This window comes from Lactobacillus laiwuensis, assembly GCF_019972835.1.
GTDB lineage: Bacteria > Bacillota > Bacilli > Lactobacillales > Lactobacillaceae > Lactobacillus > Lactobacillus laiwuensis.
The window spans coordinates 1-52,008 of record NZ_BPPB01000009.1; the positions used below are offsets into that span (position 1 = coordinate 1).

General features: G+C 35.8%; 45 protein-coding genes, 2 tRNA genes, 3 pseudogenes and 1 riboswitch. Of the genes and pseudogenes, 26 read left to right on the forward strand and 24 right to left on the reverse strand.

All coding sequences use genetic code 11. From position 1 onward, the window contains the following. From LDM92_RS07720 to LDM92_RS07730, 3 genes and pseudogenes are all read left to right on the forward strand, one after another. Positions 1 to 81: pseudogene (locus LDM92_RS07720) on the forward strand (serine protease); the annotation flags it as partial. Between the two features lie 15 nt (positions 82 to 96). After that, complete coding sequence (gene aroD, locus LDM92_RS07725; protein WP_223902732.1) at positions 97 to 855, forward strand: type I 3-dehydroquinate dehydratase; 759 nt, start codon at positions 97 to 99, stop codon at positions 853 to 855. Positions 856 to 1,005: 150 nt separating this feature from the next. Then, positions 1,006 to 2,031 carry an alpha-L-fucosidase gene (locus LDM92_RS07730; protein ID WP_223902733.1) on the forward strand — a complete coding sequence of 342 codons (1,026 nt, stop codon included), beginning with the start codon at positions 1,006 to 1,008 and terminating at the stop codon, positions 2,029 to 2,031. A gap of 439 nt (positions 2,032 to 2,470) precedes the next feature. Here the strand turns inward: LDM92_RS07730 and LDM92_RS07735 are convergent, their stop codons facing one another. The 6 genes from LDM92_RS07735 to LDM92_RS07760 all read right to left on the reverse strand — a co-directional run bounded on the left by LDM92_RS07735 (position 2,471) and on the right by LDM92_RS07760 (position 6,638). Next, positions 2,471 to 2,704, reverse strand: a complete 234-nt coding sequence (locus LDM92_RS07735) for a type II toxin-antitoxin system prevent-host-death family antitoxin (protein ID WP_223902734.1) — start codon at positions 2,702 to 2,704, stop codon at positions 2,471 to 2,473. Positions 2,705 to 2,870: 166 nt separating this feature from the next. Further along, positions 2,871 to 3,101 (reverse strand): cytochrome b5 domain-containing protein, encoded by a 231-nt coding sequence (locus tag LDM92_RS07740; RefSeq protein ID WP_034981697.1) that lies wholly within the window; start codon positions 3,099 to 3,101, stop codon positions 2,871 to 2,873. Positions 3,102 to 3,171: 70 nt separating this feature from the next. Further along, positions 3,172 to 4,059, reverse strand: coding sequence for a lysophospholipid acyltransferase family protein (locus LDM92_RS07745; RefSeq protein ID WP_223902735.1), 888 nt, complete (start codon positions 4,057 to 4,059; stop codon positions 3,172 to 3,174). Continuing rightward, on the reverse strand, positions 4,056 to 5,003 hold the full coding sequence (locus tag LDM92_RS07750) for a glycosyltransferase family 8 protein (RefSeq protein WP_223902736.1): 948 nt from the start codon (positions 5,001 to 5,003) through the stop codon (positions 4,056 to 4,058). The genes LDM92_RS07745 and LDM92_RS07750 overlap by 4 nt, the downstream gene beginning before the upstream one ends. Positions 5,004 to 5,023: 20 nt before the next feature. Further along, positions 5,024 to 5,863: a glycosyltransferase gene (locus LDM92_RS07755; protein ID WP_223902737.1), complete on the reverse strand. Its 840-nt coding sequence runs from the start codon at positions 5,861 to 5,863 to the stop codon at positions 5,024 to 5,026. A 10-nt stretch (positions 5,864 to 5,873) separates the two neighbouring features. Continuing rightward, positions 5,874 to 6,638 (reverse strand): lysophospholipid acyltransferase family protein, encoded by a 765-nt coding sequence (locus LDM92_RS07760; RefSeq protein ID WP_223902738.1) that lies wholly within the window; start codon positions 6,636 to 6,638, stop codon positions 5,874 to 5,876. 528 nt (positions 6,639 to 7,166) lie between these two features. Between LDM92_RS07760 and deoC the strand changes: the two genes are divergently transcribed. Both deoC and LDM92_RS07770 read left to right on the forward strand, forming a co-directional pair. Further along, entirely contained in the window at positions 7,167 to 7,874 is a 708-nt protein-coding gene (gene deoC, locus LDM92_RS07765; protein ID WP_223902739.1) for a deoxyribose-phosphate aldolase, read from the forward strand. A gap of 129 nt (positions 7,875 to 8,003) precedes the next feature. Further along, positions 8,004 to 8,723: a GntR family transcriptional regulator gene (locus LDM92_RS07770; RefSeq protein ID WP_045927371.1), complete on the forward strand. Its 720-nt coding sequence runs from the start codon at positions 8,004 to 8,006 to the stop codon at positions 8,721 to 8,723. A gap of 53 nt (positions 8,724 to 8,776) precedes the next feature. Here the strand turns inward: LDM92_RS07770 and LDM92_RS07775 are convergent, their stop codons facing one another. From LDM92_RS07775 to LDM92_RS07805, 7 genes are all read right to left on the reverse strand, one after another. After that, entirely contained in the window at positions 8,777 to 9,511 is a 735-nt protein-coding gene (locus LDM92_RS07775) for a DUF4097 family beta strand repeat-containing protein (RefSeq protein ID WP_045927372.1), read from the reverse strand. A 205-nt stretch (positions 9,512 to 9,716) separates the two neighbouring features. Beyond that, positions 9,717 to 10,607, reverse strand: a complete 891-nt coding sequence (locus LDM92_RS07780; RefSeq protein ID WP_223902740.1) for a DUF4097 family beta strand repeat-containing protein — start codon at positions 10,605 to 10,607, stop codon at positions 9,717 to 9,719. A gap of 87 nt (positions 10,608 to 10,694) precedes the next feature. Beyond that, the gene (locus tag LDM92_RS07785) at positions 10,695 to 11,504 is read right to left on the reverse strand and encodes a DUF4097 family beta strand repeat-containing protein (RefSeq protein WP_223902741.1); all 810 of its coding nucleotides are present in this window, start codon (positions 11,502 to 11,504) and stop codon (positions 10,695 to 10,697) included. A 2-nt stretch (positions 11,505 to 11,506) separates the two neighbouring features. Further along, entirely contained in the window at positions 11,507 to 12,151 is a 645-nt protein-coding gene (locus tag LDM92_RS07790) for a DUF1700 domain-containing protein (protein WP_187154792.1), read from the reverse strand. After that, entirely contained in the window at positions 12,135 to 12,458 is a 324-nt protein-coding gene (locus tag LDM92_RS07795) for a PadR family transcriptional regulator (RefSeq protein ID WP_187154793.1), read from the reverse strand. The genes LDM92_RS07790 and LDM92_RS07795 overlap by 17 nt, the downstream gene beginning before the upstream one ends. A gap of 245 nt (positions 12,459 to 12,703) precedes the next feature. After that, a complete protein-coding gene (locus LDM92_RS07800) occupies positions 12,704 to 13,699 on the reverse strand; it encodes a DUF4097 family beta strand repeat-containing protein (RefSeq protein WP_223902742.1) in 996 nt (331 codons plus the stop codon). A gap of 88 nt (positions 13,700 to 13,787) precedes the next feature. After that, on the reverse strand, positions 13,788 to 14,666 hold the full coding sequence (locus LDM92_RS07805; RefSeq protein ID WP_223902743.1) for an alpha/beta hydrolase: 879 nt from the start codon (positions 14,664 to 14,666) through the stop codon (positions 13,788 to 13,790). Positions 14,667 to 14,809: 143 nt separating this feature from the next. Between LDM92_RS07805 and LDM92_RS07810 the strand changes: the two genes are divergently transcribed. Then, complete coding sequence (locus LDM92_RS07810) at positions 14,810 to 15,319, forward strand: zeta toxin family protein (protein ID WP_223902744.1); 510 nt, start codon at positions 14,810 to 14,812, stop codon at positions 15,317 to 15,319. Positions 15,320 to 15,393: 74 nt separating this feature from the next. On the opposite strand, the gene LDM92_RS07815 is transcribed toward LDM92_RS07810, so the two are convergent. Both LDM92_RS07815 and LDM92_RS07820 read right to left on the reverse strand, forming a co-directional pair. Further along, positions 15,394 to 15,469: transfer RNA gene (locus LDM92_RS07815), tRNA-Lys, on the reverse strand. 370 nt (positions 15,470 to 15,839) lie between these two features. Then, positions 15,840 to 15,912: transfer RNA gene (locus LDM92_RS07820), tRNA-Lys, on the reverse strand. Positions 15,913 to 16,052: 140 nt separating this feature from the next. Between LDM92_RS07820 and yycF the strand changes: the two genes are divergently transcribed. The 12 genes and pseudogenes from yycF to LDM92_RS07875 all read left to right on the forward strand — a co-directional run bounded on the left by yycF (position 16,053) and on the right by LDM92_RS07875 (position 29,864). Beyond that, positions 16,053 to 16,769, forward strand: coding sequence for a response regulator YycF (gene yycF / locus LDM92_RS07825; protein WP_223902745.1), 717 nt, complete (start codon positions 16,053 to 16,055; stop codon positions 16,767 to 16,769). Between the two features lie 61 nt (positions 16,770 to 16,830). After that, a complete protein-coding gene (walK, locus tag LDM92_RS07830; protein ID WP_223902746.1) occupies positions 16,831 to 18,684 on the forward strand; it encodes a cell wall metabolism sensor histidine kinase WalK in 1,854 nt (617 codons plus the stop codon). Continuing rightward, entirely contained in the window at positions 18,674 to 20,008 is a 1,335-nt protein-coding gene (locus tag LDM92_RS07835; protein ID WP_373868657.1) for a hypothetical protein, read from the forward strand. The genes walK and LDM92_RS07835 overlap by 11 nt, the downstream gene beginning before the upstream one ends. Position 20,009: 1 nt before the next feature. Next, complete coding sequence (locus LDM92_RS07840; RefSeq protein ID WP_223902748.1) at positions 20,010 to 20,837, forward strand: two-component system regulatory protein YycI; 828 nt, start codon at positions 20,010 to 20,012, stop codon at positions 20,835 to 20,837. Between the two features lie 14 nt (positions 20,838 to 20,851). After that, a complete protein-coding gene (locus tag LDM92_RS07845) occupies positions 20,852 to 21,649 on the forward strand; it encodes an MBL fold metallo-hydrolase (RefSeq protein WP_223902749.1) in 798 nt (265 codons plus the stop codon). Between the two features lie 79 nt (positions 21,650 to 21,728). After that, complete coding sequence (locus LDM92_RS07850; protein ID WP_223902750.1) at positions 21,729 to 22,937, forward strand: S1C family serine protease; 1,209 nt, start codon at positions 21,729 to 21,731, stop codon at positions 22,935 to 22,937. 491 nt (positions 22,938 to 23,428) lie between these two features. Further along, the gene (gene rlmH, locus LDM92_RS07855) at positions 23,429 to 23,908 is read left to right on the forward strand and encodes a 23S rRNA (pseudouridine(1915)-N(3))-methyltransferase RlmH (RefSeq protein ID WP_223902751.1); all 480 of its coding nucleotides are present in this window, start codon (positions 23,429 to 23,431) and stop codon (positions 23,906 to 23,908) included. Positions 23,909 to 23,975: 67 nt separating this feature from the next. Further along, positions 23,976 to 24,956, forward strand: coding sequence for a LacI family DNA-binding transcriptional regulator (locus tag LDM92_RS07860; protein WP_223902752.1), 981 nt, complete (start codon positions 23,976 to 23,978; stop codon positions 24,954 to 24,956). A 115-nt stretch (positions 24,957 to 25,071) separates the two neighbouring features. Next, positions 25,072 to 26,484, forward strand: a complete 1,413-nt coding sequence (locus LDM92_RS07865; protein ID WP_223902753.1) for a family 43 glycosylhydrolase — start codon at positions 25,072 to 25,074, stop codon at positions 26,482 to 26,484. Positions 26,485 to 26,503: 19 nt separating this feature from the next. Continuing rightward, positions 26,504 to 27,922: pseudogene (locus LDM92_RS07870) on the forward strand (PTS transporter subunit EIIC); the annotation flags it as partial. Positions 27,923 to 27,979: 57 nt separating this feature from the next. After that, positions 27,980 to 28,411, forward strand: a pseudogene (locus LDM92_RS09865) (PTS sugar transporter subunit IIA); the annotation flags it as partial. A 37-nt stretch (positions 28,412 to 28,448) separates the two neighbouring features. Then, on the forward strand, positions 28,449 to 29,864 hold the full coding sequence (locus LDM92_RS07875; protein ID WP_223902755.1) for a glycoside hydrolase family 32 protein: 1,416 nt from the start codon (positions 28,449 to 28,451) through the stop codon (positions 29,862 to 29,864). A gap of 39 nt (positions 29,865 to 29,903) precedes the next feature. Here LDM92_RS07875 and LDM92_RS07880 read toward each other — a convergent pair whose 3' ends face one another. Together LDM92_RS07880 and LDM92_RS07885 are read right to left on the reverse strand one after the other, a co-directional pair. Continuing rightward, positions 29,904 to 30,557 (reverse strand): energy-coupling factor transporter transmembrane component T family protein, encoded by a 654-nt coding sequence (locus LDM92_RS07880; protein ID WP_223902756.1) that lies wholly within the window; start codon positions 30,555 to 30,557, stop codon positions 29,904 to 29,906. 9 nt (positions 30,558 to 30,566) lie between these two features. Next, the gene (locus tag LDM92_RS07885; protein ID WP_223902757.1) at positions 30,567 to 32,003 is read right to left on the reverse strand and encodes an ATP-binding cassette domain-containing protein; all 1,437 of its coding nucleotides are present in this window, start codon (positions 32,001 to 32,003) and stop codon (positions 30,567 to 30,569) included. After that, positions 31,965 to 32,055: riboswitch (TPP riboswitch) on the reverse strand. Its footprint overlaps the gene before it by 39 nt. A gap of 141 nt (positions 32,056 to 32,196) precedes the next feature. Here LDM92_RS07885 and LDM92_RS07890 point away from each other — a divergent pair. Next, positions 32,197 to 33,135 carry an AraC family transcriptional regulator gene (locus tag LDM92_RS07890; RefSeq protein ID WP_223902758.1) on the forward strand — a complete coding sequence of 313 codons (939 nt, stop codon included), beginning with the start codon at positions 32,197 to 32,199 and terminating at the stop codon, positions 33,133 to 33,135. A 35-nt stretch (positions 33,136 to 33,170) separates the two neighbouring features. On the opposite strand, the gene htpX is transcribed toward LDM92_RS07890, so the two are convergent. The 3 genes from htpX to LDM92_RS07905 all read right to left on the reverse strand — a co-directional run bounded on the left by htpX (position 33,171) and on the right by LDM92_RS07905 (position 35,853). After that, the gene (gene htpX, locus LDM92_RS07895; RefSeq protein ID WP_223902759.1) at positions 33,171 to 34,067 is read right to left on the reverse strand and encodes a zinc metalloprotease HtpX; all 897 of its coding nucleotides are present in this window, start codon (positions 34,065 to 34,067) and stop codon (positions 33,171 to 33,173) included. 17 nt (positions 34,068 to 34,084) lie between these two features. Beyond that, entirely contained in the window at positions 34,085 to 34,645 is a 561-nt protein-coding gene (locus tag LDM92_RS07900; RefSeq protein ID WP_034980895.1) for a LemA family protein, read from the reverse strand. A gap of 107 nt (positions 34,646 to 34,752) precedes the next feature. Beyond that, positions 34,753 to 35,853: an SLC13 family permease gene (locus LDM92_RS07905; RefSeq protein WP_223902760.1), complete on the reverse strand. Its 1,101-nt coding sequence runs from the start codon at positions 35,851 to 35,853 to the stop codon at positions 34,753 to 34,755. A gap of 189 nt (positions 35,854 to 36,042) precedes the next feature. Between LDM92_RS07905 and LDM92_RS07910 the strand changes: the two genes are divergently transcribed. The 4 genes from LDM92_RS07910 to LDM92_RS07925 all read left to right on the forward strand — a co-directional run bounded on the left by LDM92_RS07910 (position 36,043) and on the right by LDM92_RS07925 (position 39,765). Further along, positions 36,043 to 36,402, forward strand: a complete 360-nt coding sequence (locus LDM92_RS07910) for an iron-sulfur cluster biosynthesis family protein (protein ID WP_223902761.1) — start codon at positions 36,043 to 36,045, stop codon at positions 36,400 to 36,402. A gap of 178 nt (positions 36,403 to 36,580) precedes the next feature. Beyond that, complete coding sequence (locus tag LDM92_RS07915; RefSeq protein ID WP_090094091.1) at positions 36,581 to 36,721, forward strand: hypothetical protein; 141 nt, start codon at positions 36,581 to 36,583, stop codon at positions 36,719 to 36,721. 120 nt (positions 36,722 to 36,841) lie between these two features. Further along, the gene (locus LDM92_RS07920; RefSeq protein WP_223902762.1) at positions 36,842 to 37,759 is read left to right on the forward strand and encodes an HNH endonuclease; all 918 of its coding nucleotides are present in this window, start codon (positions 36,842 to 36,844) and stop codon (positions 37,757 to 37,759) included. Between the two features lie 47 nt (positions 37,760 to 37,806). Next, positions 37,807 to 39,765, forward strand: coding sequence for a BspA family leucine-rich repeat surface protein (locus tag LDM92_RS07925; protein ID WP_223902763.1), 1,959 nt, complete (start codon positions 37,807 to 37,809; stop codon positions 39,763 to 39,765). Positions 39,766 to 39,867: 102 nt separating this feature from the next. Here LDM92_RS07925 and LDM92_RS07930 read toward each other — a convergent pair whose 3' ends face one another. Continuing rightward, positions 39,868 to 41,391 carry an SLAP domain-containing protein gene (locus LDM92_RS07930; RefSeq protein WP_223902764.1) on the reverse strand — a complete coding sequence of 508 codons (1,524 nt, stop codon included), beginning with the start codon at positions 41,389 to 41,391 and terminating at the stop codon, positions 39,868 to 39,870. Positions 41,392 to 41,569: 178 nt separating this feature from the next. Here LDM92_RS07930 and LDM92_RS07935 point away from each other — a divergent pair, with 178 nt between their 5' ends. Beyond that, positions 41,570 to 43,411, forward strand: a complete 1,842-nt coding sequence (locus LDM92_RS07935; protein WP_223902765.1) for a BspA family leucine-rich repeat surface protein — start codon at positions 41,570 to 41,572, stop codon at positions 43,409 to 43,411. A 65-nt stretch (positions 43,412 to 43,476) separates the two neighbouring features. On the opposite strand, the gene LDM92_RS07940 is transcribed toward LDM92_RS07935, so the two are convergent. Next, positions 43,477 to 44,997 carry an SLAP domain-containing protein gene (locus LDM92_RS07940; RefSeq protein WP_223902766.1) on the reverse strand — a complete coding sequence of 507 codons (1,521 nt, stop codon included), beginning with the start codon at positions 44,995 to 44,997 and terminating at the stop codon, positions 43,477 to 43,479. A gap of 210 nt (positions 44,998 to 45,207) precedes the next feature. Here LDM92_RS07940 and LDM92_RS07945 point away from each other — a divergent pair, with 210 nt between their 5' ends. Continuing rightward, complete coding sequence (locus LDM92_RS07945) at positions 45,208 to 47,214, forward strand: BspA family leucine-rich repeat surface protein (protein ID WP_223902767.1); 2,007 nt, start codon at positions 45,208 to 45,210, stop codon at positions 47,212 to 47,214. 72 nt (positions 47,215 to 47,286) lie between these two features. Here LDM92_RS07945 and LDM92_RS07950 read toward each other — a convergent pair whose 3' ends face one another. Both LDM92_RS07950 and LDM92_RS07955 read right to left on the reverse strand, forming a co-directional pair. Then, entirely contained in the window at positions 47,287 to 48,129 is an 843-nt protein-coding gene (locus LDM92_RS07950; protein WP_223902768.1) for a hypothetical protein, read from the reverse strand. A gap of 209 nt (positions 48,130 to 48,338) precedes the next feature. Beyond that, the gene (locus LDM92_RS07955; protein WP_223902769.1) at positions 48,339 to 49,862 is read right to left on the reverse strand and encodes an SLAP domain-containing protein; all 1,524 of its coding nucleotides are present in this window, start codon (positions 49,860 to 49,862) and stop codon (positions 48,339 to 48,341) included. Between the two features lie 249 nt (positions 49,863 to 50,111). Here LDM92_RS07955 and LDM92_RS07960 point away from each other — a divergent pair, with 249 nt between their 5' ends. Further along, complete coding sequence (locus LDM92_RS07960) at positions 50,112 to 51,959, forward strand: P-loop NTPase fold protein (protein WP_223902770.1); 1,848 nt, start codon at positions 50,112 to 50,114, stop codon at positions 51,957 to 51,959. Positions 51,960 to 52,008 lie beyond the last annotated feature (49 nt).

The following is a 52,008-nucleotide window of genomic DNA, read 5'->3' on the forward strand; positions in this document are numbered from 1 at the left end:
GCCTCATTTAAGTTATGGACAGGTAAAGAGATGCCGACTGATTATATTCGTGAAATTATGTTTTCTGATGATAATAATTAGTTGAGGTATTGAATAATGGCTACTGTCAAGATTAGAAATATTGTTTTAGGTGAAGGTCTGCCTAAAATTGCTGTGCCTAATGTCGGTTCAACTGAAAAAGAGATTATGGATTCAGCTAAGAAGATTAAGGCTGCTAAACCGGATTTAATGGAATGGCGCATTGATTATTATGCTGCAGGGATTAAGGATTTTAATACACTAAATACTACTGCCAAAAAATTGCGCCAAGAAGTGGGCGAGTTACCAGTTTTAGTTACTTTTCGTACCAAAAATGAAGGTGGAGTTTGTCAGCTCGACGAGGATCAGTATTTAAATTTAGTAGAATATGTAATTACTAACAGGTTGGGTGATGCTATTGATATTGAACTTTTTCATGATGAAAAAAGAATAAAGTCTTTGGTGACTTTAGCTCATAATTATAATGTTGTTGTAATCATGAGTAACCATGACTTTGAAAAGGTACCAGCTAAAGATGTAATCGAATTTCGCTTACGAAAAATGGCGCAACTTGGTGCTGATGTGCCCAAGTTAGCCTGCATGCCTCATAGTGCCTCTGACGTTTTAACTCTTTTAACAGCGACGACAGAAATGAATAAAGAAATTGCTAATCCCCTGATTACTATGGCCATGGGCGATATCGGTAAAGTCACTAGAGTAGCAGGCCAGGCTTTCGGCTCAAGTCTGTCCTTTGGCGCTGTTGGTCAGACTTCGGCACCCGGTCAGTTATCAATTGAGGATCTGCGTAATGCGGAAAACTACTTGGCAATACAGTAAATTTTATTAAGATAATAGATATTTTGAGTTAGCTTTAAGTATTATAGCTAACTCTTTTTTGCTGAAATCAAATTTATACGAAAAATACGTGTTAAACTTTTAATGACAACACTATGTATTTCTAGGGTAACTTTAGTAATGGAGAAATGTATGACTGCAAACGAGAATATTGAATGGTTTAAAAATGCTAAATACGGCATGATGATTCATTGGGGTTTGTATTCGCTTCTTGCTGGTGAATATGAAGGAAAATCTGCAAGCAATTACGCTGAATGGATTCAGTCTAAATTGCAAATACCTGTTGCAAAGTATTGCCAGCTTGCTACCGCTTTTAACCCCATATATTTTGATGCCGAAAAAATCGTAGCATTTGCTAAAAAATGTGGTATGAAATATTTGGTAGTTACAACTAAACACCATGATGGCTTTGCAATGTACCATTCACAAGTAGATTCATATAATGTGTATGATGCAACACCATTTCAGCGGGATGTAATCGGTGAACTTGCAGCAGCTTGCCAAAAATTCGACTTAAAGCTAGGTCTTTATTATTCCCAAGACTTAGATTGGCATGAACCAAATGGGGGAGGCTACCTTTCAAATGATATTGAATCCTCTGGCACTACTTGGGACAATAGCTGGGACTTTCCTCAAAAAAATAAGAATTATAATCAATGCTTTACAGACAAAATTCTGCCCCAAATTAAGGAAATAATGAGTAATTATGGGGAGATAGCTGTTGCTTGGTTTGATGTACCGATGACATTAACTGCAAGCCAAAGTCAGAAAATTTATGAGACAGTAAAAAAATTGCAACCAAATTGCCTAATAAATTCACGTCTTGGTAATGGCAAATATGATTATGTTTCCCTTGGCGATAATGAAATTCCAAGTGAAAAAGAAAAGGAGCAAAAAGATATTAATTTTAACTCACTTAATGGCCTTAAACCTTCACCATATGGTTTATATGAGTCAGCCGGTACCACTAATAATTCTTGGGGCTTTTCTTATCGTGATCAAAATTGGAAGTCCCCTGAAACTATTTATCACAACCGTAAATATTTAAACAGCTTGGGAATCAATTATTTATTAAATATTGGACTTGATGGTTTAGGAAGGATCCCTTTGCCTGCACAGCAAAATATTGTTGCTGCAGCGAAATTGGCTGAGAAATAATAGAAAATCAATGTTGCTTTTGTAATAATTCATCATTGATTTTTTGGCTTTTACTAAATAGAATTTGAATATTGTGGTTTAACACTACAAAAGAGGCGCGTCCTAAACGGATGCGCCTTAATCAATGAAAGTAATTTTGGATTTTTTGAATGAGATCTTCTTTGGTACTTAATATAAGTTCGATATAAATTATTTTTTCTTTTTTATCTACACGGTAAAAAATATATTCATATTTATCAATTAGAACATAACAGCCATTAAATAATTCAAAAAACTTAGTAGCTTTAATGCCCAGATATGGAAATGACTTTAAATTATCCAGTTTTTCGTCTTCCCTAGCTAAAACTTCTTTTTTACTTTTTCACCAAACTTAGCCAATAAGTAGGTTTTAGGTTTTCAAAATATTCTTTAGAAGGGCTAGATAATTTTAATGAGAACATTAGCTGAGTAGTTTTCCTTTAATTTCATCAAAATTATAATGCTTTGACTTTTCAGCATTTTTCAGCTTAGTTACCAGCTCAAGAGCAGCAGTAAATTCATCATAGTCCCCAATATCTATGAGAGCAAATTTGCCATAGCCGTTTTTGGTAAGAAAAACTGGATTATCTTTTTTAACTTTGTCAAGGACTTTATTGTAATTTCTTAACTCTGAAACAGGTCGAATTTGTAACATGAGCATCACTTCCTTTGACAAATATTGTACATTATTTTTCTAATAATTTACAGTATAATAATGAGCAATAAAGTAAACCAAGATCAGATTGGCAAAAAAGGTAAAAGAAAAGAAACAAGCAGTTTATTAGCTGCTTGTTTCTTTTCTTTTTATTTATATTATCTAATTAATCTTCGTAGGTACCGACTTTTTTCAAATTACCTAAGACACTTTCACCATGAGGTGATTGTCCTATTGCAACAGTCAAATCGCGTCCTGCCAAGTTACCATGGTGTTCACCATCAGTCCAGTGTGGATTGCCAGTAACATCATAAACAACACCTTTAATAGCAACATAAGCTGGATTACCATTTTTACCATCATATTTTGCTAAAGATTCTTTTGTAAACTTCTCCATTGGAAAATATCCCCTTTCCAAATACACTTACTTATTGTTACCTATATTATAGCTCAAAGAATCAACAAGTCTAACTTTTACTTTGATTTTTTTGATAGTTAAAACGCCAGCCAGCAATATCCCAGGGGGTAAAAGCCGAATCTAACTTACGCTGGTAAGCCTTTTCATAGGCAGCTACTTTTTGCTGGTAATCGCGCTTCATCATCTGCTTAGAATTTTCATTGGCGTTCAGTTTAACATCAGGGAAAATAGGCGGCAAAACGTGAACTACATATTTAGTCTGGTAAAAATCAGGGTGGTCTTTTTCTAATTTGTCAGTTGTTTGAATTTCAATAAAAGTTGAAATAACTGGCACATTTTGCTTGGCAGCAAAGTAATAGGCGCCTCGTTTTAATTCGCGGGGCTTGCGGTAATTCCACCACATTTCCTGCTCAGGATAAATTAAAACCCAACTGTTTTGTTCTAACGCATCATGCAGGTGACGCGGAAATTCGTTACCAACATAGCTAGGGGTTTCTATTAAAGGAATTGTGCCCACATAATTCATTAGGTAACGTAATATTCCCGGTAGTTTTAAGTTTGTATCTTCAATAGCAATAGTTAAGGAATGGTGGGTTTTATTTGCTAAATGCTTAATGGGTAAAGAGTCAATTTGGTTAAAATGATTGGCGGTAATAATCGCTCCGCCTTGTGGCAAATTAGCTAAATTTTCCAGACCGATAAATGTCGTGGACGATGTAAGAACGTGCATCAAAGAATTGAAAAGCAAGTGGCCAATCCGATTATTAACTTTTCCCTTAAAAGTTTTTTGCTCTCGCCAAAAAGCATTGACTAGTTCTTTGCTTTCCTTTATTGAAAGAACAGGGTCACCAACTTCGACTTTAGCATCCCATTTGCCCTTATTAACTGCTTCTTTAATATTTTGAATTACTTGTTCACGATTGTCGCCTATAATCATAAACTGACAGGTCCTTGCTTTTTCACATTAGCCCAGTTATAAGGGTCATTAATAGTTTTATCTTCTTTAGCCAGCATGTGATCTAATTTATGCCGGTCTTCATCACGTTGCTCATCAGTGTATGTATTTAGTTCAGTCAACAGATCATTATAAAATTTGGTTTCTTTTGCGCTCTTCCAGAAATATTCTTCATATTGAACGTTTTTAAAATGCCATGGTTTAAAGAAAAGGTTGTAATGAATCAAGCTGGGATTAGTTAAAGGCTCAGTATTATCATTTGGCATGGCATCCCATTTGGGATCTAAATGTAAAATTCTTTTATCGCCAATTTCGTTTAAATAATCTTGATCAGGGGCAATACAGTCAAAATGATATTTGCTTAGTAAACGCATGAAATGATCAATAAAATTTTCATCGCGAAAAGCTTTACAGTTTAAAACCAGCATGCCGGAATTAATGTATTTTTTAGGATCAAGAACTAATACTTCTTTAATATAGGCAACCATTTTTGTTACAAATTGAATGGAGGAATCAGTACAAGCTGCAAAGAGATTATTGCCAAGTTCTGTATCATACAATTTACCAATATCATCATTTACGATTGTGTCACTGTCGATATAAATTGCCTTATCATATTGGGGAAACAGATCAGGAATAAATAAGCGGTAAAAAATGGACATGGTAAAGAAATCAGCTCGTAAATAGTTTTCCGTACGATTTTGAATGGGCGCAACTATTTCATCGTTAATCTTAAAGAATTTAACATGAACATTAGCAGAGCCTATTTCTAATAAATCTTGTTTGTGCTGCGGTGATAAGTCCTGACTTAAAAAATAGATAGTATAATCTTTATCCTCAGCAGCATTCTTTACTAAAGAGTTCAGCGAAACTGCTGCGTATTTTGTAAAATCATCACTAATTGCATAAAAAACTGGAATTGTCATATATTTATTTTCTCCAAACATTATTTTTGTACTAAATTGCTTTTCACATTGAGATAGTAATTCAGAATGTCATCATATTCGTGCAATTTTAGTACTGTATGTACCCGCTTAACATCCCATGGCTTAACTGTCAAGGTATGAAACACGGGCCAAAAGCGGAAACTGGTAGTAAAATGCTGAATTACGGTGTCCGACTGTAATTTATACTGTTCATTATAACGACGCGGAGCAATTTTCTTATTTCTGGCATAACGGTTAATTGCAGTTTGATCAGGCATTAACACGGTTCTAGTCTGCAGAAGGTGCCTAATTCTAGCGAATAATTTTGTTTTTCTAATTTCTGGCAGGTTAAGTAACAAAACGCCGGAATTAATGTAGTCAAAAACTTTATGCTCGTGCAGATTGTGAAAAAAGAACCGTCCCCAGTAATCAAGAACGCCAGCGAATTCGTAATTAGTTAGATCTTGTTGGTAAAAGCTAACGAGGCTTCGCCTGACTATTACATCAGCGTCAAGGTATAGTATTTTATTTGGCAGCTGGGGTATTTCGTCAGCGAAGAGCCTGAGCATAGCGTAAGGAGTAAAATGGGTACTCATGTTAGCAATTAGCGGCTCTCTGACAAATAGCCCCGTGCAGTCCATTAATTTTAACGTATTATGCGGATTTTGCTTCACCAAAAGGCCTTTTAAATAGTCTGCTGCATGTTTGCTGAAAGGCTTAAATTTCTTGTGATAGCTTTGAGTGTACATTGTTAGAATGTAGATATGGAGCTCCTTTGCGCCACTATTTTTTATTAATGAAAGCGTAGCGATAAGAATGCCATCTTCTGCGTTATGATCACCACAAAAAAGAATATTCATTGAGAACTCCTTAATTTATTTTTTGATACATATAATATTCGAAATCACTTGTTAGGGCTCGTTTTTGCATTGTCTGATAAACTTGCTGATGTAGTTTTTCTTGCGCCTGTTTTTTAGTGAGACATTTATCTGGGTAGAAGGGCCCATCTATGTAGACCGTTATTTGCGGTTTCTTACCCCACTTGGGCCTAGAGTAAGTTGTAGTCATAGTAAAGCTGGCAGAGTCAAGTGCAACAGGGAAATGCATGCTGTTCACTGGAAAAGGCCTGATTTTAGTGTAATAAGGCCAAACATGTGATTCAGGATAAATGACGACTACTTTTTTTGCTTTAATAACAGTAGTGATTGCTTTAATCAATTTTGCGGATTGTTCTATGTTTTCACCAACAGGAAGTCCAAAATATGGTAAAACCAGTTTGCCTAAAACAGGGATGCCCCAATTTGATTGTGCTGCAATAGCATAATATTTTTTTGCAGGAACAATGCTGAGCGGCAAAACCACATCGCCAAAAGTTTGGGTATGGTTACCGTAGATAAAAAATCCCTGATCATTTATAGCCTGCAAATTTTCTTTGCCAATTATTCGTACTCTCAGAACCAAATTAATGTAGACTATACTAATTAAATGTCCTAAAGGACGTACAATTTTAGACCAGATTTTCCTACCTAATGATTTCGGAAAAATAGCATAACTATTTGGTAAATGATAATCTTGGTTCAGGCTAACTACCAAATCATCCGTTAAATGATGATAGAAGAATTTTCGCTTGCCCATCGAACCCTTCTTTCAATAAAGTCAATAAGTAATTTTATCATGAATTGCTCAAGATTAAAAAGGGCGCTATATAGGTTATCTGTCATAATTTTTATCTTGGTTATGTGTTTCTATAAGGTTGCTAGGAGTGTTTGTTTTCCTCATAGGTGATAAATCACATATATAAGTACTGTAGTAAGTAATTACATATTGTTAATAAGAACATTTTTATAAAAACTAGATTATTTATACCTAGTAATTTCATTTATGCCTTCCATAACTTCTTTTACTAAATAAGTTTTTTCTTCAACTGTCCACAACGTTGCGTTTCAATTAATCGGTATCAAATCTAAATTTGAGATAGCAATATGTACTAATTTCTAGTATTAATTCATCTCTTATGTAAATTCATAATCATTAATATTACTATTTTTATTTTATTTGCCATATAATATAATTATTACGAAACAGTAATAACTATAAGCATTTTACGCTATGAGCCATTACTTTTAATTCTATATTATGTAATTACAAAAAAGGAGAATAATAATGAAATATACAATAGATGACTTTGCACAATTAATTGATCATACTAACTTACATGCGGATGCGACTGAGGAAGACATGAAAAAGCTTTGTGATGAAGCTAAAAAATATCATTTTAAGATGGTAGCAATTAATGAGGTTCAATCAGAATTTTGTGCCCAGCAACTAAAGGGGACAGATATTGATACAGGAGCTGCAATTAGTTTTCCTTTGGGACAAACTACAATAACTTGCAAATTGGCAGAAACTAAAGATGCGTTACAAAACGGTGCCAATGAAATCGATTATGTTGTTAATTTAACGCAAGTGCGGGTTCATAATTGGTCTTATATTGAAGATGAAATGACTCAAATGGTTAAACTTTGCCATGATCACGATGTGCCATGTAAGGTCATTTTTGAAACCTGCTACTTGACTAAAGCTGAAATTAAACAGCTGGCCTTGATTGCTAAAAAGGTGAAACCAGATTTTGTCAAAACTTCAACTGGCTTTGGCACCGCTGGCGCAAAAGTAGAAGATGTAAAACTGATGAAAGAAAATGTTGGTTCGAATGTTAAAGTCAAAGCTGCAGGTGGAATTCGCAATACCGATGATTTTTTAGCAATGATTGCAGCCGGAGCAGAACGGATAGGCACGAGCTCTGGTGTAAAAATCATTGAAACTCTTAAGCAGCGGTTTGAAAAAGATGGCATTAACTCAATTGAAATTTAAGTGTAAATAAAAAATAGTGTCAAAAAAGCCGGTGTAAGTAGGGATTATTTAGCTCTTTACACCGGTTTTTTGCATGGTATAGTATTCTTATAATGGTATAATTTAGTAAGATGAAAGTGGTGGAACTAATTGGTAAAAAAAGAACTCCCTAAATATCAAGTAATTGCCAACGATCTTTTGAATAAAATTCAAACTGGCATTTATGCGCAAAATACAATTATTCCTCCAGAAACTGAATTAGCGGATAAATATCAGGTAAGTCGACCAACAATGAGGCAAGCGATCTCATTGCTGGTCAATCAAGGTTATTTAGAGCGGCGTCGTAAAAGGGGCACCCTGGTTAAAAAAGTTAAAATCGAGCAGGAATTTACCCATTTGATTGAAAGCTATAGCGCAGAAATGAGTGCCAAAGGCATCTACCCTAAAACCAATCTGCTTTATTTTGATGAAGAAAAAGCTACACCTGAAGTATGCAAAAATTTACAGCTGCCTGAGAAAGCACCTGTCTTTAAGTTAGTGCGGCTGCGCTATGCTAATGATCAACCGATTGTTTTAGTTACAACTTATGTGCCTAAACAGAGGATACCTGAGTTGATTAATTATAATTTTGCCCAAGATTCTTTATACAGCACACTTGAAAAATACCATTTAAAAGTCACCCGGGTAATTAGAAAATTGGAAGTAATGGAAGCTGAGGAAACTACCGCCAACTTATTAAATATTGCAGTCCATAAGCCGATTTTTTACTTTCACACTCAAGGACTGACAAGGGATGAGCAGCCCATTGAGTACTCAATCGCTAAATACCGCGGAGACATTAATTCATTTATAATAGATGTCCAGCGTTAATTTGATATATAAAAAGTCTTACTTTGCCTGTGCAAGTCGAAGTAAGACTTCTTTTATTGAATTTTGATTGAGCCAACTGAGCTGATAGCAGTTAATTGGTTGGCACTGCCTTCATGCTTGTAAAAATGCTTGCCCATTCTACTGCCGTGAAAGTAGATCGAGCCTAAAGTGGCGAATAAATCGTAATCTGTCTTATGCTCTTCATCATCTATCATTTTTAGTGAACCAGCGGCTAGTTTAAAGTGGTTTTTCCCTTGCAAGCTTGTGACCCTGATAGTTCCGGCAGCCAAATTTGCATGAGAATTCATCTTACAGTGATTGATGGATAAACTGCCAGCGTCTAGCACCATTTCGGCTTTATTTTGGATCGTGACGTCCTGTAATTTTAAGGAACCGGCATTTGCTCTGACTTCAAGTTGCTGCATGTTAAGTCCAGCTAGATCAATGCTGCCAGCAAAATTATTTAGCTGGACTTCATTGAGTTCTGCAGCTTGCGGTACTGTAATTGTTATTTTAGGTTTAATTCTGCTAATATAAACTTTTTTGTGAAAATGAGGCTTTCGTTCACGAATAAAAAGGGTTTGCTCTGCCACACGAATTTTTATTCGATTAGGATTAATGTCATGAGTTGATATATGAAAACCAGCGCCTACTTGAATAGTGACACTAGCGGTGGCTATTTCGGCATCTATGTTAATAAAATTTTCTAAATCAATTTCTTGCGATTCTACTTTTTCATCATGAGCTTCAAATTCTTTGTCGAAGTCTCCGTCAATATATATTTTCATGATTAAGCTGTCTCTTATCTTTTTAACATTAATTTAATTTTTTCTTTATCTTATGATATCACGCTAGTTTAAGTGAAGCAATAAAAAAATAAAGTATTAGATTTAGTCAGCTAAAATAACCATTTAAAAAGACTAGGATTAATTTTAAAAATCAATCCCAGTCTTTTGCTTTATGTGGGTTCATCAGTTGCAAGATGTATAGAAGTTAATTTATGAGAATGTCACCATCACCACAAGAAACTTTGAGTAGAGGCGCATCCCTTAATTTTCTAGCAAAATGTCTGTGATAGTTATTACCGTGAAATATAAGTTCATCCTCTGAGGAAGTTGCCAACTGGTAACTGATCTTAGGAGGTCTGCTCATTTGGAAATCTCCTTCACTCAAATTAAAGGAACTGTCAGCCAGTAATTTTGAATCGTTGACTCTGATATCACCGTCACCCAAAGTTGCCTTAATTTTAAAGTGACTATTTGTAACAGTTAAATCACCTTCACTCAGGTTCAAGATACCACTTGTTAAAGTTGAATTAGTAATTTTTAAGTCGCCATTATCAAGGTCAAGGTTGGCTTCCTGCGTTTTAATATTATCTGTAGTAATATTGCCATCTTCTGATTGTAAATTGATGCTGGCAACTGTCAAATCAGTTAATTGCACATTACCTTCAGAAGATGATCCAGTTATTTCTTTTAGCGAGTCTGCTTCTGGAACAGTGACAATTACCTTATATGTACCATCCTCATATGCACCATTGTCTGAAATGGTCAGTTTCTCGCCATGAACCTTGGTACTGATCTTTTTTACATTAGGACCACTAACTTTAATTTGGAAGTTGTCTCCTTTAGCAATTTGGATGTTGGGTTCTTCAGCGTCAATATTAATTTTAGAGAACTTGCCTACGTTAAAGGTACGGGATTTTGCTGGTACATGATGTGAGTCTGCGTGAGTTTGATTACGATTAAAAAAGTTTTCAATATTGGTTGTTATGCCTGAATGGATATTATTGATATCTTCTCTGCCACCGTTAGTTTCACCAATACCAAGCAAAATTATACCGATAGTAATGATGGCAACACTGATTAGGTAAAACTTTTTCATTTTGATTCTCCTTGTTTTAGATAAGTTTTTAATTTTAAAATGGGTATTACTAACCAAGAAAACATCTAAGTAAAGTTTACTTGCCCACTAATTAATTAGAATATCGCCATCCATACTGGTAACTTTTAGTATCGGTTTATTTTTAACTTTTTTTGCAAAATGATTGGAATGGTAAGAACCTTTAAAAATGATTTTATCATCTGAGTGATTTGTCAATACATAGTTGATCTTAGGTGCGTTTGACATTGAAAAGTCGCCGTCATTCAATATAATTGAGCTGTTATTTAGTATCTGAGAGTCGCTAATCTTAACATCGCCATCATTTAGCTTTAGTGAACTACGTGAAAAAGTCGACTGGTTTACTTTGAGGTCACCGTCATTTGAATTTAGGTCAAGGCTTTTCGCAGTAAGCTTATTAATTAAAACGTCGCCATCTTCTATTGTCAAATTGATGCGGGGAACGTTTAAACTATTGATATAAAAATCGCCCTCTTCACAAAAACCAGTTATCTTTTTTATGGCGCTTTTAGCAGGAACATAAACATCAACGCTATAATAGCCATCGTTATAATCATGTTCAGGCTGATCCGAAATAGTGAGCATATTATGATCAACTTTAGTTTTTATTTTTTTGATGTCTGCACCGTGCCCCCCTCTAACAACCACTTTAAACTTGTTAATATCCTTAAGTGAAATTCGGATATCAGGTCTGTAACAGGCTAACTTAATATTGTCGAACTTGTTCACGTAAAAAGTTTTGCTTTCATTATAATGAGCGTGTTTACCATTATAATCATGTGACGGGTTATCATTTAATCTAAATACGACTAGTAGGATCAGCTCAATAAGTAATAGCAGTCCAAAGATTAGCCCACAAATTTTATAAAACTTTTTCATTTTTATTTTTCCTTATCTGTATTTTTTCCGGTACTAGTTTGAAAATAATTTTTCTTTAAAATATTTTTACCAAGGTTACGCATAAACTGGGTACACTTGGCAATTAAAATTTTCCCTAACTTGATAATAAATGGGAGTAATAAAAGAATAATGCCAATGCAAATTAAGGATTTACCCAAGTAAAGACAGCCGACTGGCCAGTTGTTAGTGAATAGCAGGGATAAAGATTTAAGAAAGTTTAGTCCTCCACCGACAAAGAATTTAAACAAAAAGGCTATTATAGTAAAAAATAAGCCAAAGAAAACTGCGAGTATAAAGAAGAGCACGAATAAAATTGCTAAAACGAGTGGGATGCCAATTGGAGCAGCACAAATTCCTAGTAAAATGTACCAGCTGGCCTTTAGGTTTGACTTCGGAGTCTCCTTTCTTGGAGAAACAGAATCATCTTTGCTTGAATAATCGGCTAAAATATTGATTGCTAATTGTTTGGGCGTTCCTAGTTCAGCTTCGATGGTAGAACGTCTGATGAAGTCACCGTCCAATAAAAATTCGTGGTAAAATTCGACAACATCTTCGCGATCTTTTTCAGGCAAATCAGCTAAGTTTTGTTCTAGTTCGGAAATATAATCATCAATTACTTTGGTCATTTTGCCCTCCTAATACTTGATTAACTCTTGCACTAAAATCTTGCCATTCATCTTGAATTGTATTTAGCAACCTTATCCCTTCGTCAGTAATATGATAATAGCGCCGGTTGCGTCCTTGATAAGGCTCATCATAAGTCGTTAAGCAGTTATTCTTTTTTAGTCTGCGTAAAACAGGGTAGATAGTTGACTCGGAGATAGAAAAAATCTTTTGCACATTTTGCGTCAAAGCGTAGCCATACAGATCATCTTGTTTTAGAAAAGCTAAAACCGCACCATCTAGCAAACGAGTCGGTATTTGGATTGCCATGCTTTGCCTCCCCTAATATTATATGATATATAATATTTTAATTTAGATTTAAGAAATTAGCAAGTACTGAACCTAAATTTTCCATAAATAATACAAAAAATAAGACCCCCGAAATTGTCTTAATCTCGGGGGTCACATCAGCTGCGTCCTACTTTTATTTAATGATTATATCTCCATCCCTTAAGGTTGCTATTAACGAGTCACTTTGCATACTTTGACTGTTAAAACTATTGCCAATACTGGAATTACGATAAATAAATGTCGCCACCGTTTACTTTAAGCTGCACACTGATGTCATGGGCAAGTTGACCTAACTTCAAATCGCCATTCGTACTCTTAACAATATTTTGATCGGTTAGCTGGCTTTTCCTGATCAGAACATCTCCATCCTGTGCTTGTAAACTGATGTTAGCATGGCATTGGTTAATTTCTATATCGCCATCATCTGTTTGGGTAATTATTTGCTTAAGGATGCTGCGTTTAAAACTGCCGTCTCCGTTTTGAACTTTACTGGATAACTGAGCAATTTTTGACTGAGTAACAAAGCAATCAGCGTTCTGGCCGGCAAAAATAAATTCATCTGAAACTCTGACATTATTGATGTATATGTCACCATTATGAAGGTTAAGTATGATGTTTTTAAGTTTTAGATTTTGCAACATGATATCACCATTGTGACTTTGTCCGCTAATTTTAGATAAAGAATCTAATTTAGGAACAGTAATTTCCACGCGACTGACAGCGGTGAGCCTGTTGAACATGATTACACTGTTTTTTTGCTCGATAGGAGTCTCTTTAACAACCAACGTTTGCTTGACTAAATTAGTTTCTATGGGTCTGCTGCTGTAATCTGCTACTGTTATTTGAAACTGACTACCTTGATGAATAATTACATCTGTAGTCTTAACTGCCAATTTTACTTGATTGAAGTTTTCAAGGGTAATGGTACGCTTTCTGCGGGGATATCTTTTGACACGCAAGCCGTTAAAATAATTATCACTGGCATGGGGGTCATTAGCAGAGGCAGTAACTGCTGTTAAAAATTTAACGTAGTCTTGCTTAATTTCTTTTGCCAGGTCATCTGGAGTGCCTAGTTCTTTAACTATTTCTTCTTTTGTTTGAAAATCACCGTCCAGCAGAAAATCACGGTAGAAGTCAAGTGTATATTTTTGTTCTGAAGTAGATAAAGACGTCAAATTCAGAGCCAATTTGGAGATGAAATTTTCGATTAGTGGAGTCATCCTGTTTCTCCTGTCACTATAAAATATCTTTTTTCTTTTTATTATACGCTATAATTTATGAAAAAAATATTAAAATTGTTTATAACAACTATTTAGGCCACAGAAACCGGCCGATAATCTGATCTACTTTGTAATTATCATGCAACTTGCTGTGTTGTCCACCTGCACCTTTAATTTCAATTTCATGGTAATTCACTTTGCCACGCAACAAATATCGTAAAGATTGAGCTGAAACGCAACTGACGTCATCATCAGAATTAGTACCATTTTCTTTATTGCCAAAAATATTTAATACTGATACGTTATTTGGAAAGTTATGACGATGCGCTAAGAAATATTGGTAGGATTGGGTCATGTATTTTGGCTTGCCATTTTTAAGCAGATAATTATAATTGGGCTTCTCATCTAAACCAATAATACCATCAAATGGCGCTCCAAGATTAACCTGCTTTTTTAATCGAGGCAAATCACGTTCCTGTCCGTATTTTAGTTGGTAAGACAGAGTCATGATATTTCCCATAGAATGAGCTACGGTATTATATTGTTTAATATGGTATTTTTGCTTTAAACATAATATCAGGTTGTGAAACCACTCACGCGTTGTGTAATAGTTGCTGTTTTTGTTATCTTGCAAAATTACTTGAATAAGTGGTCTTTTAGTTTTGCGGGGCCAATTTCCCTGTAATTCAACCTTACCAGCCGGAGAAATTTTAGCTGTTAAAACCTTGTGTGCACCATTATATCGTTCGGCATATGCAATCATTCCTGCACTCGAGCGAGCACCAGCACCATAGCCATGCAAATAAATGGTAGGCGTAGCTTTAAAATAAGCTTTTTTCGTATTGCCAGAATTAACTTCTTCCGTAGCCGTATGCGAACTTTTTTGTTCATAAGTGTGAAACAGGAAAATTGTAACTAAGAGTAAGCCTAAAATGCTGCATACTCCTATTAACCATTTTTTCTTCATTAATATTGCCTACTTTGATAATTTAATGTATTAATTATATCTTATGTGCATTATTTTAATATTAAAAATATAAAAGCTTAATAATATAATTTAAATAGTAGCGTTAATTCTTTAGTTACCGGTATTGAAAGGAAAAATATTCAATGACACCAATTTTTATTTTAATTAGAGGAAATTCTGGTAGTGGCAAAACTGTCTTAGCCAATTGCTTGCAAAATCATTTTGGCTACCAAAGATGTTTGCTTTTGCATGAAGATTTATTGCGCCTTGATATTTTGCATGTTAAGGAAAAAAAGACGGCGCCAACTGCCAGTCTGATAGAATTAATGATTGAATGGGGCAAACAATACTACCCTATAATTATATTGGAAGGGATACTGCCCAAAAGGATTTATGGCACAACTTTAACTAAAATAATTCATGAATTTGGTTCAGGAGCATTTGTTTATTACTTAGATGTTCCTTTCGCGCAAACCGCAAAACATAATGAAAAAAAGGAAAGTCCTTTTCCGCTTGAGACTCTCAAGAAATGGTGGCTTGAACAAGATACACTTGGCGAAAAAGAGCGCAAGCTGACAAGTGCCACTGTTAAAGAACTGGCAGAACAGATTTTGACGGATATTGCAGATTATGAAAACAAAAAAGGAGACTAGAAAGTCTCCTTAAAATCAAGCTATTTTAAAAGGAATAAAAAAAGCACCGACTACTTGCAGTGCTATTTTTATTATGGTGGGTGGCCAGGGGCTCGAACCCTGGACCCACGGATTAAGAGTCCGTTGCTCTGCCAACTGAGCTAGCCACCCGTCACCATTTCTGTTGACAATTAATTATGATAACAATTAATTCGGCTTTTGACAAGGCTTTTGGATAAAAAAGTATGAAGAATTCTACTTAATATCTGCCTGGCACGAAAGTTGTAGTTGAGAGGTTGTAAACTGGCAGTTTAATTTGCTATTTTCATGAAGTTTTGCAAAAGTAAGCCAAAAATAAAGCAAGCACATAAAATATTGTTGAATAAGTGTTTTTGCTAAAAAAGTGTTAAATTATTCAGCAGATACAAAAGTAAATCAACACGAATTGACAAATAAAAATGATCTGATATTATATAAAGGTTTAATATTTTTTGAAAACAAAAAAGGTAGCAACCAAGTGATTACTACCTTTAATTATCAATGGGTGGCCAGGGGTTCGAACCCTGGACCCACGGATTAAGAGTCCGTTGCTCTGCCAGCTGAGCTAGCCACCCATAAGCGTTATTACAAATAACCAACGGAGACTATTATGCTATTATTTTCACTGAAATGCAAGTTTTTTTATTAAATTTTGGTGACTTTTTTGGCTAATAAACTAAAAACCAGTATAATGATCACAAAAGGGGGCTTTTCGATGTCAAAGAGAATTCTCGTTGTTGATGATGAAAAACCAATTTCTGATATTATTAAATTTAATTTGACAAAAGAGGGTTTTGATGTCGACACTGCGTATGATGGCGAAGAGGCTATCAAGAAAGTTGACGAATATAATCCTGACTTAATGATTTTAGACTTGATGCTACCCAAAAAAGACGGTTTGGATGTAGCACGTGAAGTAAGACAAACTCATGATATGCCTATCATCATGGTGACAGCAAAAGACACTGAAATTGATAAAGTTTTAGGTCTGGAAATGGGCGCAGACGATTATGTGACTAAGCCTTTTTCTAACCGTGAATTAGTAGCGCGGGTGAAGGCTAATTTGCGTCGGCGCAATATCGTCAAAAAAGATGAAAGTGCTAGTGATGGCAGTTCCACGAAAAATATTATCATCGGCAATCTAGTTATTATGCCAGACGCTTATATTGTTGAAAAAGAAGGCAAAAAGATTGAGCTGACTCACCGTGAATTTGAGTTGCTCTATTATTTAGCACAGCATATGGATCAGGTAATGACCAGGGAGCATCTGTTACAGACTGTTTGGGGCTATGACTACTTTGGTGATGTCCGGACAGTCGATGTTACTGTACACCGTTTGCGTGAAAAAATTGAAGATAATCCAATCCAGCCGCAGATTTTAGTAACTCGGCGTGGTGTTGGCTATTACGTAAAACAGCCTAATGAAGACTAATAAAGAAAGCCCCGCAATGTTTAGCAACCGCGGCTTTCTTTTTATTTAATTTTGTAAAATTATGAAAAAAATCAAGAATAAGTTTAAACATTTAACTATTTCTATTAATACTACTTTAGCCATTGTATTTATGGCCATGATCATTGCCACAATTGAGGTTATTGGTGCTTATTTTACCCGCCAATTAGAGCAAAACAGTATTGAAAATTTTCAATCTTCAATTCAGGTTTTGCCCATTGTATCAAACCAATTGTCAACACAATTATTGAAAGACAATAAGCATACTGACAGTAATTTAAACAGGATTGTTAATGATTATAGCAATGGTATTGGCACAATTAGTGAAATTATTGTTGTAGACAATAAGGATATCATTCGTGCGGTTTCAAATTTAAATGATAAAAACCGGATTGGTCAGCGAGTCAATAATACGCTGGTAAAGCAGGTAACTTCCACTGGCAGGCAGGCAACTAAAGTAGTTAATAATCACGGCGATTATATGGTGCAGGTTACCCCTTTGAATGCTGGCAACGGTTCCGCTAATACTGTTGGTGCGATTTATGTGCGCGCGTCGATGCAGGGAGTTTTCAATGACTTGCGTAATATTTCACTGATGTTCTTAGTTACTTCTTTAATTGCGGCGGTAATGGGTGCCATTTTATCACTAGTTGTTTCCCATGCGATTACTAAACCGATTGAGGAAATGCAAAAGCAGGCTCTTAGTATTGCTGACGGTGACTATTCAAGCCAAGTAAAGATCTATTCAAATGATGAGTTGGGTCAATTGGGGCAGGCTTTTAACACATTATCTGTTAGAATTGAACGTTCTCAAGAAGAATCTGAAAGTGAGCAGCGCAGACTGGACAGCGTCTTGTCCCATATGAGTGATGGCGTTCTTGCTACTGACAGGCACGGCAATGTTAACGTTGTTAACCAAATGGCGCTCAACTTTTTAAACCAAACAGAAGATGGAATTATTAATAAGCCGATTGCTGAAGTCCTAGGTCTGGAAGAATCTTCACAGGATCTGATTGGCAGCCAAAAGGGAATTGTGATTACAATCGGTCAGGGAACACGCGACGAAGTCATTTTACATGCCAGCTTTTCTCTTATTAAAAGGGTGACAGGTTTTGTTTCCGGTAGTGTTTGTGTTTTGCACGATATTACTGAACAACAGAAAAATGAAAATTCACAAAAGCAGTTTGTCTCTAATGTCTCTCATGAGTTGCGTACCCCGCTTACTAGTCTGCACGCGTACATTGAAACTTTAAATGAAGGGGCCTGGAAAGATCCCAATGTTGCTCCTAAATTTTTACAGGTAACGCAAGAAGAAACCGAGCGCATGATCCGAATGATTAGTGAACTTCTCAGCTTGTCGCGCATGGACAGAGGAGTTTCTAAAGTTGATGTGGAATGGGTTAACTTTAATGACTTTGTAGCTCATATCCTTGATCGCTTTGACATGATTGTCAAAACGGATAAAAAAGAAAACAAAAAATATACTATTAAGCGTGAATTGGGCACACAGGCATTGTGGGTAGAAATTGATACTGATAAGTTTGCGCAAGTAATTGATAATATCATGAATAATGCAATTAAGTATTCGCCTAATGGTGGGACAATCACAGTTAAACTTCATTCTGAACAAAAGCGGATTGTTCTCAGTATTGCTGATCAAGGTTTAGGCATTCCACGTGAAGATCTGACTAAAATATTTGATCGCTTTTACCGTGTTGACAAAGCTCGTTCAAGGGCTCAAGGCGGCACCGGTCTGGGTCTTGCGATTGCTAAAGAGATTGTGGAGGAACATCACGGTCATATTTGGGCCAATAGTAGTGAAGGCAATGGCTCTATTTTTTATATTGCACTACCTTATGAACCAATGAGCGAAGGGGATGATTGGGATGAAGTCTAAATTTAAGCTCGGCGATGCGCTGCTTTTACTGGGAACAGTGGCTGTTTTCGTTCTCTCGATTGTTCTCTGGATTTTTATCATGACTAATGACCAGTATTTTAATCATATTAATCAAACAAACAGAGTAACTGAACAAACAAAGAACAGGCGTGACCGCATTGCTTCCAACCTGTATATTCCTACTAATTCTTATGGCTTTAGAAATGGTCAATTATATCGTTTATATGATGCTAAAAAGAATTTGCCACTGGAATTTGTCAAAGAAGTGAAAGGAGTGAGATACCGTAGTATTAATAAAATCAGCACGGGGAAAAAGCAGTATGAAAAAATGCTGCATGATGAAAATTGTATTCAGCTAAGCTTTCCTAAAGAGGTTAGCATCAACTTGTTTACTAGGAAAAGCGTTAAAAAAGATGATGTACAATTTCGACGTGTCTTTGTGACAGACAGCAATAATTATCTTTACCTTGGAAATGATAAGACTTATACAGTTTACCGGGTTCATTTAATTAAAGGCAATTTTTCTAAACTACGCAATTATGCCAGCAGAGCTCAAGGCAGAGTTCCAGTAGAATTTGTACGTCTAAAAAATTGTTATGAGGTATTCTTTACTAAGCAAGACCATTGGAAAATATATAGCTATCTTACTAATACCCAAACTGATTCGTATTTTGTCTCTCGGCTCCTAGGTACTACTAACGTGACAACTCGCTCTAATAAAAAAGGCTGGACTACGTACTCGCTAAATTACTATACCAATTTGCGCGTTCCTAAGGCTAAAACTGAACGACATGATTTTCACTATACCCGTTATGAGAAACGTAAAGACATATCACTTAATGAGCAGCTTTTAGAGAGCGTAGATTTTGTTCATAAATTAGGTTTAAGCGAGCAGGATTTGCGTTACTTTGATACTATAAATGATTCTATAAGCTACATTAACTATATTGAAGGCATACCAGTCTTTTGGGATAAAAATAACCCACAAGTTGCAACCACTTTCACTGAAGATGCTGTAAAAGTTGATTTTAATAATACAGATTTGCAAATTCCAATACCTTTTGATGGGCAAACGAAAACTTTGCCGACAAGTACAGCAGTGATGCAAAGATTAGTAAATGCCGGTATGAGAAAAAATGAAATTCAACGTATAATAGTAGCCTTTAAGGTTGAAAAGGACAAATCACACGACCACTTGGTTAACCTGGTACCAGGATATTATGTCAAAGCATATGATGAGTGGAAGAGTTTAGCCGAATGGGAGAAAGTAGATTTTCTTGCCCTGAATAAATATAGGCAGACATTAACGGAAGAAGGGAAATAAGATGGACCGTAAAAGAATAGAATGGTTGTTTTTCATTATTTTCTTGTTAATCGATATTTATTTAGGAATTGAAATTTGGCGTTCGCCTATTAGTTTAAGCAATACTTCCGGTTCTACTGCAACGAGCATTCGTGCTGAGATGCGTGCGGATGGTATTGATGTGCCACTGCATATTTCACATAAACAACAGTCCGGTTATTATTTAGCCGTTAAAAATCGTGATTATCTTTCTGGTAAAAGCAGTGGCCTTACACAAGTTACTACACATTATTCCAAAAGTGACAATTCTTTAACTGGTACACCAAAGTCCATGATTTTGCTCAGTGGCAATCGTAAAAATAATATGCAGCAGCTGGAGGATTTTAAAAATGATCCTAAAAATGTTCCTTATGGTAAAACATTTAAGTTTGAACCCAGCATGTCTGGTGACAATACCTATTGTTATGTACAGAATACTGATTATGGTCGTATTTATGACAGTGACGCGCAGTTAACAATTAATGTGCGCAATAATCAAATTACTAACTATACTATTTATTATATGGGTCCTATTAAAGCAGTTCGAGAACCACAGTTAATTATCAGTGCGTGGCATGCAGTTAAAGCCATGTATACTGATAGGGAAATTGCCAACAATTCACGGGTAATGCGGGTTATTTTAGGCTATTCTAAATTGACAGATGTTCGCGGCAGCACAATTTTATTGCCTACATGGTTAATTCAAGTTGAAAATAAAACTACTAAGAATATCACTGTTAAAAGAGTTAATGCATTTACAGCACAAATCTTGCAGGGCAGCTCATATAATGTTAATGTACAGAAAAACTAGGAAGGGATAATGCGGTGCAGGTTTCTGTTTTAGCCAGCGGTTCGACTGGTAACACCAGCTTAATTGAAACTGGTCAGCATAAAATTTTAATGGATGCAGGTTTATCAGGTAAAAAAATCAAGACTTTATTGAGTGAAGTTGGCGTTGACATTAAAGACATTGACATGGTCTTTTTAAGCCATGACCATTCAGATCACAGCAAAGGACTAGGAGTTTTAATGCGGCGTTACCCTCAAATTGCGGCTTTTGCCAACAGTGGTACTTGGGAATATTTAACTGAAACACAAAAAATTGGGCAAATACCGGTTGAACAAATTAATATTATTGAGCCAGGGCAAACCAAGACTTTTGGCGATTTGGATGTGACAGCATTTGCGACCAGTCACGATGCGGCCCAGCCGCAATATTACGTTTTTACCAGTGGCGGTAAGCGCATCGCTTTTTTGACAGATACCGGCTATGTCTCTCGTAAAGTAAAAAGCGTGATCGAGGATGCGGATGCCTATCTCATGGAATTTAATTATGACGACATGATGTTGCGTAATGGCCCGTATTCCTGGGGCTTAAAGCAACGCATTCTGTCAGATGTCGGACACTTATCAAATGATGATGCCGGTCAGGCACTACTGGATGTAGTGACAAGTAAAACTGAACACATTTTTTTAGCACACAGAAGCCAGCATAATAATACGGCAAAATTGGCTTATAATGCTGCTAAAAAAATAATGGTTGATGGGGATGCTGATTTGCCGAGTGATGTTAAAATTATTTTGACTGATCCTGCTCAACCAACTAATTTAGTACAAATTTAATTTAGTACAAATTTAAAGAAACTTTTTATCTTTTTTCAAGATTTGTTAGTATAGTAAAAAGATGTGTAAAGGAGATTAAATGATGAATAATCAAAACTCTGGTCATCAGCAGCATGGTTTTATGAAAACTGCTATTGTTGGTGTTGTTGCCGGATTAATCGGTGGTGGTGCTTCATATGTGGCCTTGGATCAAATTAATAACGCTAATATGAATAATAATGCTGAAACTAGTATTAGTTCAAATAGTGCCAAGACTTCCAGAAATAGTGCCAAAACCAGCGGCACAATGACGCCGGCTTATAATGATGTCAAAGGTGCTGTGGTTTCAGTTATTAATATGAAACGGCAATCAAGTAGCAGCAACTCGATTTTCGATATTTTTGGCGATGACGATAATGACAATAAAGGCAAGGGGAAATTGCAGACCTATAGCGAGGGCTCAGGCGTAATCTACCGGAGATCTGGTAATAAAGGTTATATTGTAACTAATAATCACGTTGTTTCTGGTAGTGATAAAGTGCAAGTCATGCTGTCCAATGGCAAAACAGTTAACGCACGTATTGTAGGTACGGATGCTACAACGGACTTGGCTGTTCTTTCTATTGATAGCGGCTATGTAACTCAAACAGCTGAATTTGGTGATTCTAAGAGTTTACAGGCTGGTCAAACGGTAATTGCAGTTGGTTCGCCACTTGGCAGCGAATACGCTTCTACAGTTACTCAAGGAATAGTTTCGGCTCCGGCACGAAGTATCACTACTTCTTCTGCTAATCAGCAGACAGTTATTCAAACGGATGCCGCTATTAACCCGGGTAATTCGGGTGGTGCCCTAGTCAATTCTGCAGGTCAAGTCATTGGCATCAACTCAATGAAGCTTTCGCAGTCAAGTGATGGCACATCAGTTGAGGGCATGGGTTTTGCTATCCCGTCCAATGAAGTAGTAACTATAGTTAATCAATTGGTTAAAAAAGGCAAGATTGTCCGTCCGCAACTAGGTGTTAAAGTGATTGCTTTGCAAGGCATACCTTCTAGCAACAGAAAGCAACTTAACATTAAGTCTAATCTGAAAAACGGTATTTACATTGCTTCGGTTTCTAAGCATAGTGCTGCGTCTGCGGCCGGAATTAAGACTGGTGATGTAATTATCAAAGTTGACAACAAATCTGTATCAGATGTTGCTTCGTTACACAGCATTTTGTATAATCACAAAGTCGGAGATACCATTAATTTGACGATTAATCGTAACGGCAAAGAGATTAATTTACGCGTAAAATTACAATCTGATTAAGCAAATAATATTCTAGAATTAAGTGATAAAAAGGCTATACTATGCGATTTTAAACATAAGTATAGCCTTTTTCTTAACATTAACGTTGGGAAACATATAAAAGTTCGTTAATTATTATTGTCAAGCAAAAAACATAGCTAAAAATCTTGTTGACAATTGTGGATAACTTTGTGGATTGTGCATAAAATGCGCAAAAACGGTTGGGATAAATTGTGGACAACCTGTGAATTGTGTGTAAATAATAGTGAAAATTAATTAGTACAAACAGTAGTTCAAGGCTTAACAGCAGTATTTTAGGCCCAAAAGTTTGTGAAAAGCAACTATGAAAAATCTGTATGTGGGTAAATCAAGGATGATAAATACCAAAAAATTTTCAAAACACAATTTGTTCGCTTACTAAAGGTCAAAACCACAAAATGTAGTTTTTAACTTTACACAGTTGTGGAAAAAGTAAGTGGAAACTTTGGGAATTGGGGGATAAAATAGCTATTATGAATATTAAAATTGTTTGTGTAGGCAAGTTAAAAGAAAAATATTTTAAAGACGCAATCGCTGAATATCAAAAAAGGCTGAGCCGTTTTGCCAAGGTAGAAGTAACTGAAGTGCCCGATGAGAAGGCACCGGAAAAGTTCAGTCAAGCAGAACAAAAAAGCGTCAAGGAAACAGAAGGAAAAAGAATCCTGAGTAAAATCAAGGATAAAGAATATGTTTTTGTGACTGCAATAAAGGGTAAGCAGAGAAGCAGTGAAGAATTCGCTCGCAAGCTAAAGGATCTGGCCACCTACGGACATTCGGATTTAACTTTTGTAATTGGAGGCAGTTTGGGCACCAGCCCGGAAGTAAACAAACGGGCCGATGATCTGCTAAGTTTTGGCGAACTGACTTTGCCACACCAGTTGATGCGGGTCGTTTTAATTGAACAAATCTATCGGGCATTTATGATTAATAGTGGTAGCCCGTATCATAAGTAGACCAAATGGCATTTTAAAAAATGCATAGGATTGATTTTTAAAATTATATTTAGGGTGGAATTTTAGTATGAAAAAAATTGGAATCCGTGAAGTTGCTGAGGAAGCCCATGTTTCCACAGCTACAGTTTCGCGAGTTTTAAATAATAGGGGCTATATTAGCAAAGAAACTCGTGATAAAGTCCAGGTAGCTATGAAAAAATTAGAGTATTATCCCAACGATTTGGCTCGTGCGCTTTACCAAAAAAGAACATATACAGTCGGTGTTATTTTCCCGTCAAATGTCCATCCTTTCCAGGCTGAATTAATACAGGACATAGAATATTTATTGTCCCAAAAAGGGTACAAGATGTTTCTTTGTAACAGTCTAAATAATCCCCAAAAAGAAATTGATTATTTGACAATGCTCCGTAAAAATCAAGTAGACGGCATTATTGTTGGCACGCATAATAAGTATGTGTCCGGCTATCAAAATTCAAAGTTGCCCATAGTTGCAATTGATCGTGATTTGGGTGAAAATACTACAACTGTTGCCTGTGATAATTATGCTGGTGGCAAAATGGCGGTGCAATTGTTAATTGACCGTGGTTGCCAGCAAATACTGGATATTAGGGGTGATAGTTCTGTCAAATTGCCGGCTAACGATCGCTCAACTGCTTACTTAGACTTAATGAAAAAGAATAATTTGCCTGAAAATGTTCTGGAAGTCCCATTTGTGTGGAGTGCTGCTAAAAAGAAAGAGACTATTGAAAATTATTTGCAGAATCATCCCCAAATTGATGGCATTTTTGCGGGAGATGACTTATTAGCTTCATTAGCTATTTTTTATCTAGAGATGCATGGTAAAAGAGTACCAGAAGATGTCAAAGTTATCGGCTTTGATGGGGCAAAGCAAACTTTGTTATATAATCCCAGATTAACAACAATCAGACAACCAATTGGTCAAATAGCACAAGTAGCAACGGAAAAATTAATAAATAAAATTAACGGCAAAAAAGAAACAGATCGCCTTAATCTTCCTGTAAGCCTTTATATAGGGCATACAGTCTAATAATTACCAGTTTTTTTAACTGGCTTTTTTTAATTTTACATATGTAACCGGTTGACATATGTAACGGGTTGCAGTATATTCAATAGTAAATGTAAGTGCTAACAAGGAGGAAACGATGGATTCAAAGTCAACTAATAATCAACAAATTTATTATCAACCTAAAGACGTTTGGGTAGGAGATATTATGCCTTACGCTCAGGATGGTAAGTTTTATATTTACCATCAACGAGATAAACGAGTTCATGGACCTATTACTGATCCTTTTGGCTGGTCGCTAGCAACCACTACAGACTTTGTGCACTACCAAGATTATGGAGAAGTATTAAAGCGGGGCAGCGCTCAAGACTGGGACCAATTTGTTTATGCTGGGTCTGTTTTTAAAACTAAAGACACCATTCATGCCTTTTATACAGGTTTTAATAAGGAATTTTTAAAAGAAGGAAAGACATCGCAAATCTTATTGCACGCCACCAGTAAGGACTTTATTCACTGGACGAAATCAAAGAATGCTTTAAAGCTCGAACCACAGCCTGGTTATGATAACCGTAATTGGCGTGATCCATCGGTCATTTGGGATGATACCAAAAAGGAATACCTGCTGATTTTAGGAGCGCGCAAAGGTCAAGATAAGCATCGGTTGACTGGAAGACTTGTCAAATACACTTCAAAAGATCTAGAGAACTGGCAATTTGAGGGTGACTTCTGGGCTCCGAATTTATATACCATGTTTGAAATGCCTCAGCTTTTTAAAATGGGTGATTGGTGGTATCTGATTTATTCAGAATATAGCGTCAAAAACAAGGTTTTTTACAGGATGAGTAAAAGCCTGAATGGTCCGTGGCTCAAACCTAAAGATGAAGCCTTTGACGGTCGAGCTTATTATGCTGCCAGAACAGCTTTTGATGGCAAGCGCCGAGTACTCTTTGGCTGGGTTCCCACTAAAGTTGGTCTGAATGATATGAACAATTATGAATGGGGCGGTACTTTTGTGCCACAAGAAATTTACCAGCGAGCAGATAATACGCTGGGTGTACGTCCTGTTGCAGAAATTTGTGCAGCCTTTGCAAATAAAAGAGAGATTCCACCGCAGCAATTGCAAACTACAGACACTCTTGAAGAAAAAGAACTTATTAAGGATACGGGGGAACACTTCTATTTCCATACTAAAATCAGTTTTAGCAAATCTGTTAGTGATTTTTCTATTCGACTTTACCGAAATCCTGCAACAGATGAATCTTATGAATTTAGATTTAATTTAGATGAGAACTGCTTAACTTTGGATAAAAATCCTTGTTACAGGTGGTACCAAATAATGAACAAGGGACTTAACAGACCAATCAATTTAAAGGCTGGTAAAGAATATGATCTAAAAGTAATTGTGGATGATAATATCCTAACGATTTACCTAGATGGTACTGCGTTAAATGCCCGCGTTTACCATAAGTTTGGTCATACTTTAAGTGTGACCGTGACTAACGGAACTCTTCAACTTGATCAAATTGAATTTTCCAATGATTATCGTAAATGATAAAAGAGGAACAAAATAAATGGCAGATTATAATAAAATTGCACAAGAAGTTTTAAAAAATGTTGGTGGTGCAGATAATGTTGTTAGTGCCACTCATTGTGTTACCAGATTAAGGCTTGTCTTAAAAGATGCTAATAAGGCCGACCAAGATGCACTTAATAACATTGAGGGCACTAAAGGAGTAATTTACAACAGCGGGCAACTGCAAATAGTATTTGGTCCAGGAGCAGTAGAACAAGCTTATGATGCTTTTGTTAAAATCTCTGGGACTAAAGAAGTATCAGTTGACCAAATTAAAGATGAAGGTATCAAAAACAAAAATAAATTTCAGCAAGCCTTTAAAGTTTTTGGTGATATCTTTATTCCTATAATTCCAGCTTTTATTGGTGCTGCTATGATCTTAGGCTTAAGATCACTGCTTGCTACTCCGGGCATGTTTGGTATGACCAAGTCACTGGCTCAGCAGAGTGTGTATGTGGGCGATTTTTGTAAATTTTTAAATGTTATCGCCACTACATTTAAAATCTTGCCCGTATTAGTAATGTATTCAGCCACTAAGCGCTTTGGTGGTAATCCAATTTTGGGGATATTAGTCGGCTTTGTCATGATTTCACCTGATTTGGCTGATAGAAATGCTTTTGTGCTGGGACAAGTTCATCCAGCGTATTGGAATTTATTTGGTCTAAAAATAGCTGCTGTGGGTTTCCAAGGTGGTGTCTTTGCGGCAATTTTAACTGCGTGGTTTCAGGCCAAGGTTGAAAAAATAGCTACTAAATATATACCTCAAGTTGTTTCGTATATACTCGTGCCTGCTGTTACTTTGCTGGCGGCCAATTTATCACTATTTCTAATTTTTGGACCTCTTGGTCTCTGGATTGGGAATATTTTGGGCGGCATCATTAATTTCCTTTATATGAAAATGAGCGCTTTTGGTGCCTTTGTCTTTGCTGCAGGATTGCAACCTTTAGTGGTAACTGGAACGCATCAAGCTATCCAGGGAATTGAAGCTAATTTAATTGTGCAGACAGGATTTGATTATATTCAACCTATTTGGTCAGTTTCCATTATTGCCCAAGGCGGTGGCTGTATTGGGATGTACTTGATTTTAAAGCAAAAATCCAAAGATCGTGATATTGCTATTTCAAGTTTTATTCCTACGTTAGTCGGAATTACTGAACCCGCTATCTTTGCTGTTAATCTTAAATACAGTATTGTACCTTTCGTATGTTCGTTTCTGGGAGCCGGATTTGGTGGAGTTTACATGAAGCTGCTAAATGTTAAAGGTTTAGCGCAGGGTCTTACTGTACTTCCCGGTTTAACGGTTGCCAGACCAATTGGACCGTATGTTATTGGTAACCTAATTGCATTTATTTTGCCAATTATTTTTATTCTGGTTTGGAATAAATTTAGGCCGATATTACCGGAAAACAAGAGAAGAGTGGACCACAAAGAAAGCAAAATACTAGTTGCTACCGATGATAATTCCGTCTTAGCACCTGTTGATGGTGAGTATTTACCTCTTGAAAAAGTTAATGATGAAACTTTTTCCAAAAAATTAGTTGGAGATGGTTTTGCTATTCAGCCGACTACCGGCGACATTTTTGCGCCCGTTAATGGAAAAGTGGTATCTGTTTTCCCGACCAAGCATGCAATTACCTTAAAGAGTGAAAATGGTGTACAAATATTATTGCATATGGGGATTGATACTGTTGATTTAGGTGGCAAAGGTTTCACAATTTTAGTAAAAGATGGTCAAGAAATTGCAGCAGGCGATCCATTGGCTAAGATGGATTTAAAAGCTATTCAATCAGCTGGTAAACAAACTACAGTCATGGTATTATTCCCTGAATATAAAAATGGCTTTACCACCAAGAACAAGGATACAGAAGTAAATCACGGCAATTTAATTTTGCAATTAAACAAGTAAGTGAACTGAAATTTATAAATATAAGGAAGAAACAAAAATGCGGGTTCCAGCAAAAATTACCAACGAGCGATATCGCCTTAATTATCACGTCTCAACACCCTCTGGATGGATGAATGATCCTAATGGCTTTTCGTATTATCAAGGCTACTACCATATTTTTTACCAGTATTATCCCTATTCAGCTGAAAGAGGACCAATTCATTGGGGACATTATCGTAGTCAAGACCTGATTCACTGGGAAGAACTGCCAATTGCGTTGACACCAGACAGCCCTGAAGATGACAATGGCTGTTATTCTGGCAGTGCGATTGCAAAAGATGGTCGTTTATATCTGATCTATACTGGCAATCATTATTATGATGTGAATGATCATAGTCGTTTTTGCCAAACGCAAAATGTTGCATATAGTGATGATGGTATTCATTTTACAAAATACAGTGGTAATCCAGTAATTGCCTTACCACCGGCTGATAACTCACAGCACTTTCGTGATCCGAAAGTATGGCAACATGGAGATTCATATTATATTATTGTTGGCAGTCAAGATAAGGCAGGATTAGGTCGTGCAATTACTTATAAGTCAACTGATTTATTGCACTGGGAATATTTAGGACCAATTGCAGTTTCTCAGGAAAGAGATAATGAAGGATATACCTGGGAGTGTCCGGATCTTTTTTCACTAAATGGGCAAGATGTTCTCTTATGTTCACCACAGGGGATTGCAGCAAAGGGTAAAAAATATCTCAATCTTTACCAAACGGGATATTTTATCGGCAAGATGGATTATCACCAAAATCAGTTTGAACACGGAGTGTTTCAAGAACTTGATCATGGCCACGACTTTTACGCAGCGCAAACCATGTTAACACCTGATAATCGGCGCATTGTCTTTGGCTGGCTTGATATGTGGCACGCTGACTTTCCGGAACAGGCTGATGGTTGGTGTGGTGCTTTAACCTTGCCCAGAGAATTAACTTTAAAGAATAATCAGCTGTACATGAAGCCAATTGAAGAATTAAACCAGCTGCGGCAAGAAAAAGTAATTGATGAAAAGTTGATGACTTCGTTAAAGCAGATGAATGTTTCCGATCCGCAACATCTAGAATTGCTTTTGATAGCTGAAGCAGAAAATTGGTCTGGCAGTGAGATTAATTTTGTACTCAAAAATGAGCAGGAAAATTTGGTAACACTAAGTTGGAACAAAAGGAATAACGAAGTAGTTTTAACTCGAGCTGATAAGCCGGCAGATGATTCTCGACGTTATGGCAGATTAAGACCAAAGCCAAATTTGAAAATTCAGGTATTTATTGATACCAGTTCTATTGAGTTTTTCTTAAATGACGGTGAGCTGGTATTTTCAGAACGGTATTACACTTCTGAAAAACCGCAGATTTTCGTCAATGCAGATCAGTCAGTCAAAATAAATGTCACAGGCTATACTATGGCAAAATAAATTAGGCTAAAGAAAAAGTGGACACGCAGGTCCACTTTTTTATTTTAAAGTGAATAATGCCAGGTTAACTAAAAACAGGATAACAATCGACTTAAGCCAATCGCTTTTTTGAACTGGAACAGGTACAATAACTGACCGCTGGGCGCTCTCACGGTAGCCGTGAGATGCCATGCCCTGTGCTAAATTTTCTGCCGAATTAAGCGCAACCAGAATAGCTTTAAAATATAAAACAGGTGACCAAAAGCTCAAGTAAACGCCCCTCATCATGCCAGCAGTGCGTATTTGTTTAACTGCTTCCTTCATTCTGGGAACGATATTAAGAGCTGCTAAAACTCCATAGGCAAACTTACTGGGTAAATGAAAATTCTGCTCAAAAGAACGTGCTAATTCCGTGGCAGTAGTTCCTATTGATACACAGTAGATAGTCAGCGTGTAAACGTAAATACGACTCGATAAACTCAGTGCATTTTGCAAATTAGGCTGAGGTGCAAACCAGTATAAAGTAGCAAAAACCGTAAATGCAGCAATTAAGGGCATTAATAAAGTTAAAAGCAGGTTCTTTACTTTGATATGTTTGTAGATTAGATAAATTATGGTAAAAAAGATGATTAAAAGATTGGTTAACAAGCTTGATTTAAGAGATATTTCTATAGAAATAATCAGTGCTAGAAAAAATTTAAAACTGGGATTCATGATCACACCTCATTTATTCACATAGGTTAAATGCTGGTCTTTAAAGATGAGGTGATAGTCACACCAATCTGCCAGATTCCTTAGTTCATGACTAATAATTAAAAGCGTTTGACTACGTGCTTTCTGACTTTCTTTTAATAAAGCCATCACCTTGTTAGCGGAGTCCGCATCTAACCCATTAAGGGGCTCATCAATTAGCAATACATCCTGATCGGAGATCAACATTAGTAAAATTTGCAGTTTCTTTTGTTGCCCGCCAGATAATGAATAAACCACATGATCGAGCAGTGAATCAAGCTTAAGGGTGGCTAAAGCCTCGTTTATTCTGTCATCAGTGAAATATTTATTGGTTCGTTGCTTTTTGCTTAAATTGATTTCATCCTCAACAGAAACGTTGATAAACTGATCGGTCGCATTTTGAAAAATTTGCCCCACTTTAAGGAGATACTTGCGAGCTGATAATTTACTGATTTCCTGCTTGTGATAAGTTAGACTGCCTGAATATAGGATCATTTTGGTCAGTGCGTTAAAAAGTGACGTTTTGCCAACCCCGTTTGCTCCAGTAATAAGAGTGGTTTTACCAGAAAAAATGTTTAGGTGTTCCTGCCGTAAAAGCAAACGATTTTGTGTAATCTCTGTATTTTTGAGTTTAAAACAAATTTCTTTGTCATCGTTAGGGATGGCAAAAGTATAAGAAACGGATTCCGTATTTTTTTGCAGCAGTTTTTCTTTTTCACTAGCAGAAAGTTGTAACAAATCTTTACCTTGAAATTGAAACAGGTTATCACAATGTCCTTCATAGTCAGTTAATACATGATCACTTAAGATAATTGTTTTCCCTTGATCGCGCAGGTGAGCTAATTTAGCAATTAAGAATTTGCGAGCGGCTGGATCACAGCTGGCAAAGGGTTCATCAAGCAAAAAAAGATCGACATTCATCGCAACAAGTACAGCTAAAGCAACTCTTTGCTGCTCGCCGCCAGACATTGTATTAATTTTTTGATCAAGCAAATAATCAATTTGTGTAAACTGAACAGCTTCATTCAAGCGCTTTGTATACTGCGATTTATTAAGACAAAGATTTTCAAGTGCAAAAATAATTTCTTCTCGCGGTGTTGTCATCGTAAACTGTTCACTGGCATTTTGAAACATCATAGCAGATCTTAATCCGCCTAAATTAACGCTACCGCTTAATTGGCCCGCAAACTCAGGATATAGATTTGCTAAAATTTTTAATAAAGTAGATTTGCCACAGCCGGTTGGACCAACTAATAGTGAAAGTTCTCCAGTAGGAATAGTGAGATTAATATTTGTTAAAATTTTGTTTTGCTTATCGTATGAAAAATTCAGGTTATTTAATTTAATCAATTTAGTTACCAAAAAAATCGTCAGGACAATGCCTGACGATGTAAAATCTTTCGTTTTCCCTTCGCTGGCATTATCCATAGCAGGTTCGACGGGTCTGTTCTCAGCCTTTGCGGCACCCCGATGTTAAATTCATTATACATAAAAGAAAAATAGATGTCTACATTTACTAGTATTCTCTCCTTAATTTAAATAACAAAATTCTATTAGTAAGATGAAAATTTGCTATATAATAAATCTATATATTCTAAAATTTGCATAAGAAGGTGAAATAATGGCAGCTGTTAAACTTGAACAATATCTAGCCAGCATTTTGAATTCGGCTCAGTCTGATACCAATGAGCTGAGGATCAAACCAAGAAATAATAATTTTGATTTATTCAGAGCATTTTTGGAAAATCGCAATACTGGGGTTCATCGTTATCAAACCACAGCTTCAATTATTTTATATGAAGCTCGGGGTTCGGTAAAAGCCAGAATTAATGATCAGGATTTTTTGCTTAAAGCTGGCAATATCGTGTTTTTACAGAGAAAAAGTAATTATGAAATATTGCAGCAGGGCGAAAATGATATATTAGTTAAGCTGGAATTCGACCGTAATTTTAAGATGCTGGATTTTCTCGGAAACTATTCTGTCATGGATTCACGTGAAAAAAGGGTGTTTAAGGCAATCACTGACGCTTATAATCAAAGGCGCTTATTATTTTTGAATAGTACATCACTGTCTAAATCTGCAAATGCACTAAAAAAGGTAATTGATGAATATCTTAATCAGGATCTTTACACTCGTCAGGTAATTTTGGCAGAGTTAAACTTGCTATTAATTGCTGCAGTTAGAAATCAAGATTTAGCGACGGCACCTGTGACTAACCACCAATTTGTTCAAACTGATTTAGAAAATTATATTGATGCGCACTTTACTGACATAACGCTTAATGAAACTGCTAAACATTTTGGCTTCAATCCTAATTATTTTTCAAGTTTGGTTAAACAAAAAACTGGTAAAAGCTTTGTCGAACATGTTGATGAAAGGCGTATGCAGGAGGCGCGTAATTTGCTTGCCCGACCAGATATTTCTGTAAAAGAAATAATTGCACGGGTAGGTTATAGTGGCAAGTCCTTCTTTTATAAAAAATTCAGTGAATATTATCATGAAACGCCAGTCCAAATGCGAGCTGAATTATTTAGACAGGCAAACATCAATTTAAAATAAAAAGCAACCTTGAATAAAAAGGTTGCTTTATTTTATTACATTTTTTCTAAGCGATTGATCCTGTCGGCTGTTGGCGGGTGACTGTCAAATAAGTGAGCAAAACTGCGCTTTTTACGTACAGGATCTTCAATATACATGCCGGCACTGCTAGGGTCGGCTTTTTTCATGGGCTCGGAACCGTCAATCTTTTCTAAAGCAGAAATCAGTCCTTGCGGGTTGCGAGTTAATTCTACTGAAGAGGCATCTGCCAGATATTCACGATTTCGCGATAATGCCATTTGGGCTAAACTGGCACAAATAGGTCCCAGAATTAACACAAACACAATGGCCACAATCTTAAAAATGACAACAATAGTACCACCATTGTCGTTATCGCTGTCGCGATCATCGTCAATCCACCAAATATAGCGACTGGCAATACCTGATAAATAAGAAATGACACCAACTAATACTGCAGCAATAGTAGAAACTAAAATATCATAGTTTCTAATGTGAGAAATCTCATGACCTAAAACACCTTCTAGTTCCTCACGGTTCATCATGTCAAGTAAGCCTTGAGTAACTGCCACAGCAGAATGGTTGGGATCACGTCCGGTTGCAAAAGCATTAGGACTAGGATCATCAATAATAAAAACCCGAGGCATTGGTACCCGACCGACCAGCGCCATATCTTGTACAACATGCCACAGTTCTGGATTATCCTGCTCATGGACTTCTTGAGCGTGGTTAAGACTCATAACCATATTAGCCGGGTTAGGCAAGACAATTAGCATGTAGATTAGACTAAAAATCACAGCAATAATTAATCCTAAAACAGGACGATCACCAAAAAGATAACCCAGTCCTGCCCCTACAAGTGCTAAAATAATGACAAATAATCCCATAATCCCAACGGTTTTACGTTTATTGCTGGCAATTTGTTGAAATAACATAAAAACTGACCTGGTATTTAAAATTTAACTTTAGGTACTTCTTTTTCCGATTCATTAGTTTGTAAGTAGTCAACTTTCTTAAAACCGTGAATGTGAGCAACAATATTAGATGGGAAAGTTAACAACTTTTGGTCGTAAAGTGCAGCAGATGAATTGTAAAGTTGTCTCGAATAGGCAATTTTGTTTTCTGTGTTAGTCAATTCTTCTTGCAGTTTCAAGAAGTTTTGGTTGGCTTTAAGGTCAGGATAGTTTTCTGATAAGGCAAAAATTGATTTCAGGGCATCAGAAATCTGATTGGAAACTTTTAAAGTTTGAGCGTGATCATCGCTGGGAATATTAGTTAACTGATTACGCAACTGAACAACATTTTCCAATGTTTCTTTTTCATGTTTGGCGTAGCCCTTAGTTGTTTCGACTAGGTTGGGAATCAAGTCGTTACGCCGCTTCAGTTGTACATCAATCTGACTCCAAGATTCATCGGTGTATACCTTGGCTTTTTGCAAACTGTTGTAAACTGTAATATAAAGTGCAATTAATAAAACAACAATAATTACAATTACCCAAGTTAAACTGTTCATAGTATTCCTCCTTATATGTATCTCTTAATTATAACTGATTAAGGACCTTTTGAATATAAAAAAGAAGCTTATACTATCTTTCATTAGCAAAGCTTTACTATTGTATCTTAAATTAATAAAAGTCCCCAGCCCACAATGGTTAAAACAATTAGACCGATGAACTGCATTACAGACCATTTCTTGAAAAATTCTCCCCTTGAAACTGTGGCGTTTTGGGTGAAAGTTTTTAAGACCAGCATATTGGCCATTGAACCGATAGGAGAACCAAAGCCGCCAATGTTAGAACCTAAAAATAACGCTTCAGCATAAGGCGTAAACTTACCGACTAAAATAGTCGCAGGCACATTGCTGATAATCTGACTGGAGATAATCGAAGTGAAGTAAGTTGAGCTTTCCGAATTGATCATTGTGTGAATGATACTGACAATCAGCGGGATTTGCTGAATATCACTAATGAAGATGAAGAAACAGGTAAAGGTTAATAGCAGAGCAAAGTCCACTTTAAGCAAAATTCTGGGATTAATTAATAAGGCTAAGATAATTGCAACGATCAGCGGAATTGCCACGTTAATCACCTTAAATACCCCCAGGAAAAATAATGCAAATACTGCTGTAGTAATGATTGTGGGTCTTAAACTGATATTAATCTGTTTAATATCTTGTCTGGGAATTTTTTTACGAGGGATAAAGTAAAAAATAATAAACGTAATGACTAATGCCATTAATAAATAGGGCAAAGACCAGGAGAAAAACTGCAGAGCATTAACAGAATACTTACTGACCAAAAAGATATTATGGGGATTGCCCCAAGGTGTAAAAGCAGCTCCAATATTTGCACCCATGCCAATTAAGGTGACAGGTAAAATTTGCGGTAGATTACACCTTTTGGCAATATTTAAATACAGGGGAATCAATGTAAGCGCTGTTATATCATTGCCAAGAAACATCCCAGCAATAATCGCTAGAAGCGTAAACAAGATGTTTAATTTCTGCATATTATCGGCAATACTGGTCAGTTTATACGCCAGCACGTCCAAAACGTGCAAGTAAGCGTATATTTGAATAATGATTAGCATCGCGGCGACTGAAAAAATCGTATGTAAGTTGATATCCTCAAGCCGCGGCCTAGCAAAAAAAAGACTGATAATCGTTATTACAAAAGTAATCTGCAGGATTTTATCACTAAAAACCTTTTTCAAGACGGTCATAAAATGTCCCCTTTCACAAGTTATAATCATCTATAATCGCTATATACATTTTGACCTTTTTTTCTGTTATACGCAATAATAAATTTTTCATGGTGAAAAGCACTTTTACTATAAACATAATTTTTGACACTATAACTTAATATATCCTATACTGGAGAAAATTGCTAAGGATTAGGAGGAAATATTAAAATGAGTAATTCCGAATCAGTTAAAATGAATGTTAAATCAGGTGCTGCTGAGAAAATCAAGAAAAGTGTGCAAGACGGACAAGTTGTTTTGCTTTCATTAAATGACGGTTCTAACAAATACTCTAACATTGCCGGTAGCTGTGCTGCCGGGACTCGTTTTCAATTTGTAGTTTTGGATAAGCAAGACCCAGACTTTTCACTTAAAGTTGAAAATAATGCTGGCTTAGATTTATACACCAGTCCTGCAGAAATGCAATATTTAGGCAATAACTTGGTTGTTGATGAAAAGAATGCAGCCATCAGTTTAGCTGATGACAGTGGCGTAATTGATGCAGCTATGACAGTTAGTGCAAATAATTAGTATAATAAACTAATAATATGTACTTAAAAATCACTTTATTTTCAGCGTTCCAGAATGGAGCGCTTTTTATGTTAAATGGCAAAACAAAACGGTTTAGTATGAGCGCATCTTGCTTCAAAAAGTCCTAAGTGTTAAACTATATAAGATTTTCGAAAATCTTGAAAGGAAGTATAGTACTATGCGTAAAGGTGAAAATTACAACACTGGTTGTGAACCAAACCAAAGACCTAAGAACAAGAAGAACGGCAAGAAACGCGTTGCGCACGTGGCAGCAGTTGTTGCTTTCTTGAACAAGGCCAAAGCAGACGAAAATAAATAGTTTGTTTTTAATTAAGACTAAAGGGTGGATGAAGCTTTCGTCCGCCTTTTTTTATTGCTCTAAATTGAGTAGAATTAGATTAATGATACATACATTTTGCTCTAAGGAGAATGCTTAAAAGTGAAGTTTCAATGCAGTGCGTGTGGATTGCGCATCAATGCCAAACATTTTAAACAAACGGGCCTGATTAATCCTAAACTGACCAGTATTTGCGATCTATGCATTCAAAGAGGAGAAAAGCCGGAAGACTTTGCCAATATTGCGGTTAATGTTTTTGCACAATGCCTACTGTTTACTTTTGTCGGAAAAGATGAAGTCGCGGATAATTCAACATTTTTGGTTGCTAAAAATGACCTGCGTAAGCGCTATGAGGCCTTCATTCAGGATTATGACGGCAATGAATTGGCCCAGCAGCAACTAGCAACACATGATTTTAACCAGGCAGTAATTGACAGCGAGACAGGTCAAACTGACTTTGTGCCCAGTAGCGAATTCACTTTTGCCGAAAATCTGAGTAAATTAGGCTTAACCGTCGACTTTAAACTAAATGAAGTGGATTACATTGACCGTGAGCGCATTCGTGCTAAATATCACTATCGCTGCCAATATTGCGGCAGACGTGGACGTAGCGTCGATCACAAAGACCCGGTTTCACTCTCACATAATAATGATTTTGATAATCTGATTTTATCCTGTACGGAATGCAATCGCATCAAGTCCAACATGCCGTATAAATTGTTTGTCAGTCTAAATAATGAAATTCCTGAAATTAACCAAAAACTGGTCAAATATGAAGACTCTCTTGCTACATTGAAGGGTGAATTTGAAGAAAGACGACGCGAATTAGCCGCTAAAATGCACCTAAAAGGCGTTGTTAATGATCCTGAACTTGACCAGATGCGTAAGCAAAACAAAAAATTGCAGGATGCAATTGATAGCTTGGAGAGCGATTATACTGACTTGCGTTCTTTACGAGAGCTGCATTTTATGACTGGCTGGAAGCTGGCGCAAGTAAACGCAAAAGAAGATATTATTTAGTTTTTAAAAGGCTTACAATGAAATTAAGAGCAAAAGGAGGTCAGAAAATGAAGTCAACTAAATTAATGCAAAATATTTTAACAAAAATAGGCATCAGTATGGCTGCTGCAGTCTTGGGCATGATGAGTGGCGCTAATCTGGTGCAGAATGTTGTGGCAGCTTCTGTAACACCTGCTGCTAAAGATCAAACTGCAAAAAAAGCACTTACTGCAGCCAGCACTAGCAATAATCAGCTAGGTTTTTGGACTGGAACGGATGGCAGCTGCACCTGGCAATATGATGTCCTTACCAATACGCTGACTGTTAGCGGCGCTAAAGGAGCACAATTGTCAAGTACACCTTTTACTAAAGAATTCAAATGGGCTGGAAGTATTGAACATATCGTTTTTGAAAATCCGATTCAAATGGCACCGGACTCAAAAGAAAAATTTGCTAATTTGAGATATTTGTCTGATATTAAGGGTTTAGAGAACGCTGATACCAGTGAGGTAACCGATATGTCTGGTTTATTTGCCGGTGATATGAACCTTAATAGCTTAGATATTAGTAAGTTTGATACCGGTAAAGTTACAGATATGAGTAACATGTTCTTTAAATTAGGTATGGATAATGCTACTGCTACAGCAATAGATTTGAGTAAATTGAATACCGCAAATGTAACCACTATGAACAGCATGTTTGTGGCGGCCAATTTTAAAAAGCTGGATTTAAAAAACTTTAATACTAGCAAAGTAACCGATATGGCAAATATGTTTTCCGGTACCAAGGCAGAAACGATTAATGTAGATAGTTTTGATACCAGTAAAGTACAAAATATGAGCGGAATGTTCAATAATTGCCTGATTGAACAGCTCGACTGCTCAGGCTTTAATACCAAAAACGTAACGGACATGAGCAATATGTTTTCTCATAGTATGGACATAACAACTCTAAACTTGAGCAATTTTAATACTAGTAATGTTCAAAATATGAAAGCTATGTTTTTTGGAGATTCCAAATTGACCAATTTGGATTTGAGTAATTTTGATATTAGTAAAGTAACTAATATGTCAAGTATGTTTTCAAACGATACAGCATTAAAACAACTTAATTTAACGGGCTGGGATACTGCTAATGTTACTGATATGAGCACTATGTTTGCTGGATTAAAAAATATGGTCAGCTTGGATATTAAGCACTTTAATACCAGCAAGGTAACTGATATGTTTGGCATGTTTGAGGGTGCTGAAAATTTAATTGATTTTGATATTAGTAATTTTGATACCAGCAAGGTCACTAGCACCAGCTATATGTTTTCTGGTATGAAAAAAATTACCAGCTTAGATTTAAGCCATTTTAATACTAAGTCCAATAAAAATTTGTCTGAAATGTTTAGTGATGATGACAATTTAAAGACGGTTAATTTGAAAGGCTGGAATACCAAACGGGTCAGGAGTATGAGTCGCATGTTTAAAAACGACCCGCAGCTGGTCAATATTAATTTAAGTCATCTTAAAACTAATAGTCTCACTGAAGCTTATGAGATGTTTAAAAATGATCGGAGTCTCAAAACTGTTGATTTACATAATTGGAACACCCGTAAATTAACTGAAGTAAGTGAGATGTTTGCTCAATGTCCTAATCTTACTAATGTTAATTTACACGGCTGGCACATGCCTAAACTGACTGATTCGACAGATATGTTTATGCAGGACAAGAAATTAGCAGGGGTTGATCTGACTAATTTTAATATTCATAACAGCAGGATTTTAAATCAGGCAGGCAATCCTAAAGGGTTTGCTGTGAAGCTGGGCCACTACCGTTTACGTAAGAGTTCAGGTGTAGGTCAAGGATTTAAGCACATTCAGGCTGTAGGCAAAGGAACAATTAGAAATCCTAAAGGCAAAAAATATACTGCAAAGCAATTATTCAAGCTGTATAATCATTCTGCCAAAAAGAGCCCTAAAGAAACCTATGTCATGTATAACGGTAAAAAACCACAGTTACCAAAATCATTTCATTTTTGATTTTTAGTAAAATAAAAGGATTAGCTCATTGGTGTGACCTAATTTTTGGGTTCACATCACATTTCAGAACTAATCCTTTTTAGTTTGTCTTTCTAGTAAACTTTAGGCAAATTCAGGGAAGTTTAAAGTTTTTATCTGTGTTTTAGTGGTTTTTAACAGCCAGATTGCCTGATCTACTTGTGCCAGTGTCGCTTTGCTCGACCGTAAGACAACAGCAGCATTAGCTAAAGCATAGTCATAGCTCTGCATAAGTCCATCATAGTGAACACTCTCATTAATAGTTTGCTGTCCAGAATCAAAGTCTTTCTGGAGCTTCACTTTATCGCTGTCGGTTGCTACTTTTTGTTTCTGCTCAGCTGCTAATGAAGTGTTTACAGGAGAAAGTTTTATGCCCCAGCTAAATTTCACATCACTTGCTTTGACGAAACTGTTAGCTGCTATTATTTTTTCACTGGTGGTTAGAGTGATTGGACCATATTTTTTGTCAGTCGCTGGAGCCTTTAGTTGTGTGCCATCATTATTGATAAGGGCTTTTCTATCTAAATTGTTACTCAGAAGGTGGTAATACAACTCAGCTTTGTTTGTAGCCGCATTCCAAATATAGAACAAGCCGTCAACATTAAAATCAGACTGCTTTGCAGTGTTAAAACTAATCCCAACGGGTTTTCCTGTGGAGTCATAAAGCTTAACGTTTGCAGTAGTCTTTGCAGTAACAAAACTGTAGGTTAAATCAGAGTAGTCGGTAGTTGGTAAGTAATTTCTCAGGTTGATACAGTTTTCATCTATGTATTCATCATGATGATTATGCAGGCGGAAAATATAGCCTTCAAAATCTTCTGCCCAAGGTTCAACGGCTAAATCAACTTTTATTTTCTGCCCCTTTTTTAAAATATGTTTGGTTTTCATTTCGTTTAAAGTCTGAGTGGCTGTCTTTTTAAGAACGGTGGCCGTTGTAACCCCATTGTAAGTTAAAGGATAACCATCTAAACTTGCAACATTATAGGCTTTGACATAGCGATTTTTACCAATGGCATAATAGTTTTTTCCTTTAATTTTTGTGAGTGGCAGATAGAAAATATGCTCATTGTTATCTGAGTTAAAGTATTTACTATAATAGTATTTTGGTTTTGCTTTAACTTGCTTAACTCTGCCTTGATATTTAACAATAGCTCGCTTAGGTAAAGTGTGGCCACTCTTGTTACCGGTTTTAGTATAAACGGCTGATTTTTGTAATAAAACTAATTTACCCTTTTTACTGTTCTTACCGTTAACTTCCTTGACATCTGCAGCATTAATGTAGCAACCATCACCAATATTATAGAATTTTTGGCCATTAATTATTTTGGTGCCGTAGTATTGCATAACATCTGCATTAAAGCTATAGATATACTTATAACCACTGGCATCATCTTGAGCATAGGGCAGATATTTGTTCTTGTTTTTAATTTTATGACCATATTTATTATAAAGATGGGCATCATAGATTAACGTGATTTTATCCTTTGCGGACTTTTTACTGCTTTTGGCAGCTGCAACTGTATGTATTTGATTGCAATTTGCTAAAAAAGGTGTGACGACCAATGCCAAAGCTGTGATCGCCAAACAGATTTTTTTAGTTAATTTCATGATTTTCCTCCTTACTAATCCTTTCTGTTAAATTTATTATAACCTAATATAAGTGCAGCAATACATGTCTTACAGTAAAAGAATAACAGTCTGGCAAAGTTTAACTTAAGTTTTAAATTATTAATTAGTTTTAAGTAAAATACCCTTATAATTAGAATAAGAGAAAAGAGGCGTCAAGATGAAATTACCCAATTTAATCAAGTTTGAAAAAACTGGGATAGGTATTGCAACAATGGCATTAGGTTTAGTCGTAACGGTGCAAACAAACGTAAATGTAGCTGCTGCAACAGAAACTCCTGCTGTTGTCCCAATTAGTGCGACAGGTTTGCCATCTGATGCCGGTCTGTGGACTGGCACTGATGGCAGCTGCACATGGCAATACGACGTTATTAGCAGAACCCTGCGGATTAGTGGCGCGCAAAAGAGCAGTCAATTATCCAGCACACCATTTTTAAAGCAGTTTAAATGGTCTGGCAATATTGAGCATATTGTGTTTGAAACACCAGTTCAAATGGCTCCGAATTCGGCAGAAAAGTTTTTCGGTCTGGAGTATTTGGAGGATATTACAGGTCTCGACAAAGTTGATACTAGTCAAGTGACAAATATGGCTTTGCTTTTTGCTAATGACAAAGCTCTAACTAAAGCTGATGTGAGTCACTTTGATACCAGCCAAGTGACTAGCATGGAACGAATGTTTGACAACACAGACTTAACAGAAGTAGATTTGAGCAGTTTTAATACCAGCAAAGTCACAAATATGAGCGGTATGTTTAGAAACAGCCCGATGAAACATCTTAATCTGAAAAGTTTTGCTACCAGCCAGGTGACCGATATGGGAGATATGTTTGCGGATAGCGATGTGGCAGAGCTTGATCTGGCTAATTTTAATACCGGTAATGTCACTAACATGTCTGGTATGTTTGCTGGAATAAAAGTTCCTGAACTAAATCTTGAGCACTTTAACACTAGTAAAGTTAATAATATGTCTGGTATGTTTTCCAGTACCCAAAATCTGTCAAGTCTTGATTTGAGCAATTTTGATACTAGTCAAGTGACTGATATGGCTGAAATGTTTAGGGGTAGTAAAGTTACTCACTTAAACTTGGCTAATTGGGACACCAAAAACGTTACCAGTATGAAAAATATGTTCCAAGGGTGTTCTGACTTAACTAAACTTGACTTAAGCGGCTTTAATACCGGTAATGTTACAGATATGTCGGGGATGTTTGCAAAATTCGCTCATTTGGATCAGCTAAATTTCAGTCACTTTGATACGAGTAAAGTTAAAGATATGAAAGAAATGTTCGCATACAATCCAGCTGTTACTAGTTTGGATTTAAGCAGTTTTGATACCGGCAACGTTACTAATATGATCTCGCTGTTTTCTGGAGACAGCTCTTTGGCTAAACTCAATTTAACGGGCTGGAATACCAAGAACGTACGCTGGATGAATTCAATGTTCAGTGGCGACAGCAGTCTAAAAGACATTGACTTGAGTCACTTTAATACTGCCAAAGTTACTGATATGCTTAGGATGTTTAAGGGTGCAAAAAGTCTTGAGCAGCTTGACCTGCATACTTGGGATACACGTCAGGTTACCAGGGTCAGCCAAATGTTTATGGACTGTGATAATCTTGTTTTTGTTGATTTGCGTGGCTGGCGGTTACCAAAAATGTATGATTCAACGGAAATGTTTGCTAATGATCAAAAGCTCGCTGGAGTTGATTTAAGCCATTTTAATATTCATAATAGTCAGATTTTGAAAAATGCTGGTAATCCTAAAGGATTTGTTGTCAAGCTCGGTCATTACCGCTTACGTAAGAGTTCAGGAATAGGTCAAGGCTTTAAACATATCCAAGCTGTTGGCAAAGGCACAATTGCCAAGCCTAAAGGCAAGAAGTATACGGAAAAGCAATTGCTAAAACTGTATAACCATTCGGCTAAAAAGAGCCCTAAAGAAACTTATGTTATGTATAATGGCAAAAAGCCGCAGCTGCCTAAAGGGTTCAAGCTTAAATAGATAAGACAAAAAAGGCTAGTTCGTTTTTAATTACGAATTAGCCTTTTTCTATTAGTCTAAAAGATTTAATCGCCCTGAGGAACAGACATAGTTGTCAGTTGCTCTTTAGCAGTTTTAACATACCAGACAGCTTCAGCAACTTGGGCGATAGTTGCCTTATCAGATCTTATTATGGCAGAGGCATTACTTAAGGAGCTATCATAATTATTCATTAGATCCGTATCATATTTAGCGTTTTGATCTAAACCTTTGCCCTCATTAAAAAGTGCTAGTAATTCTTGCTTGTCAGCAGTCGTTGCAATTCTTTGATCATTTTTGGCCTGCTCAATCGTATTAAGTGCTTTCAGTTTTAACCCGCTGACGTATTTAACATCGCTGACTTTGATAAAGTTATTGCCATAGTTTAATTTTTGGTTATTACTGTGGGTTACTGAATCTTGATCTGGTATCAGATTTGGTTGCTTGTCATCAATCACATTAGTATCGCTGTAATTTAGACAGTGATAAAACAGTTCCGCCTTGTTTTTCTCAGGAATCCACAAGTACATTAAGCCATCAACCGTCAGATTACTATATGTCGGCTTCATGATATGCTTGCCAGTTGCCTTACCGGAAGTATCATAAAGTTCAACGCTGTTGCCTGCTAATGGGGTGACATAAGTGTAGACTAAGTCACTGTAATCAATAATAGGCAGGTTCCTTTTCAGTTTAACTTCGTATTCTGAAACATATTCATCTGGGTGATCGTGCAATCTGTATATATAACCCTCAAAGCCATCAATTTCGTATGGAATAACAGTTAAATCAAGTTTAATCTTTTGTCCTTTTTTCAGTTTCCGCTTTGCAGCAGAATAATTTACCGTTGTGCTGGAGGTGTTCCTAAGGACAGTCGCTGACGAAACACCATTGTAGCGAGCAATGTGACCATTAATGTAGCCGACATTAGCTGCCTTAATGTAGCGATTATGTCCTAAAGAGTAATAATATTTCCCTTTAATTTTATGAGTAGGTATATATCTGGGCTTGAAGTATCTGTCTAAATCATTAAGATAATAAAAGTATTTGGGTGTTTTAGTAGCAGTCTTAGCTTTTCCTTGATACTTGACAATTGCATCAGTTCTTAATTTCTTACCAGTTGCTTTGCCAGTCTTGGTGTAAATCAATGAATTGTGACTTAATACTAGTTTGCCTTTTTTAATATTGTGGCCTTTTACTTCTAAAATATCGGCATTTTTAACGTAATAGTTATGTCCAAGGTTGTAAAATTTTTGCCCGTTAATTTTTTTAGTACCGTAGTAGGAATAACTGGTTCTGCTATCGCTGTATTCATCAATTTCCATGTCAGTAATCACGTAGCCCTTGGAATCAGCGCTAAAGCCTTCAGGAACGGTAAAGCCGTGAGAAATATTCAATTTTATTTTATGACCTGACGGATTGTAAACATAATCGTTTTTAAGCAGCGTAACTTCTCCTCTGGCTTTCTGAGCAGCTTCTACTGTTTGGGAATTGGTGATATTTGGCAATAATGGACCAGCAGTTAATAATAAGGCTGTTAGTCCAATACAAATTTTCTTAAAACGTTTCATATTATGACCTCGCAAATTATGACCTTACAAAAATGAGCTTATAATTTAATGTTATCGTAACCCAAAATGAAACTCAAATTTATTTTATCTGGTAAATTTAATGGATTTTGCCTGGCTTTCATTATTTTTTGCAACTAGGAAAACTATATTTTGCAATATTTTGGGTTTGAAACGGCTTATAATTAAGTTAATGAAAAGGAGGTCATGATAATGAATCATAACCATTCAAGACAAATTTTAAGTTTAGTTAAAAAAGTTGGTATTAGCAGCAGTCTTGCTTTTTGTGGTCTGAACCTAATGGCAGCTGCTGTTAAGCCGGTTTCTGCTGCAACTAATAAACCTGATGCTAGCGATCAAGTGAATAATGATATTCAAGAAATACCAGGTATTTGGTCAGGCAAAGATGGTGACTGCAGCTGGAATTATGATATTGTTACCAGAACCCTGACAATTAAAGGAACTCATAAAAATAGCACTCTTTCGAGTCGCCCGTTTAATAAAGAATGGAGTTGGGGGAATAATATTACCCATATTGTTTTTGCCTCCCCCGTAAAACTTCCTGCAGATTCAAAATATAAGTTTAGCGAGCTAAATAATTTGAAAGACATTAAGGGACTGGACTTAGTTGACACCAGTGAAGTCACTGACATGAGTGGCTTGTTTGATATGGATCAGGCTCTGACTGAGCTTGATTTAAGTCACTTTCAAACTGATAAAGTAACTGATATGAGTAGAATGTTTGAGTCTACAGGACTATCAACGCTAGATTTGAGCAGTTTTAATACTAGCAATGTCACTAACATGAATTATATGTTTAGTAATTGCACTGCTGAAAACATTAACTTGACCAGTTTTAATACTAGTAATGTCACTAAAATGGATTATATGTTTAATGGTTGCACTGCCAAAAGCATTAACTTGAGTAGTTTTAACACCAGTCGCGTTACTGAAATGAGTAATATGTTTAGTCTAACCAAACTTCAAAATCTTAATTTTGCTGACCTTGATACAAGCAATGTGACTGATATGTCAGGAATGTTTGAGCGGGCTGATATTTCTAATTTAGATTTTGCCAAACTCAATACTAGTAAAGTTACAGACATGGAATACATGTTCTCAGGAACAACCGGGGTAAAGACCCTGGATCTTAGTTCATTAGATACCAGTAATGTTATTAAGATGTCAAATATGTTTGCTTCAAGCAAAATAACAAAATTAGTTTTAGACAATTGGGACACCAATAAGGTAACAGATATGTCGTATATGTTTGCTGACTGTCCTAATTTAACGGATGTTGACTTGAGCAAATTGCATACGGCGAATGTCACAAACATGTCATACATGTTCGAAGGTTTTTCACAGATAGAGCAATTAAATCTAGCTAAGCTTGATACTCATAATGTTAAAAACATGAGAGGAATGTTTGCGAAAAATCCTAATCTAAAGAGTATAAATTTGAATCATTTAGATACGTCAAATGCAACCAATATGCGGGAAATGTTTGCGAAAAATCCTAATTTAAAAAGTATAAATTTAAATCATTTAGATACATCAAATGTAACCAATATGCGGGAAATGTTTGCGGAAGATCCTAGTATAGAAAGTCTAGATTTAAGTCATTTAAATACTGCCAAAGTTACCACCATGTGGGGGATGTTTACTGGAGATTATTCTTTAACCAATTTGAACTTGGATGGCTGGAACACTGAGAATGTTAAAGACATGACTTATATGTTTGCTGATAATAAGAGTTTGGTTAGCATAGATCTTTCACATTTCAGAATGACTAATGTTACTAGTACGACTGGGATGTTTAATGATTGTACTAATCTGATGTATGTGAATTTAAGTGGCTGGCATTTACCGAAATTAAAATCTTCAACTATAATGTTTGAAAACGATAAAAAATTAGTTGGAGTTGATTTAAGCAATTTTAACATTCATAACAGTCAAATTTTGCTTAATGCCGGTAATCCCAAAGGCTTTGTTGTCAAGCTTGGGCATTACCGCTTACGTAAGAGTTCGGGAGTAGGCCAAGGCTTTAAGCATATCCAAGCAGTGGGTAAAGGGACAATTAGGAAGCCTAAAGGCAAAAAATATACGGAAAAACAATTGCTAAAACTGTATAACCATTCGGCTAAAAAGAGTCCTAAAGAAACTTATGTTATGTATAATGGCAAAAGACCACAGCTGCCTAAAGGGTTCAAGCTTAAATAGATAAGACAAAAAGGCTAATTCGTTTTTAAATACGAATTAGCCTTTTTGCTTTATTAGTGAGGGCACTGAAGATTATTTTAATTTGCCTTTATTAATAAGTTCAGCGTCACGAATTGCCAGTTTCTTGTTATGTGCTTCATGGCCTTTATCAGATAGATTAGAATTAAATTTATACCCTCGTTTCTTCAAAGCTTTAATATCGCTTTTAATTAATGATGTATCAACCTGTGGATGTTTCTTGTAATAGTGATAATCGTATAAATAATCACCATATTCTACAACATCACTCCATCCAACATGCTGTTTAGGTGCTTTTGCTTTCTTTGGCTTTTGTACAGGTTGTGGCTTTAAATCGCCTGATGGTTTAGTAGTAGGAACATTTTCCAATTTAATCTGTCTGCTTAACCATTTAATTTCTGCATTAAGATATTTCTTGAAAGTCTTGGCATACTTAGACTTATAATTTTTAAAATGCTTCAAGATCTTCTTGTAAAGGGCTAATTTTTTAGTCTTATTCGTTAGCTTCTGCCCCTTCTTGACGTTCTTATTGAAATAATTATTTGCTTTTTGGTGGCGTTTTGACCAAGTTTTCTTAGTTTTGTGGATATTGGTCTTTGGTTCGGGATCATTATCTTGGATAGGTTGCGAAATTGGTTCAGCTACAGGGCAAGATATTTCTGATATTAATACGTGGGTATCTTGGATAGGTTGCGAAATTGGTTCAGCTACAGGAGTTTCAGTTTTATCTGTTGCACTTGTGTCTGGATTATTTGTATTAGTGTTGGTATTAGTATTTGTATTTGTTTCGTTAGTTGCAGCCACATCTGCTAAAACAGCTGAAGTTTGACTAATAATTGGCGCTAAAACGGTAATACCCGCAACAGCTGCAACAATAATATTTTTATGTAATTTCACTTTGATTTACTCCTTTAAATTTGATTTCAATATCCTTTATCGCTAGGCTTGTCACAACTTTTTATCAGTTGATAGCTGTTTTTTAATAATTAGTAGCTAATGAACCAGCATTAAACTGATAGTCTCATTTTTGCCATGCTCTACATATTGTCTATTATATTTGCTTGGACTATTTTAGTAAAACTAATATTGCTCTGACCAGTAGCCATTTAATCACCGGGAGGGGTAGACATAGTTGTCAGCTGTTTTTTAGCGGTTTTAACGTACCAGACAGTTTCATCTACTTGCGTGACAGTAGCCTTATCAGACCTTAACATAGCAGAAGCGGTTCTTAAGGCGCAATCATAATTAGACATGAGATTATCATAAGCGCTATTTTGTGCTATATCTTTTCCCTCGTTAAAAAGTGTGAGCAGTTCCTGCTTGTCAGCTCCTGTCGCAATCTTTTGCCCATTTTCAGTCTGCTCAATCGTATTCAGTGCTTTTAGCTTTAACCCGCTGACGTATTTCACATCGTTCACCTTAATAAAGTTATTGCCATAGATTAGTGCTTGCTTTTTTGCAGGGTAAGTTGGTTCTGAATTTGGCACCGAGTTTGGTTGGTTGGCATCAATCACACTAGCGTCACTGTAATTTAAACAATGATAAAACAGTTCCGCCTTATTTTCCTCAGGTACCCAGAGATACATTAAACCATCAACTGTTAGATTACTGTATTGCGGCTTTATAATACGTTTACCAATTGTCTTGCCAGATGTGTCATAAAGTTCAACGCTGTTGTCTGTCACTGGCGTAACGTAAGTATAAACTAAGTCGCGATAGTCAATGATAGGCAAATTCTTTTTCAATTTAACATCGTCTTCATCAACATATTCATCCGGATAGTCGTGCAGTCTATAAAGATAACCCTCAAAGCCATCATTTTGGTAAGGAATAACAGTTAAATCAAGTTTAATCTTCTGTCCTTTTTTCAGTTTACGTTTAACGGCAGAATAATTTACCGTTATGCTGGCGGTGTTCTTAAGAACAGTTGCTGACGAAACGCCGTTGTAGCGAGCAATATGACCGTTAATATAGCCGACGTTGGCTGCTTTAATGTAACTATTATGTCCTAAAGAGTAAAAATATTTTCCTTTTATTTTGTGGGCAGGTACGTATTTGGCTTGGAAGTACCTTGCGACATCATTAAGGTAGTAAAAATATTTGGGTGCTTTAGTAGCAGTCTTAGCTTTTCCTTGGTACTTAACAACTGTATTAGTTCTTAGTTTCTTTCCCGTTGTTTTGCCAGTCTTGGCGTAAATCAGTGCATCGTGCTTGATAGTCAATTTACCTTGTGTGATATTGCGCCCGTTGACTTTTAAAACATTAGCATTATTAATGTAATAGTTATGCCCTAAGTGGTAAAATTTTTGTCCGTTAATTTTTTTAGTGCCGTAGTAGGGATAACTGGTTCTACTGTCATCATCATAAACTATCATTTCTGTAATCAAATAGCCTTTGGGATCAGCGCTAAAGCCGTTAGGAATGTTATAGCTATGTGTACCCCGATTTTGCTTCAATTTTATTTTATGGCCTGACGGGTTGTAAACATAATCGCTCTCAAGCAGCGTGACTTTTCCTTTGGCTTTCTGAGCTGCTTCTACTGTTTGGGGGTTAGCGGTATATGGCAAAAACAGACTGGTGGTTAGAGTCAGGGCTGTTAAGCCAATGCCAACTTTCTTGAAAAAATTCATATTATGACCTCACAAAAAATCGCTTAAGTTAATATTATTGTACCCTAAACTGATATTTAAAATTGTTTTATTATATAAATTACCTAAACTTTTGCGTGGCTTTCAATATTTTGCAAGGGTAAAAATGGTTTTTTAAAAACAGTTTAAACAGTTTAAGGAGTAAAACAGCATATAATTAGGTTAAAAAATTAAGTCTTAGTTTGATATGAGGTAAACATAATAATATGAAATTTATGGTAAGAGGGCAGCATGAATCAAGATTGGAAAATAGATAAAATTGACACTAGTAAAGTTGCCGAAGCTTTTGCAAAAGAGCTTAAAGAAGGGCAACCTAAAACTTATTTTCTTAATGGAACTTGGGGAAGCGGAAAAACTGAATACTTAAAAGAAGTTGAGAATGTAAGTAATAATTATTTCAAATTTGTTTATTTGAAATTATGGAAACCTAAAAATAAAGCTTCACTTGCTCAAAATATATTCGAAGCTATTCATCCAAAGTTCTATTGGCTAAAGATAATTCTATATATTGCACTGTTCGTTATAATAGTTTTGGTTGGTACATACTTATCAACAATTACTATTATTCAAAGGCAACTTAGTAATCATGAAAAAAGTTGGTTAGTAGTTGTTGCGTGCTTAATCACAACTTTAATTACATATTATCAAAATAATTTTTTTGATATGGATAGGTTATTGTTGTGGCGAGACAAAAGAAATCTGCAACGTAAAAAGCACCCCAGGATTTTGATAGTTGATGATTTTGATAGACTGCATAAGGATGTACAAGATGAGCTTTACTTGTTTTTCAATCAACTTAACGGAAAGACAAGAATCATTTTTGTAGGTGATTTTGATAAAATAAGTAAAAATAAAGATAACTATTTAAGTAAGATAATCGATCGTCAAATCGGATTACCAGTGCAATTACAATCGGATAATATTACAAAATTAATTAATACGAAACTTAGAAATAATCTAGAAAACTATAAAAATCCTGACAAAAAGACTTATCTTTATAAATATACTAGGGATTTTGAATTTAATGATATAGCCGAAATTTTTATTAATGAAAGAAAAAATGCCAGAGATGCTAATAAATATTTGAATTATGTACAGAATCAATTAATAGGCAGGAATAAACTTGATAAGGTTTACTTAACGCAAGAATTGCTTATTATTTATTTGTATTTGTTTCACCGAAATTATTATAATGATTTGTTAAATAATCATTCAGTTGTGCAAGAAGGAAAAAATAAAACAGAAATTGAAAATTTAATTAATAAAATTTTATTCACAAATAACTCGTTACGAATAAGTTTTAAAAAGAACCCTACTTCTTATTTTATTGATGACCTAGCAACAAATCATAGTACAGCAGAATTAATTGAAACTTCAGAGAATAAAGAGAAACTAAAATCTATATTTTATATAAAAAATAAGAAAGATTATCTAGAATTTTATTATTTTATTACTAATGATGTAGCAAAAAATGATTATTCATTCATGGTAGGAGTAGCTATTGAAGTAGTGGGGTCTTCAGAATATGAGATGCCAAATGACTTAATCAGATTTGTATTACAAAAATATGCTAGTCAGCTTTATGATGAGAGAAAAACAAAGATAAACAGCCAATTGTCAGAGCAAGAAAAATTAAAATATAAAGCAAGTGCTGATGAATATGTTATTTCAAAATTTGAAAAGATTTTTAATAAGGTTCAAAAAGAAACAGATCATGTAATTACTAATGGTAAAAAACTTCATATCTATAGAGAATTGATAGATTTATTTAATTTAAAGCAGTTTTCATATGATGATTATGCGCAAAAATATTTTAAACAAACAATAATAAGTTCGGAAGAAGAGAAAGATTTTGGAAGAAAACCGTATGATGCAGAAACATTGCTTTATGTACTAAACTTTAATTATGATCAAATAAAATATAATAAGTTTTACACAAACATCTCACCAACGATTGAATCTCAAGTAAAAATTATTGAAAATTTATGTGATACTGAATATATATACTTTTGGAACATTTACTTGATGTACCCACGCGAATTTCTTCCTGTGAAACTGTCAAATTTTTTGTGTAAATAGATTTTTCTCGTAGATTGATTTTTTAATCTTTTATTTAATCAAAGTAGGA

Coding starts and splice junctions, on each gene's coding strand:
- aroD (WP_223902732.1), top strand. CDS start 97: ATGGCTACTGTCAAGATTAGAAATATTGTTTTAGGTGAAGGTCTGCCT.
- LDM92_RS07730 (WP_223902733.1), top strand. CDS start 1,006: ATGACTGCAAACGAGAATATTGAATGGTTTAAAAATGCTAAATACGGC.
- LDM92_RS07735 (WP_223902734.1), bottom strand. CDS start 2,704: ATGTTACAAATTCGACCTGTTTCAGAGTTAAGAAATTACAATAAAGTC.
- LDM92_RS07740 (WP_034981697.1), bottom strand. CDS start 3,101: ATGGAGAAGTTTACAAAAGAATCTTTAGCAAAATATGATGGTAAAAAT.
- LDM92_RS07745 (WP_223902735.1), bottom strand. CDS start 4,059: ATGATTATAGGCGACAATCGTGAACAAGTAATTCAAAATATTAAAGAA.
- LDM92_RS07750 (WP_223902736.1), bottom strand. CDS start 5,003: ATGACAATTCCAGTTTTTTATGCAATTAGTGATGATTTTACAAAATAC.
- LDM92_RS07755 (WP_223902737.1), bottom strand. CDS start 5,863: ATGAATATTCTTTTTTGTGGTGATCATAACGCAGAAGATGGCATTCTT.
- LDM92_RS07760 (WP_223902738.1), bottom strand. CDS start 6,638: ATGGGCAAGCGAAAATTCTTCTATCATCATTTAACGGATGATTTGGTA.
- deoC (WP_223902739.1), top strand. CDS start 7,167: ATGAAATATACAATAGATGACTTTGCACAATTAATTGATCATACTAAC.
- LDM92_RS07775 (WP_045927372.1), bottom strand. CDS start 9,511: ATGAAAATATATATTGACGGAGACTTCGACAAAGAATTTGAAGCTCAT.
- LDM92_RS07780 (WP_223902740.1), bottom strand. CDS start 10,607: ATGAAAAAGTTTTACCTAATCAGTGTTGCCATCATTACTATCGGTATA.
- LDM92_RS07785 (WP_223902741.1), bottom strand. CDS start 11,504: ATGAAAAAGTTTTATAAAATTTGTGGGCTAATCTTTGGACTGCTATTA.
- LDM92_RS07790 (WP_187154792.1), bottom strand. CDS start 12,151: ATGACCAAAGTAATTGATGATTATATTTCCGAACTAGAACAAAACTTA.
- LDM92_RS07795 (WP_187154793.1), bottom strand. CDS start 12,458: ATGGCAATCCAAATACCGACTCGTTTGCTAGATGGTGCGGTTTTAGCT.
- LDM92_RS07800 (WP_223902742.1), bottom strand. CDS start 13,699: ATGACTCCACTAATCGAAAATTTCATCTCCAAATTGGCTCTGAATTTG.
- LDM92_RS07805 (WP_223902743.1), bottom strand. CDS start 14,666: ATGAAGAAAAAATGGTTAATAGGAGTATGCAGCATTTTAGGCTTACTC.
- LDM92_RS07810 (WP_223902744.1), top strand. CDS start 14,810: ATGACACCAATTTTTATTTTAATTAGAGGAAATTCTGGTAGTGGCAAA.
- yycF (WP_223902745.1), top strand. CDS start 16,053: ATGTCAAAGAGAATTCTCGTTGTTGATGATGAAAAACCAATTTCTGAT.
- walK (WP_223902746.1), top strand. CDS start 16,831: ATGAAAAAAATCAAGAATAAGTTTAAACATTTAACTATTTCTATTAAT.
- LDM92_RS07835 (WP_373868657.1), top strand. CDS start 18,674: ATGAAGTCTAAATTTAAGCTCGGCGATGCGCTGCTTTTACTGGGAACA.
- LDM92_RS07840 (WP_223902748.1), top strand. CDS start 20,010: ATGGACCGTAAAAGAATAGAATGGTTGTTTTTCATTATTTTCTTGTTA.
- LDM92_RS07850 (WP_223902750.1), top strand. CDS start 21,729: ATGATGAATAATCAAAACTCTGGTCATCAGCAGCATGGTTTTATGAAA.
- rlmH (WP_223902751.1), top strand. CDS start 23,429: ATGAATATTAAAATTGTTTGTGTAGGCAAGTTAAAAGAAAAATATTTT.
- LDM92_RS07860 (WP_223902752.1), top strand. CDS start 23,976: ATGAAAAAAATTGGAATCCGTGAAGTTGCTGAGGAAGCCCATGTTTCC.
- LDM92_RS07865 (WP_223902753.1), top strand. CDS start 25,072: ATGGATTCAAAGTCAACTAATAATCAACAAATTTATTATCAACCTAAA.
- LDM92_RS07875 (WP_223902755.1), top strand. CDS start 28,449: ATGCGGGTTCCAGCAAAAATTACCAACGAGCGATATCGCCTTAATTAT.
- LDM92_RS07880 (WP_223902756.1), bottom strand. CDS start 30,557: ATGAATCCCAGTTTTAAATTTTTTCTAGCACTGATTATTTCTATAGAA.
- LDM92_RS07885 (WP_223902757.1), bottom strand. CDS start 32,003: ATGGATAATGCCAGCGAAGGGAAAACGAAAGATTTTACATCGTCAGGC.
- LDM92_RS07890 (WP_223902758.1), top strand. CDS start 32,197: ATGGCAGCTGTTAAACTTGAACAATATCTAGCCAGCATTTTGAATTCG.
- htpX (WP_223902759.1), bottom strand. CDS start 34,067: ATGTTATTTCAACAAATTGCCAGCAATAAACGTAAAACCGTTGGGATT.
- LDM92_RS07900 (WP_034980895.1), bottom strand. CDS start 34,645: ATGAACAGTTTAACTTGGGTAATTGTAATTATTGTTGTTTTATTAATT.
- LDM92_RS07905 (WP_223902760.1), bottom strand. CDS start 35,853: ATGACCGTCTTGAAAAAGGTTTTTAGTGATAAAATCCTGCAGATTACT.
- LDM92_RS07910 (WP_223902761.1), top strand. CDS start 36,043: ATGAGTAATTCCGAATCAGTTAAAATGAATGTTAAATCAGGTGCTGCT.
- LDM92_RS07915 (WP_090094091.1), top strand. CDS start 36,581: ATGCGTAAAGGTGAAAATTACAACACTGGTTGTGAACCAAACCAAAGA.
- LDM92_RS07925 (WP_223902763.1), top strand. CDS start 37,807: ATGAAGTCAACTAAATTAATGCAAAATATTTTAACAAAAATAGGCATC.
- LDM92_RS07930 (WP_223902764.1), bottom strand. CDS start 41,391: ATGAAATTAACTAAAAAAATCTGTTTGGCGATCACAGCTTTGGCATTG.
- LDM92_RS07935 (WP_223902765.1), top strand. CDS start 41,570: ATGAAATTACCCAATTTAATCAAGTTTGAAAAAACTGGGATAGGTATT.
- LDM92_RS07940 (WP_223902766.1), bottom strand. CDS start 44,997: ATGAAACGTTTTAAGAAAATTTGTATTGGACTAACAGCCTTATTATTA.
- LDM92_RS07945 (WP_223902767.1), top strand. CDS start 45,208: ATGAATCATAACCATTCAAGACAAATTTTAAGTTTAGTTAAAAAAGTT.
- LDM92_RS07955 (WP_223902769.1), bottom strand. CDS start 49,862: ATGAATTTTTTCAAGAAAGTTGGCATTGGCTTAACAGCCCTGACTCTA.
- LDM92_RS07960 (WP_223902770.1), top strand. CDS start 50,112: ATGAATCAAGATTGGAAAATAGATAAAATTGACACTAGTAAAGTTGCC.